The following is a 57671-nucleotide window of genomic DNA, read 5'->3' as shown; positions in this document are numbered from 1 at the left end:
CGCCCTCGGCAAAGCCTCGATCGTGGCGCCGCTGGTGACCTCTTACGGCGTGGTGACGACGTTGCTGTCCTGGGCCGGCGGGGAGAAGATCAGCCTGCTTCAATTGTTGTGTATCGCGCTGTGCGTGATCGGCGTTGTCCTCTCCAGCATTCATTCCGACCCGAAGGTGCCCCATACCTCCAAAGCCAGCAGCTCGATTGCGTACGCGTTGCTGGCGGCTGTTTTCTACGGCACCAGTTTCTGGTTGCAAGGCCGCTTCGTTCTGCCCGTGCTGGGGCCGGTGATGATGCTGTGGCTGGCTTATCTGGTGGGCCTGATTGTGCTGGTGGTGATCGTTCTCAGGATCGAGGACGGCCTGAAAATCCCGCCGCTGAAAAACTGCCTGACATTGACCGGTGCGAGCCTGATGAACCTCGGAGGCTTCTCGTCGTTTGCCTGGGGAGCGGTGGCGGGCTCGGTTTCGGTGGTGACGGTGATCAGCACGTTATCCGGCGGGATTGCGGCGATTCTGGGCTATGTGTTTTTCAAGGAGAGGTTGGGGAAGGTGCAAGTGCTGGGCGTTGTCCTGGTGCTGGCAGGGGCATTTGTCTTGCACCTGAAGACCTGACAAACGCGCACAAAAAAGCCGCCCCTAGGGGCGGCTTTTTCATTGCTTCAATCCAACACTTACAACTTTGGACCCGCAGCCTTGATCGCGTCGCTCACTTCGAACTTCTTGAAGTTCTCGATGAACAGGCCGGCCAGTGCTTTGGCGGCTTCGTCGTAGGCAGCTTTATCAGCCCAGGTGTTGCGCGGGTTCAGCAGGCCAGTCTCAACGCCCGGTACGGCCACTGGCACGTCGAGGTTGATGGTGTCCAGGTGCTCGGTCTCGGTACCGATCAGCGCGCCGCTCTGGATCGCTGCGATCACCGCACGGGTGGTCGGAATGTTGAAGCGCTTGCCGACACCGTAGCCGCCGCCGGTCCAGCCGGTGTTGACCAGGTAGACCTTGGAGCCGAAGCCGCGGATGCGCTTGATCAGCAGTTCAGCGTATTCGCCAGCCGGACGCGGGAAGAACGGTGCGCCGAAGCAGGTGGAGAAGGTCGACTTGATGCCGCTGCCCGAACCCATTTCCGTCGAACCCACCAGAGCGGTGTAGCCGGACAGGAAGTGGTAGGCCGCTTGTTCTTCGTTGAGGATCGACACTGGCGGCAGCACGCCAGTCAGGTCGCAGGTCAGGAAGATCACAGCGTTTGGCTCGCCACCGAGGTTCTTCTCGGAACGCTTGGCAACGTGCTCCAGCGGGTACGCGGCGCGGCTGTTCTGGGTCAGGCTGACATCAGCGTAGTCGGCGTGCTTGGCGTCATCGATGACGACGTTTTCCAGGACCGCGCCGTGCTTGATGGCTTTCCAGATGACCGGCTCGTTCTTCTCGGACAGGTCGATGCACTTGGCGTAGCAGCCGCCTTCGATGTTGAAGACAACGCCTTCGCCCCAGCCGTGCTCGTCGTCACCGATCAGGTAACGGCTTTCGTCGGCGGACAGGGTGGTTTTACCAGTGCCCGACAGACCGAAGAACAGGGTCACGTCGCCTTCTTCGCCGATGTTGGCAGCGCAGTGCATTGGCAGCACGTCAGCAGCCGGCAGCAGGAAGTTCTGCACGGAGAACATGGCTTTTTTCATCTCACCGGCGTAACGCATGCCAGCGATCAGCACTTTCTTCTGAGCGAAGTTGATGATCACGCAGCCGTCGGAGTTGGTGCCGTCACGCTCTGGCACGCACTCGAAGTTGGCAACGTTGAGCACCTGCCACTCTTCACGGCCAGCCGGGTTGTACTGGGCCGGATTGATGAACAGGCAGCGGCCGAACAGGTTCTGCCAAGCGGTCTGGGTGGTCATCTTCACAGCCAGGTAGTGCTCGGAGGCGGCGCCTACGTGGACGTGGGAAACGAAATGCTCTTGCGCGTTGTTGAACGCCTCGACGCGAGCCCACAGGGCATCGAACTTGTCGGCCGGGAACTTGCGGTTGATCGGGCCCCAGGCGATGGCGGCCTGAGTGGTCGGCTCTTCAACGATGAAACGATCGACTGGCGAACGGCCGGTACGGTGACCGGTGCGAACAACCAGTGCGCCGGTATCGGCAAGCTCGCCTTCACCGCGGTTCAAGGCTTCTTTAACCAGATCATCAACACTCAGATCGGTGTACACGGCGTTATTGGCTTGCGTCATGAGGTTCCCCGTCGGCCAGTGGCCGAGTGTGCTCCAAACGTTTTGTAGTAGAAAGTCGTGCACTACTACCGCGAAAAAAGTGGGCCGGATTATGCCAGAAAAGCCCAAAAAGAGTAGGGCCCTCCCGTCGTAACGGCGTTATTCCGGCACTAACCAGTGAATTTACCTGCGCTGAATCGTTTTAGTGACGGGTATCTGACGGTGAATCGACACCCGCGCCGGCGAACAGTTGAGTGACATCGGCGGCGTCAAACAGGTACTGCTGGTTGCAAAACTGACAATCGATCTCGATGTGACCACCGTGTTCAACCACCAGTTTTTGCGCGTCTTCCCTACCCAGACTGACCAGCGCATTGGCCGAACGTTCGCGTGAGCAGCTGCAACGGAAGCGCAGTTTCTGCACATCGAAAAGACGCACCTGCTCTTCGTGGTAGAGACGATGGAGCACGGTTTCGTTGTCCAGGCTCAGCAGTTCATCGGCGGTCATTGTCCCGGCCAGCGCGGTGAGGTGCTGCCAGTTGGCGGCGCGTTCTTCTTCGTCTTTCAGGCGGTCGGCGGGCAACTGCTGCAGCAGCATGCCACGCGAGCGACGGCCATCGGCGCAGAGCTTGATGCGCGTACCAATCTGCTGGGACATGACGAAGTAGTTGGTAAAGCACTCGGACAGGTTTTCGCCGTCGAGATCGACGACACCCTGGTAGCGCTGGCCCTGCTTGGGGTCGATGGTCAATGTCAGCGAACCCTCCGGCATCAGGTTGGAAAGTGTCGCGTCAGGAGCGATCCGGTCCGCCTCGTAACGGGCCAGGCCACGGATGTCGCGCTCGCTGGAGCACTCGATCATCAGCAACGGAATCGGGCCTTCGGAGCGGGCCTGAAGGATCAGCAATCCATCGAACTTCAAGGTGCCGACCAGCAATGCCGCGGCCGCCATCAATTCGCCGAGCAATTGCGCGACCGGCTCCGGATAGGCGTGTTTGGCCAGGACTTCGGCGTAGCTGAGCTCCAGCGAGACCATCTCGCCGCGGGTGTCGCTGTCATCGAAGATGAAGCGTTGGGTGAAGTCGGTATCCGCTAGATCGGTCATAAGTCTGGGTATCTGAATGGGTAACAATAGGGTTTCAACGGTGAAAATCGCGCTTTGGCTGCACGCTGGGTGCGCAAAATGCCTGGTGATACCCGGCATTTTAGGAACAATCCGGGATTGTTCCAAGCAAGATGGCCGGTACTCTCCCGACCTCTGACTGCACCGGCCCTCTGGTTATGGCTCATGGCTCAGAGGTCGTGGTGATTTTCGACGAGTGGCTGTTTTGCCGCCCGATGCCCCGCTGGCGAATCCCCCGATATGGTTGCTCGTCCGGGGAATTACAAGTCTGTCACGTTCAAAGACAATGATTCGCCTGGCTGGTCGAAGAGGTTCAGTCGTTACTGCTGCCACGAAACTTGAACAGATCCCGTCGCTGTTTCTTGCTCGGTTTACCATCGGTGCTCACGCCAAGTGCACCAGCCTTGCGCTCGGCGGCTGCATTTTCGCGCTTGGCGATGCTGGCTTCGGTTTCGGCATACAGCGTCTGCGCCTCCGGGGCGCCACGGCGCACGATCGACAGCGCCTGGACCACCACCGTGCGTTCATCGAAACCGGTGCGAATCACAAATTCATCGCCGATGCGTGGTTCCTTGCCCGGCTTGCAGCGCTCACCACGGCAATGCACCTTCCCGCTTTCAATCGCCGCTTTGGCCAAGGCTCGTGTCTTGTAAAAACGCGCGGCCCACAACCATTTATCGAGGCGGACTTTGTCGTCCTCTTCGTTTTTTTGTGCCATGGGATTTCCTCACTCTGAAATATTAGTGAACTGTACTACCGTTTCTGTCGTGCCAAGAATTCCGCCATCCCGGACTACAATGCTGACATTCCATAACCTCCCTGAGGGGCTGGTATTCCGGGCCGTAGATATCTGTCGCCTTTTAACCATTATTCTGCGTGAATACCGCGAATTCGGCCGCCTGCGGCCACCGTGGTTTCTACCGGTTGAGCAATTTTGAAGACATTTGATCATTTGACCGTTGTCGGTCTGCGCGAGTGGGTGGCGCTCCCGGATCTGGGAGTCGCGGGCCTTCGGGCAAAAATCGACACCGGCGCCAGCACCTCCAGCCTGCATGCCACCGACATCGAACCTTTCGACCGCGACGGCGAGCAGTGGGTGCGCTTCACCGCGCACCTGGGCACGGTGGTCCAGTTGCGTCACCGTCGCTGCGAAGCACCGCTGGTGACGATGAAAACCATTAAAAGCTCTAACGGTCACGCGCAGGTGCGATACGTGATCAGCACCACCCTGGCCCTCGGTGATCGGGTCTGGCGGGTCCAGTTCACGCTGGCCTGCCGCAAGTCCATGCGTTATCGCCTGCTACTCGGCTCCAAAGCCCTGATCGATGGCCAATTGGTGGTCAATCCGGGCATCAAGTATGTACAAGACAAGCCGGTGTTCCCGGTATCTACCTCCTCCACAGGTGTTGCATGAAGATCGCTGTGCTGTCGCGGAACCCGCGTCTGTATTCCACCCGTCGCCTGGTCGAAGCCGGTACCGAACGCGGCCATGAAATGGTGGTGGTCGATACCCTGCGCGCCTACATGAACATCGCCAGCCACAAGCCGCAGATCCACTATCGCGGCAAACCGCTGGAGGGTTTCGACGCGGTGATCCCGCGAATCGGTGCGTCGGTCACGTTTTATGGCTGCGCGGTGTTGCGCCAGTTCGAAATGATGGGGGTCTTCCCGCTCAACGAATCCGTAGCCATCGCCCGCTCCAGGGACAAACTGCGTTCGCTGCAATTGTTGTCGCGTCGCGGAATCGGTTTGCCGGTCACCGGGTTTGCCCACTCGCCGGATGACATTCCCGACCTGATCGAAATGGTCAACGGCGCACCGCTGGTGATCAAGGTGCTGGAAGGCACCCAGGGCATTGGCGTGGTGCTGTGCGAAACCGCCACGGCGGCGGAGTCGGTGATCGAGGCGTTCATGGGCCTCAAGCAAAACATTATGGTCCAGGAGTACATCAAGGAAGCCGGCGGAGCAGACATTCGTTGCTTCGTTGTGGGCGACAAGGTGATTGCGGCGATGAAGCGCCAGGCCAAACCCGGCGAGTTCCGCTCCAACCTGCATCGCGGCGGCAGCGCCAGCCTGATCAAGATCACCCCGGAGGAGCGCATGACCGCTTTGCGGGCAGCGAAGGTCATGGGCCTGGCGGTAGCGGGTGTGGATATCCTGCGGTCCAATCACGGGCCGCTGGTGATGGAAGTGAACTCGTCGCCGGGGCTGGAAGGGATTGAGACCACCACCGGGAAGAACGTGGCGGGAATCATCATTGAGCACCTGGAAAAGAACGGTGGTCCGAATATGACGCGGACTAAAGGGAAGGGCTGACTCGAACACTTTCGGCGGCAGGGATGCCGACTTCGCGAGCAGGCTCGCTCCCACAATGGAGGCATTTCAACTGTGGGAGCGAGCCTGCTCGCGAAGAGGCCCTTAACATCACCGAGATTTTCGGCGCTAAACGGCATCCCTTGGCAGCATCAACCCCAGCGGCAAGCGCACCCGAGCTTCCAGCCCACCACCCTCGCGGTTGCGCAGTTCAACATTGCCGCCATGCATCGATGCAATCCGCTTCACAATCGCCAACCCCAACCCGGTGCCCTTGCCGCCACGGGCACGATCGCCCCGGGTAAACGGGTTGAAGATCGCTTCCAGCTCCGATGGATCAATGCCGGCGCCACGGTCCATGACGCTCAATACCACGTACGGCGCGCTGGTATCTCCGGACACATACGCCGCCACTTCGACCCCGCTGCCTGCGTGATGCAAGGCGTTGCCGATCAGGTTGTTCAGCAACCGCTTCATCGACACCCGGCGCAATGGAAACGGCTGGATCGGCTCCAGGCGCAAGCGCACTTTCTCTTCGTTCTGGTTGTACGGTGCGGCGACTTCGCGCACCAGGTCGCTCAGGTCGACCTCTTCCACCGACTCGTCACGACCGTCACGAATGAACGCTAGGAACTGGTCGAGAATCGCATCCATGTCTTCAATGTCGCGAACCATGTCGTCGGTCAGATCGCTGCGGTCCCCCATCAGCTCCAGGGATAACCGCAAGCGGGTCAACGGCGTACGCAAGTCATGGGACACCCCTGCCAACATCAGTTCACGTTCGCGACCGGCCTGCTCGACATCTTCGGCCATCTGGTTGAAGGCGCGATACACCTCGGTCATTTCGCTGGGTGTATCGCTGATCGGCAGACGCACGCTACGTCCCTGACCGAGCTGCCGCGCGGCGTAGACCAGACGTTTCAGAGGTTGATTGAGCTGGCTGACGAATATCCACGCCGACGCCGTGGACAGCAGGCCAATGGCCAGGAACCAGCCAAGCACATTCCAGATTTTCTGACCGCGCAGCGGATGCGGATACAGCGGCACTTTCAACCAGCCGTCACCCAGGCTTGGCGCTCGAACCCACAATGCCGGTGGCGAATGCATGCGTAATCGCACTTCGGTGTCGGCCCCCAGTTCAGCCTGCATTTGCCGCTGATAGATTTCACTATAGGGCCAGTGTTGTTCACCTTCCGGTACGCCAGCGCCCACTACCCGGATCAAGGTCGCAGCCTCGGCAATCCTGTCCCGGTTGTTTTCATCGGCGGCCCAATAAGCACGCAACGTCAGGGCAACGCCGTGGCTGTATTGACGGTCCACCAGCACGTCTTCGTTCATCAACAGATAAACGAGGGTCAGTGCCTTCGAAAACAGAACGACGATCAGCACCAGCCAAAGGGTGCGGGAGAAGAAACTCTGGGGGAACCAAACCGGGGTTTTCATGGATAACCGCTACACACTTGCAGGAGCGAGGGATGCTCGCATATTGCGGGTCGCGAGTCTGCGGGCAAGGCCAATCGACCCTTCGCCCGCACGACCCGCGCCTACAACTCGCCGATCACTTGGTGGCGGCGCCATCCGGAACGAATACGTAACCCACGCCCCAGACGGTCTGGATATAGCGCGGTTTGGACGGATCGGGTTCGATCATCCGGCGCAGACGGGAAATCTGAACGTCGATGGAGCGTTCCAGGGCGTCCCACTCGCGGCCACGGGCCAGGTTCATCAACTTGTCGCGGGTCAGCGGCTGACGGGCGTTCATCACCAGAGCCTTGAGTACCGCGAACTCACCGGTGGTGAGCATGTGCACTTCTTCACCGCGCTTGAGTTCACGGGTGGCCAGGGACAACTCGTAGTCACCGAAGGTCACGCTTTCGTCTTCGCTGCCAGGCGCGCCCGGCACCGGAGCCGACTGGCGGCGCAGGACGGCTTTTACGCGCGCCATCAGCTCGTCCGGATTGAACGGCTTGGCCAGGTAATCGTCGGCGCCCAGTTCAAGGCCCTTGATGCGGCTCAGCTCGTCACCCTTGGCGGTCAGCATGATGATCGGGATCTGATTGTTCGCGCCACGCAGGCGACGGCAGGCGGTCAGGCCGTCTTCGCCAGGCAGCATCAGGTCGAGGACGACCAGGTTGAATACCTCGCGCGCCAGCAGGCGATCCATTTGCTCGGTATTCGGTACGGCGCGGGCACGGTAGCCCTTGCTGACAAAAAAACGCTCCAGCAGGCTGCTAAGGCCCGGGTCGTCGTCAACAATAAGAATTTTTTCGCCTTCAGCAATGTTTGCAGTGCTGCTCATTGGATGCTCCTTTGATCTCGGCGCGCATTATGGCGTAGCTGCCGTTATACGCACCGTGTGCATTGTTAGCAGATTTTTCCTTCACCGCCAGAAAACCGGGCATTTTGCCTACAGTCTGTGATGCCCCCGAAGGGCAGAACGCTGGTTATAATGCGCGGCCTTTTGTGTCAGGCAACGTCTGATCGTTACGCCGGGTGGTCGTTTTTTATTTTCAGGGCTCCGGCAGTAATTGTTCGATTTCACGGGTCAACGGAATACCTTTTGATCCAGGTAGCGGCGCAGGCCAGGCCGCTCAACCAGATTCGCCGGCCCCCTTATCCTTGTGCCTGCGCGTCTGCTTTCACAATTTGTCAGGTGGTTTTATGGACAGCATCAACAGCCGCATCGCCGAGGAACTCGGCGTACGCCCACAACAGGTCGAAGCGGCCGTCGCGCTACTCGATGAAGGCTCTACCGTTCCCTTCATCGCCCGTTACCGGAAAGAAGTGACCGGCAGCCTCGATGACACCCAATTGCGTCATCTGGAAGAGCGTCTGCGCTACCTGCGAGAACTCGACGAACGGCGCATCAGCATCCTTGCCAGTATCCAGGAGCAAGGCAAGCTGACCCCGGCACTTGAACGCGACATCAAGCTGGCCGACACCAAGACCCGCCTCGAAGACTTGTACCTGCCGTACAAGCAGAAGCGCCGCACCAAGGGCCAGATCGCCCTGGAAGCCGGCCTCGGCGAGCTGGCCGACGGCCTGTTCAACGACCCGACCCTCACCCCGGACGTCGAAGCGGCACGCTTCATCGACGCGGAAAAAGGCGTCGCCGACGTGAAAGCCGCCCTAGAAGGCGCCAAATACATCCTGATGGAGCGCTTCGCCGAAGACGCCGGCCTCCTGGACAAGCTGCGTAACTTCCTCAAGCAGGAAGCCACCCTCAGTGCCCGCGTGATCGCCGGCAAGGAAGAGGAAGGCGCCAAGTTCCGCGACTACTTCGAACACGACGAACCGCTCAAAACCATGCCATCGCACCGCGCCCTGGCAATTTTCCGTGGTCGCAACGAAGGCATTCTCAGCTCCGCGCTGAAAGTCGGCGATGAACTGCCGGGCACCATGCATCCGTGCGAAGGCATGATCGGCCAGCAATTCGGCATCCAGAACCAGAACCGCCCAGCCGACAAATGGCTGGGTGAAGTGGTGCGCTGGACCTGGAAGGTCAAGCTCTACACCCACCTGGAAACCGACCTGCTGGGCGAACTGCGCGATGGCGCGGAAACCGAAGCGATCAACGTATTCGCCCACAACCTGCACGACCTGCTGCTGTCGGCCCCGGCCGGCCCGCGCGCCACCTTGGGCCTCGACCCGGGCCTGCGTACCGGTTGCAAGGTGGCCGTGGTCGACGCCACCGGCAAGCTGCTGGATCACGCCACGGTCTACCCGCACGTACCGCACAACAAGTGGGACCAGACCATCGCGATTCTCGCGGCCTTGTGCGCCAAGCACTCGGTAGACCTGATCGCCATCGGCAACGGCACCGCCAGCCGTGAAACCGACAAACTGGCCGCCGAGCTGATCAAAAAATACCCAGCCATGAAGATGACCAAGGTCATGGTTTCCGAAGCCGGCGCATCCGTTTACTCGGCATCGGAACTGGCCTCGAAGGAATTCCCGGACCTCGACGTGTCGATCCGTGGCGCGGTGTCCATCGCTCGTCGCCTGCAGGACCCACTGGCGGAACTGGTGAAGATCGACCCGAAATCCATCGGCGTCGGCCAATACCAGCATGACGTATCGCAGCTGAAACTGGCTCGCGGCCTGGATGCTGTGGTCGAGGACTGCGTGAACGCCGTCGGCGTGGATGTGAACACCGCTTCGGTGGCGCTGCTGGCGCGGATTTCCGGCCTCAATGCAACGCTGGCGCAGAACATCGTCAGCCATCGCGACGAGCACGGCGCCTTCAAAACCCGTGCTGCGCTGAAGAAAGTCGCACGTCTGGGCGAAAAAACCTTCGAACAGGCCGCCGGTTTCCTGCGCGTCATGAACGGCGAAAACCCGCTGGATTCGTCGGCCGTGCACCCGGAAGCCTATCCGCTGGTACAGCGCATTGCGGCCGAGACCGACCGTGACATCCGTTCGCTGATTGGCGATGCCGCGTTCCTCAAGCGCCTCGACCCGAAAAAGTACACCGACGAAACCTTCGGCCTGCCGACGGTCACCGACATCCTGCAAGAACTGGAAAAACCAGGTCGCGATCCGCGTCCGGAGTTCAAGACCGCCGAGTTCCAGGAAGGCGTCGAAGACCTCAAGGACCTGGAATTGGGGATGATTCTCGAAGGCGTGGTGACCAACGTGACCAACTTCGGCGCGTTCGTCGACATCGGCGTGCATCAGGACGGTTTGGTGCACATCTCTGCACTTTCGGAGAAGTTCATCAAGGATCCACGGGAAGCGGTCAAGGCCGGCGACGTGGTGAAAGTGAAGGTTATGGAAGTCGACATCCCTCGTAAGCGCGTGGGCCTGTCGATGCGCATGAGCGACACCCCGGGCGAGAAAATCGACGGTGCCCGTGGTGCACGTCCGGGATCGGCACCTCGCCAATCCCAGAACACAGCACCGCGCAAGGAAACCACGGCGGCGGCCCCGAGCAACAACGCCATGGCGTCGCTGTTCGCCAATGCCAAGCAGTTGAAGAAACGCTGATGGACATCCCTGCCGGCCTGACCGAAAGCGCGTTTTTCAGACTGCTGGGCTGTCGCTTGCACAGCCTGGAAACCGGGGTGGCGCAAGTCGCCCTGGCGCTGGAGCCCGAACTGCGCAATCGCGGCGGCAAGCTGCACGGCGGGGCCTTGTTCAGTCTGGTGGACATTGCCATGGGGCTGGCCTGCTCCAGCACCCATGGATTTGACCAGCATAGCGCGACCATCGAGTGCAAGATCAACTACATCCGCGCCGTCGCCGACGGCGAGGTAATGTGCACGGCGCGGGTAATCCACCCGGGCCGCCGCACCCTGGTGGTCGAGGCCGACGTGATGCAAGGCGACAAACTGGTCGCAAAAGCACAAGGCACGTTCGCTGTCCTGTAGCTAGCCGTCATCGATTTGAGGTAATTTCGGCGCTGTGACCGCAGCGCCGAAGTTTTCTGTGGGAGCGAGCCTGCTCGCGAAGGCGGTATTTCAGGCGACATCCATGTCGGTTGACAGTCCTCCTTCGCGAGCAGGCTCGCTCCCACAGTAGATTGCGACGCTCACCCTGGCTGGTATCAACAGCCCTGTGCGGTCCGAAAACCAGGCGAAAACGCCAGTTTTAACTTCACCCTTGTAGACCGTCTTGCCCACCCCCATATTGGGGCGACTGACGCGTGAAGGAATCCAACTTGAGCGAACTTCTCAACCGCCGCCTGGCCTTGCTCGGCGAGCGCGCTAACCTCTCTCTGCTCGAACAGTGCCTTCACGGCATCGAACGTGAATGCCTGCGCGTGACCGGCGAAGGTCGCCTGGCGCAAACGCCGCACCCGGAAGAATTGGGTTCCGCGCTGACCAACGAACAGATCACCACCGACTACTCCGAGTCGCTGCTGGAGTTCATCACCCCGGCCCTGCCCGATCCTGCCGATACGCTGGCGAGCCTGGACAGCATTCACCGTTTTGCCTACAGCAAGCTCGGCAACGAGTACCTGTGGAGCCCATCGATGCCGTGCCCGTTGCCGGCCGAGGAAGATATCCCGATCGCCTACTACGGCACGTCCAACATCGGTCAGCTCAAGTACGTGTACCGCAAGGGCCTGGCCCTGCGTTACGGCAAGACCATGCAATGCATCGCCGGGATTCACTACAACTTCTCCCTGCCGGAGAAACTCTGGCCGCTGGTGAAAGCAGCTGAAGGTCTTGACGGCACCGACCGCGACTTCCAGTCGTCGTCCTACATCGCCCTGATTCGTAACTTCCGCCGCTATAGCTGGCTGCTGATGTACCTGTTCGGTGCGTCCCCAGCGCTGGACGCCGGTTTCCTGCGCGGTCGCTCGCATCAACTGGAACAACTGGACCCCGATACCCTGTATCTGCCATACGCCACCAGCCTGCGCATGAGTGACCTGGGTTACCAGAGCAACGCCCAGGCCGGTCTGACCCCGTGCTACAACGACCTGGTCAGCTACACCGACAGTCTGCGCAAAGCAGTGGCGACGCCCTATGCGCCGTACGTCGAAGTCGGCACGCACAAGGATGGTGAGTGGGTTCAGCTCAACACCAACATCCTGCAGATCGAAAACGAGTACTACTCCAACATCCGTCCGAAACGCGTGACCTATTCCGGCGAGCGGCCGATCCAGGCGCTGATGGCCCGCGGCATCCAGTACGTCGAAGTCCGCTGCCTGGACATCAACCCGTTCCTGCCGATGGGCATCGATCTCACCGAATCGCGTTTCCTCGACGCCTTCCTGCTGTATTGCGCCCTGAACGACAGTCCGCTGCTGACCAGCACCAGCTGTGGCAATGCGACGTCGAACTTCCTGAGCGTGGTCAAGGAAGGCCGGCGCCCGGGTTTGCAGTTGCAACGCGACGGCCACCCGGTGGACCTGAAAGAGTGGGCCGGCCAATTGCTGGAAAACATCGCGCCATTGGCCGCGCTGCTGGATCAGAGCCATGGCGGTGATGCCCACAGCAAGGCGCTGGATGCGCAGATGGCCAAGGTCAAGGACCCGTCCCTGACACCATCGGCCCAGGTCCTGGCAGCCATGGCCGAGCACAAGGAGAGCTTTGCCCAGTTCTCCCTGCGCCAGAGCCAGGCTCACGCGAAGTATTTCCGTAGCGAGCCGCTGCCAGCCGAAGAGCAAGCCAGGTTTGAAGAGCGCGCGCGTGCTTCGCTGGCCGAGCAAGTGGAGCTGGAGCAGAACGAGGTTGGCGATTTCGATGTGTTTGTCGGGTCGTATCAGGCGAGCATTCTGGCGATCAGTAACTAACCTGCAAATGCGCCCCCTGTGGGAGCGGGCTTGCTCGCGAAGACGGTGCACCAGTCAACATTGATGTCGGCTGACACTCCCTCTTCGCGAGCAAGCCCGCTCCCACATGGATAGCTATTTCCACCGTCTCTTAGAATTTTCCGCTCATAAGCTCATTCGAAAAAGTTATTTATTTTCGAATTCTTATATCATTTAGTCTCCTTTTCACGCCGACTCTCGGTCGCCTGACAAGGAGCTTCCCGATGAAACTGACTTTCCCTCTTCGCTTGCTGGCGGCCGCTTCCTTGGCTACTGCGAGCTTGTTCGCCCAGGCGGCTGACGTCACCGTCGCCTACCAGACCACCGTTGACCCGGCGAAAGTCGCCCAAGCCGACGGCGCGTATGAAAAGGCCACCAAGGCCGACATCAACTGGCGCAAATTCGATAACGGTGCCGACATCATCGCCGCCATCGCTTCCGGCGACGTGCAGATCGGTTACCTCGGTTCCAGCCCGCTGACCGCTGCGATCACTCGCAAGGTTCCGGTAGAAACCTTCCTCATCGCCACCCAGATTGGCGCCGCCGAAGCCCTGGTGGCTCGCGACGGTTCCGGGATCAAGACACCGCAAGACCTGATCGGCAAGAAAATCGCCGTGCCATTCGTTTCCACCGGCCACTACAGCCTACTGGCCGCGTTGAAGCACTGGAACATCGACCCCTCGAAAGTCACCGTGCTCAACCTCGCTCCGCCGGCGATCATTGCCGCCTGGAAACGCGGTGACATCGACGCCACCTACGTCTGGGACCCGGCGCTCGGTGTGGCCAAGGAAAACGGCAAAGTGCTGATCACCTCCGGCGAACTGGCCAAGTTCGGCGCGCCGACCTTCGATGCCTGGATCGTGCGCAAAGACTTCGCCGAGAAACACCCGGAAATCGTCACTGCATTCGCCAAAGTGACCCTGGATGCCTACGCCGATTACCGCAAGGATCCGAAAGCCTGGCTCGCTAACCCATCCAACGTCGACAAGCTTGTGAAGCTGTCGGGTGCCAAGGCCAGCGACATTCCGCTGCTGCTGCAAGGCAACGTCTACCCGCTGGCGGCTGATCAGGTCACCAGCCTCGGCGCACCGACCACCAAGGCGATCACCGACACCGCCGTGTTCCTCAAGGAACAAGGCAAGGTCGAAGCCGTTCTGCCGGACTACGCGCCGTATGTCAGCGCCAAGTTCATCACCAACTGATCGGGAGTTCATTGCGATGGCCTTGCTACAGCTGGAGCGCATCAGCGCACAGTACCCCGGCAGCCCTACACCTGTGCTGGCGGATATTTCCCTGAGTCTGGGGCCCCAGCAATTGCTGGTCGCCCTCGGCCCGTCCGGCAGTGGCAAGACATCGCTGTTGAACCTGATTGCCGGTTTCGTCGAGCCCAGCGCCGGCCGCATCACGCTGGATGGTGTACCGGTCAAAGGACCAAGCGCCGAACGCGGCGTAGTGTTTCAGGACGACGCCCTGCTGCCCTGGCAGGACGTGCTGGCCAACGTAGGCTTCGGCCTTGAACTGGCGGGCATTGCCCGGGACAAGCGTGAAATCCGCGCCCGGGAAATGCTCGCGCTGGTCGACCTTTCCGGATTTGAGAACCGACGCATCTGGCAGCTTTCAGGCGGCCAGAAACAGCGTGTCGGCCTGGCCCGCGCCCTCGCCGCCGATCCTCGCGTTTTGCTCATGGACGAGCCCTTCGGCGCGCTCGACGCGTTCACCCGCGAACAAATGCAGGAGCTGCTGCTGCAAGTCTGGCGCCGCACCGCCAAACCGGTGTTCCTGATCACCCATGACATCGAAGAAGCGGTATTCCTCGCCACCGACCTGATTTTGCTGGCCCCCAATCCCGGACAAATCGTCGAGCGCCTGAGCCTGGACTTCGGTCAGCGTTACGCCGCCGGTGAGTCGGCCCGCTCGATCAAATCCGACCCGCTTTTTATCGAAACCCGCGAACACGTGCTCGCCAAGGTGTTCTCCCAACGTAGCGCCGCCCAGCGGCAGGAGCGCGCATGAGCAGTTATGAAGTTCCGGCCGTTGCAGCGGTAAAACCCAATGCAACTGTGGTTCCCGTACGTCGCAGTTTGAGCACGCGCTGGATCAGCGTGCTGACACTGATTGCGCTCGTTGCCATCTGGTGGGCTGTGACAGCCACTGGCTTGATCGAGCCGCTATTCCTGCCACCACCGTCCGCCGTATTGCAAAAAGGCTGGCTGCTGGTGACCAGCGGCTACATGGATTCAACCCTGTGGCAGCATCTGGGCGCGAGCCTCGGCCGTATCGGACTGGGTCTCGGCTTTGCGGTGCTGACTGCCGTGCCAGTGGGCATTGCCATTGGCGCCAACCGCATTGCCCGTGGCGTGCTGGACCCACTGATCGAGTTCTACCGCCCTATTCCACCACTGGCTTATCTGCCGTTGATCGTGATCTGGTGCGGCATCGGTGAGCTGTCGAAAGTCCTGCTGATCTACCTGGCGATTTTCGCGCCGATTGCCATCGCCACCGCCACTGGTGTGCGCACGGTCGACCCGGCCAAATTGCGCGCCGCACAGTCGTTGGGCGCGACTCGGGCACAGTTGATTCGCCATGTGATTCTGCCGAGTGCGCTGCCGGACATTTTGACCGGCGTGCGCATCGGCCTGGGTGTGGGTTGGTCGACGCTGGTCGCTGCCGAGCTGATCGCGGCCACCAGCGGTTTGGGCTTCATGGTGCAGTCCGCCGCGCAATTCCTGGTCACCGATGTGGTGGTGCTGGGGATCCTGGTGATCGCACTGATTGCCTTCGCGATGGAAATGGGCCTGCGTGCACTGCAGCGCAAACTGGTGCCGTGGCACGGCCAGGCCCACTGATTTTTAGTCATGCGAATAACCCTGTGGGAGCGAGCCTGCTCGCGAATACTGAGTGTCAGGCGACATTTCAGTAACTGACACACCGCTTTCGCGAGCAGGCTCGCTCCCACAGGGAACTTGATACACCCCCGAATTGAAGAGAACTTTCATGAGTATCTTGAACATCGTCCCTTTAAGCTCCGCCCTCGGCGCGCAAATCAGTGGCGTCGACATCAGCCAGCCACTGAACCTGGAACAGCGTGACGCCATTGAGCAGGCGCTGCTCAAGCATCAAGTGCTGTTCTTCCGCGACCAACCGATCACGCCGCAGCAACAGGCACGCTTCGCCGCCAATTTCGGCGACCTGCACATTCACCCGATCTACCCGAACGTCCCGGAACAACCGGAAGTGCTGATCCTCGACACCGCCATCACCGACGTGCGCGATAACGCGATCTGGCACACCGACGTGACCTTCCTGCCGACCCCGGCCATGGGCGCGGTGCTCAGTGCCAAGCTGCTGCCGGAGTTTGGAGGCGACACGCTGTGGGCCAGCGGCATCGCGGCGTACGAAGCCTTGTCGGCACCGTTCAAATCCCTGCTCGAAGGCCTGACCGCCACCCACGATTTCACCCGCTCGTTTCCCCTGGAGCGCTATGGCAACACGCCTGAAGCGCTGGCCCAATGGGAAGAAGCACGGCGCAAGAATCCGCCGCTGTCGCACCCGGTGATCCGCACGCACCCGGTGAGCGGACGCCGCTCACTGTTCGTCAATGAAGGCTTCACCTCGAAGATCAATGAACTGTCGGAAACCGAGAGCGAGGCGATTCTGAAATTCCTGTTTGCCCACGCCACCCGCCCGGAATTCACCATTCGCTGGCGCTGGCAGAAAGACGACATTGCATTCTGGGATAACCGCGTGACGCAGCATTACGCGGTGGATGACTACCGGCCGGCGCGGCGGGTGATGCAGCGGGCGACGGTGTTGGGGGATGTGCCGTTTTTTCGCTGAAGCCTGGAGTGCTTTAGTGGCTTTGAGGGCCCATTCGCGAGCAGGCTCGCTCCCACAGTGGAGTTATGTTGACCCAAAATCTGCGGCCAACCGACAAACCCTGTGGGAGCGAGCCTGCTCGCGAAGAGGCCGGAACAGGCGCCGCAAAATCCGGCGCCCAACACTCACTCAGCCCTCGAAGGCTTCTCCCAAAGATTGATCCCGCCCTCCTGGGCAAACCGGTCAATCTCCGCCAACTCCTCCGCGCTGAAGCTCAAATTCTTCAACGCCCCGACGTTCTCGATGATCTGTTCCGGACGGCTCGCACCGATCAGTGCCGACGTCACTCGAGGATCGCGCAGAGTCCAGGCCAGCGCCAGTTGCGCCAGGCTCTGGCCGCGACGCTTGGCAATCTCATTGAGCGCACGCACTTGAGCGATGTTGGCGTCTGACAGGTGGGATGCCTGCAACGAACCACCACCAGGACGATTGACCCGCGCATCCTCCGGCACGCCGTTGAGGTATTTGTCCGTCAGCAATCCCTGCGCCAACGGCGTGAAGGCAATCACGCCGGTGCCGAGCTCATCAGTGGTGTCCAACAGGTCTTTTTCCACCCAACGGTTGAGCAGGTTGTAGGCCGGCTGGTGAATCAGCAACGGTACTTTCCACTCCTTGAGCAACGCCGCCATTTCCCGGGTTTTCACCCCGGAATACGACGAAATACCGATGTACAACGCCTTGCCCTGTTGCACCGCCGTGGCCAGGGCGCTGGCGGTTTCTTCCAGTGGCGTGTCCGGGTCGAAGCGGTGGGAGTAGAAGATGTCGACATAGTCCAGGCCCAGGCGTTGCAGGCTCTGGTCGAGGCTGGCCAGCACGTATTTGCGCGAACCGCCGCCCTGACCGTAAGGACCGGGCCACATGTCCCAACCGGCCTTGCTGGAGATGATCAGCTCGTCGCGGTACTGCTTGAAGTCTTCACGCAGCAAACGACCGAAGTTGATCTCGGCACTGCCGTAGGGCGGGCCATAGTTGTTAGCCAGGTCGAAATGGTTGATGCCCAAGTCAAACGCCGTACGCAACAGCGCACGCTGGGTGTCGATCGGCGTGCTGTCGCCGAAGTTGTGCCACAGGCCCAGGGACAACGCCGGCAGCACCAATCCGCTGCGTCCCACGCGGCGGTATGGAATGGAGTCGTAGCGGTTTTCGGCAGCGGTGTAGGTCATCGAATCCTCTCTTGTCGGTCTTGAATCTGGTCTCGACTGCTTCGCCAGTCGCCCAGCATACGCCCAGACAAACGCCAAAAAACCATGGACTCGACTAATTGCTGAAACGTTTCATATATTTCATCTTTTGCTTATTACCTTGCTTCAGCAAACACCTCCCCCAACCAATCCACAAACACCCGAACCCGTGGCGACATGTGTCTGTTTTGCGGATACAGCACGGATACCGGCATCGGTGGCGGTGGGGTGTCGGCGAGGACTTCCTTGATCAGCCCTTGGGCGATTTGCGTTTCCATGCGGTAGTGCGGGCATTGGATCAGGCCCAAGCCGGCAATGGCCGAAGCGGCGTAGATTTCTGCGCCGAACACTGACACCGCACCCTCGATGGCCACTTCCCTGAGTTGACCATCGACCATGAATTCGAAGGGGAACTGCCTGGCAGTGGTGCGGGAAACGTAGTTCACGGCGCGATGGTTTTTCAGGTCATCGAGGCTTTTCGGTTCGCCGTATTTGCGCAGATAAGCAGGGCTGGCGCAGGTGATCTGGCGCAGGCTGGCGACCTGTCTGCCGATCAGGGTGGAGTCGCTCAGCATACCGGCGCGCAGCACGCAGTCGACCCCTTCGGCGATCAGGTCGACCAGACGGTCGGCTTCGCTGATGGACAGTTCGATGTCCGGGTAACGCGCCATGAATTGCGGCAAGGCCGGGATCACGAAGTGCCTGGCCAGCGTGCCATGCACATCCACGCGCAATCGCCCCTTTGGCGCCACGCTGCGAAACGCCAGCTCGGCCTCTTCCAGTTCTGCCAGTAATTGCACGCAACGCTGGTAATACGCTTCGCCATCCAGCGTGGGACGCACCTTGCGCGTGCTGCGCTCCAGCAACCGTGTGCCGAGCCAGGCTTCGAACTGGTTCAGGGTGTGGGTCAGCGTCGCACGCGGCAGATCCAGGTCATTCGCAGCCAGGGTAAAGCTGCTGCGCTCATAGATCCGGACGAACACTTTCATCGCTTTGACCTGATCCACGGCGGGCTCCTTGATTGTTGGCGATTATTGAACAGTCAAGGCAACTCTCGTGCATTTATCGGCCTGAGTAAACATGTGAAATTGGCTTCACACCCCATCGACAGGAACCACCGCCATGACGACTCAAGACTCGAAAGTAGCCCTCGTAACCGGTGCCTCCCGCGGCATTGGCGCGGTCATCGCCAAGCAATTGGCCAGCGAAGGTTTCGCCGTCGCCATCAACTACGCCAACAGCGCCAGCGAAGCTTCGAAACGGGTGGTGGAGTTGCGTCAGGCCGGCCATCAAGCCATAGCGATCAAGGCCGACGTGGCCAATGCCGACGACGTGCGCCGGATGTTCGACGAGGCGGAAACGCAACTGGGCAAGGTCGATGTGCTGGTGAACAACGCCGGTATTCTCAAGGTCATGCCGTTGGCGCAGCACAGCGACGAGTTGTTCGAGCAGACCTTCAACATCCATGCCCGCGGAACCTTCAACACCCTGCGTGAAGCTGCAACGCGCCTGAACGCTGGCGGGCGGATCATCAACTTTTCCAGCAGCACCGTCGGCCTGAACCTGCCGGGCTATGCGGTGTACATCGCCAGCAAGGCGGCGGTGGAATCCCTGACCCAGGTGTTCGCCAAGGAGATGCGCGGGCGCAACATCACGGTGAATGCCGTGGCGCCCGGGCCGGTGGCGACCGAGCTGTTTTTGCAGGGCAAGAGTGAAGAGCAGATCCAGGGTTTCGCCAAAATGGCACCGTTGGAACGGCTGGGGCAGCCGGAGGACATTTCCCGCGTGGTGTCCTTTTTGGCCGGGCCGGAATCGGCGTGGGTCAATGGGCAGATTTTGCGGGTGAATGGTGGGTTGGTTTAACTATGCTCAAGCTGATACCGAGGTGATCCCTTCGCGAGCAGGCTCGCTCCCACACAAGATCACCGCGATCCCTGTGGGAGCGAGCCTGCTCGCGAATGCTGTCTCAGGAGTAATGCACATCTAAAGGGTGAGACAAGCGATGCACACCACCATCATCATCACCTTCGGCCTGATCCTCCTCGCCCTGATGCTCTACATCGGCGAGAAGATCGGCTTCACCCGCCAGACCCTGGCCTACAGCTTCATCGTGCTGTGGCTGGCGCTGACGCTGATCAACGGCGCGGTCGGCATGGTGCACGCCGGCCAACCATTGAGCACGGAACTGGCGGTCGGCAGCGCCGTGTTCGGCGTCCCGGTGGCGGCGCTGGTGTTGTTCATGGTGCTGACCACCGAAACCTGAAGACCCCGATCAACGCACCAGATGCAAGAACTGCATGTGGCGCTCGTACTGATCAAGGATGTCGTTGATCACCTGCTCCTTGCTGTAACCCACCAGGTCATAGTCCTGACTGCCCTCGCTCAAATGCACCTCCGCCCGGTGGTAGCGGCGGTTATTGAGCTGCTTGGAGCCCATGCCGCCACGGGCGAACGATGGCGTGAAATAGCCGCGCATCTGCACCTGATAGATGAATGGGTGCTGATCGCCATGACCGATCTCCAGGCTGACGCTGTCATTGACCGGTTCAGGATGCGTGAGCACGCTCAGGCCTTTTTCGATGAACACCGCCGACACCTCTTCGATCGCCGGCCGCACCGTTGAATCGAGGAAACGATACACCTCGTCCCGCGACGGGAAATGAACGGCCTGACTCAAGCGCTGACGCCAGCCACCGCGCCGCGAGCCGGACACCGGTGCCAGGGAATGCATCTGCGCAATCTGCTTTTGCGACTCCAGATAGAACGCCTTGTGCAGCCCCCACATCATCGTCAGCAAAATCAGCGAGAACGGCAGCGAAGTCAGCACCACCGCCGACTTCAGCGCATCGATGCTCCCGGAGAACAGCAGCGCACTGGTCACCAGCGCGGTCATCGCGCCCCAGAACACCCGCAGCCATTTCGGCCCGTCTTCATCCGGACCACCGCCCTTGGCGGACAGCGTCGACAGCACCACGGTGCCGGAATCGGCCGAGGTGACGAAAAACACAAAGCTGATAAACACCGTGACCGCGATGACGGTTTTGCTCCACGGGTAGGTTTCCAGCAGCAGGTAAAGGGTCATCGACGGATTGTCGATGGCCGACATGCCCAGGGTGGACATGCCATGGTTGAGCACCTGGTCGATGGCGCTGTTGCCGAAAATCGACATCCACGCCAGGGTGAAACCGAGGGGAATCAACAGCACGCCGAAGACGAATTCACGGATGGTCCGGCCACGGGAAATCCGCGCGATGAACAGCCCCACGAACGGCGCCCATGCAATCCACCAGGCCCAATAGAACACGGTCCAGCCGCCCAGCCAGTCGCTGGGTTTGTCGTAGGCGTACAGGTCGAAACTCTTCATCGGCAAGGCGCCGAGGTAATCGCCCAGGTTCTGGATCAAAGTGTTGAGCAGATGCTGGGTGGGGCCGGCAAACAACACGAACAGCAGCAGCGCACAGGCCAGCAGCATGTTGATATCGGACATCACCCGCACGCCTTTATCGACGCCGGATACCGCGACGATGATCGCCGCGCCCATCATCAGCGTGATCAGCCCGACCTGAATCCACTGGGTATGGGCGATGCCGAACAGGTAGTCCAGGCCCGAGTTGAGGTGCAACACGCCAAAGCCCATGTCGGCACCCAGGCCGAACACCGTGGCGATGATGCCGAAGCCGTCCACCGCGTAGCCGATGGGGCCGTTGATGCGCTTGCCGATCAGCGGGTACAGCGCCGAACGCAGGGCCAGCGGCAAGTTGTGGCGGTAAGCGAAGTAGGCCAGTGCCATGCCGACGAAGGCGAACACGCCCCAGCCATGCAGGCCCCAGTGCAGAAACAGGATCTGCATGGCCTGGCGCGCCGCATCCGCCGTGCCCGCCTCGCCTTGCGGCGGCTGCAGCATGTGGGTCAGCGGTTCGGACACGCAGAAGAAGAACAACGTGATGCTGATCCCGGCGGCGAACAACATGCCGGCCCAGGACAGGTAACTGAATTCGGGCTCGTCGTGGTCGGCACCGAGTTTGATCTTGCCGTAGCCCGATAACGCGGTGACCACCACGAAGACCAGATACAGGGTCATCGCCAACATGTAGTACCAGCCGACCGTATTGGCCGCCCAGTTTTGCGCCGCCAGCAGCCAGGCACCGGCCTGTTCGGGCATGGCCATGACCACCACGCCGAACAACAGAATGAAACTCGCAGCGAACCAGAACACTGGCGGATTCATGCGGACCTGGCCGCTTGAAGGGAGGGACGATGCACTCATGAACCGTGCACCTCGAAGGGGTAAAGCGTGGCTGTAGAAATCGGACTCAGCAAAGGCAAGCCTCCTGTTGTGAGCGGGCGGCGAACCACCGGTTTAACTTGAATGAACGTTCAAGTTAAACATGGATAGGGTGCTAAGGACTAATCGCAGGGCTGGGCGGTCGTATTGGAGCACTAGCTCAAGCAGGGGTATGAGGCGGGTTTGGGGGGATTCGTTCAGTGGAGAATGGGCTGAATGCCATTGTCTCGATACGGCTTGAAAACATTCGCGAGCAGGCTCGCTCCCACAATTGGAAGGCATTTCCCTGTGGGAGCGAGCCTGCTCGCGAAGAGGCCTGCTCGGTCAGCGAAGATCTGAGACCTTACTTCTGCGTCCCATCATCCAGCTGCAAATTCGCCTGGGTCAGGTTGCTGCCCGCCGGCACGCTGCGGGTCAGCCAGACGTTGCCGCCAATGGTCGACCCCTTGCCGATGGTGATCCGCCCCAGAATGGTCGCGCCGGCATAGATCACCACGTCGTCCTCGACAATCGGATGTCGCGGCTGGCCCTTCTGCAACTGACCGTCTTCGTCCGCCGGGAAACGCTTGGCGCCCAGGGTCACGGCCTGATAAATCCGTACCCGCTCGCCGATGATCGCCGTCTCGCCGATCACCACGCCGGTCCCGTGGTCGATAAAGAAACTGCGGCCAATCTGCGCCCCCGGGTGGATGTCGATGCCGGTGGCCGAGTGGGCGATTTCCGCGCTGATCCGCGCCAGCAACGGCAGCCCGGCGCGATACAAATGGTGGGCCAGGCGATGGTGAATCACCGCCAGAATGCCCGGGTAGCACAGCAGCACTTCATCGACGCTGCGTGCCGCCGGGTCACCGTGATAGGCCGCCAGCACGTCGGTATCCAGCAGGCTGCGCAATCCCGGCAGAGCGAGGGCAAAGTCCTGAATGATCTGGATGGTCTTGGCCTCGACCTCGTTCTCGGCCTGGGCGCTGTGACGCGCGGCATAGCGCAATTCGAGTCGCGCCTGAGCCAGCAGTGCATTCAACGCCACATCGAGGGTGTGGCCGACGTAGAAATCTTCACTTTCCTCACGCAGGTCCACCGGCCCCAGGCGCATCGGGAACAACGCACCACACAACGCTTCAAGAATCTCCGCCATGGCCGCCCGGGACGGCAACTCGCGACCGCCCTGCTCGGTGCTGGCGCGGCCGTTTTGCGCACGCCACTGATCACGTGCGGTGCGCAGCTGGCTGACGATGGTCTGCAATTGCCAATGGCTGGAACGCTCACTCACGGTAAAAACTCCTCACGGGCGACCGGACTGTCTGGCCGCACTGACGGCGATTACTTTACGGCAAGGTTCGCGAGCGAAATTAAGAACCAATTGTGCTGTGATAAGTACCATTGGTTATAAGCGATTGACGGTTGCCCAGGCTTTTTGGCGTGCCTATAGTCCTTTCATCCTCCACCGCCAGTACGGACTCATGATCAAACAACAGCTTGCCCGCTTTAACCGTCTCGACCTGCTTGGTCAGCCCACTGCCCTGGAAAAACTCGAACGCCTGTCGACCTGGCTGGGCCGTGATGTGTACGTCAAACGCGATGACCTGACACCACTGGCCATGGGCGGCAACAAGCTGCGCAAACTCGAATATCTCGCTGCCGACGCCTTGGCCCAGGGTGCCGACACCCTGATCACCGCTGGCGCGCTGCAGTCCAACCATGTGCGCCAGACTGCAGCGATTGCGGCCAAACTGGGCCTGGGCTGTGTCGCCCTGCTGGAAAACCCCCTCAATACCGAGGACCCCAACTACGTCGGCAACGGCAACCGCCTGTTGCTGGACCTGTTCGATGCCAAGGTCGAGTTGGTGGAAAATCTCGACAATGCCGACGAACAATTACAGGCACTGGCGTCTCGCCTGCGCAGCAATGGCAAGAAACCCTATCTGGTGCCAATCGGCGGATCCAATGCCCTCGGTGCCCTGGGTTACGTGCGCGCCGGCCTGGAACTGGCCGAGCAGATCAAGGACACAGGGCTGAATTTTTCCGCCGTCGTCCTGGCCTCGGGCAGCGCCGGGACCCACAGCGGTCTGGCGCTGGCCTTGAGCGAAGCCCTGCCGGAGCTGCCAGTGATCGGTGTCACGGTTTCGCGCAGCGAAGAAGATCAGTTTCCGAAAGTACAAGGCCTGGCGGAACGTACCGCCGAGTTGCTGGGCGTGAACCTGCCGGCCAGTTTCAAGGTCGAGTTGTGGGACGAGTATTTCGCACCGCGTTATGGCGAACCAAATGCCGGGACGCTAGCGGCGGTGAAGCTGGTGGCGAGCCAGGAGGGCCTGCTGCTTGACCCGGTCTACACCGGCAAGGCGATGGCGGGGTTGCTGGACGGGATTGGTCGCCAGCGTTTTGATGATGGCCCGATCATCTTCCTGCACACCGGTGGGGCGCCGGCGTTGTTTGCCTACAAGGATTTTCTGTAATCGCCGTAAACCTGTAGGAGCGAGCCTGCTCGCGATGGGCGACGGGGCACCGCGGGGTCTCAGGTTGCCAGCGATATCGTTGACGACCATCGCGAGCAGGCTCGCTCCTTAAGGCGAAAACACAAATATTCCATATTGGAATAAGTAATAGAAAAATCATTATTTTCTATTCTAAAAACGCCATCATATAGTCATGCTGCAGGCGAATTTCCCGAGAGACGCATACGCTGCTTTAAGGCAGGATAGCGCTGTCGTCCAATTCCCGATTTCGCCAATCTTTTTGAAGCGTCTTCCATAAGAAAACACAGGGGCTTGTCATGAATTTTTCCGCACTACGTCGAAATCTGCTGGTGGGTTCGCTGGGCCTGGCACTGAGCGTTGGCCTGATGGGCCAAGCGGTTGCCGGTGAGCAGCTGCAACAAATCAAGGACAAAGGCGTTATCAACGTCGGCCTGGAAGGCACCTACCCGCCATTCAGTTTCGTCGATGCCGACGGCAAGCTGTCGGGCTTCGAAGTCGAATTCTCCGAAGCCCTGGCCAAAGAGCTGGGCGTGAAGGTCAAACTGCAACCGACCAAATGGGACGGCATCCTCGCGGCACTGGAATCCAAGCGTCTGGACGCCGTGATCAACCAGGTGACCATCTCCGAAGAGCGCAAGAAGAAGTATGACTTCTCCGAGCCATACACCGTTTCCGGGATTCAGGCGCTGGTGCTGACGAAGAAGGCCGCCGAGCTGAACATCAAGTCCGCCGCGGACCTGTCTGGCAAGAAAGTCGGCGTAGGCCTGGGCACCAACTACGAACAGTGGGTGAAAGAGAATGTGCCGAAGGCTGATATCCGCACCTACGAAGATGATCCGACCAAGTTCCAGGACCTGCGCGTCGGCCGCATCGATGCCATTTTGATCGACCGCCTGGCCGCGCTGGAATACGCCAAGAAAGCCAAGGACACCACCGCCGCCGGTGATGCGTTCTCCCGTCAGGAAGCCGGTATCGCCCTGCGCAAAGGCGAGCCTGAGCTGCTGGCCGCCGTGAACAAAGCCATCGACAAGCTGCGCGCCGACGGTACGCTGAAAAAGCTTTCGGAAAAATACTTCAGCGCTGACGTCACTCAATAATGGAAGAGGCTTTTCAACTCGCACTGGACTCCGCGCCCTTTCTGCTCAAGGGCGCGTATTACACAGTGATCTTGAGCCTGGGCGGAATGTTCTTCGGCCTGGTGATGGGTTTCGGCCTGGCGCTGATGCGCCTGTCGCGTTTCAAGCTGGTGAGCTGGATCGCCCGCATCTACGTGTCGTTCTTTCGCGGCACGCCGTTGCTGGTGCAACTGTTCGTGATCTATTACGGCTTGCCGCAATTGGGCCTGGAACTCGATCCGCTGCCGGCGGCCCTGATCGGCTTCTCGCTGAACATGGCTGCCTACGCCTGTGAAATCCTGCGCTCCGCGATCAGCTCCATCGAGCGCGGCCAATGGGAAGCGGCTGCCAGTATCGGCATGACCCGCGCGCAAACACTGCGCCGGGCCATCCTGCCGCAAGCGATGCGCACCGCGCTGCCGCCGCTGGGTAACAGCTTCATTTCCCTGGTCAAAGACACCGCGCTGGCAGCCACCATCCAGGTGCCGGAGCTGTTCCGCCAGGCGCAGCTGATCACCGCACGCACCTTCGAAATTTTCACCATGTACCTTGCCGCCGCGCTGATCTACTGGGTCCTGGCCACGGTGCTCTCGCACCTGCAGAACCAGTTGGAAGCCCGGGTCAATCGGCACGATCTGGAGTCCTGACCCAATGATTGTCGTGGAAAAACTGACAAAGCAGTTCAAGGGTCAAGTCGTGCTCAACGGCATCGATCTGCAAGTGAAGGAAGGTGAGGTCGTGGCGATCATCGGGCCCAGCGGCTCGGGCAAGACCACGTTCCTGCGTTGCCTGAATTTCCTGGAAGAACCCACCAGTGGCCGGATCAAGGTCGGCGATATCGAAATCGATACCAGCCGTCCGCTGAACCAGCAGCAAAGCCTGGTGCGCCGTTTGCGCCAGCACGTGGGGTTTGTGTTCCAGAACTTCAACCTGTTCCCCCATCGCACAGCCCTGGAAAACGTCATCGAAGGCCCGATTGTTGTAAAGAAGGTCCCGCGCGACGATGCCGTTACCCTGGCTAATAAGCTGTTGGCCAAGGTAGGCCTGGCGGGCAAGGAAGACGCTTACCCGCGTCGCCTCTCGGGCGGCCAGCAACAGCGTGTGGCGATTGCCCGCGCGTTGGCGATGGAACCGGAAGTGATTCTGTTCGACGAACCGACCTCGGCGCTCGACCCCGAGTTGGTAGGGGAAGTGCTGGCAACCATCCGCGGCCTGGCCGAAGAGAACCGCACCATGGTTATCGTGACCCACGAAATGGCTTTCGCCCGTGACGTGGCTAATCGCGTGGTGTTTTTCGACAAGGGCGTAATCGTCGAACAAGGCGAAGCCAAGGCGCTGTTTGCCAACCCGAAAGAAGAACGCACGAAACAGTTTCTCAGCAAGTTTCTGAACAACTCGCACAACTAATAAACCCCCTCGCAACAAACCATTAACTTCCACGGACGGAAGTTAAACCACCCTCCCGAAGTTCCATTCCCACATAATTAAACCGCACAGACAATAACGCACGCTTGTCAGCGCGCGCGGTACATATATAGGTTGCTCGAAGATTCCCAACATCACCTGGCATGCCTGCCTGGATCTCCAACGCCCCGACACTCCCAGCACACCCCAGAAAACGCTACGCTCTCAGGGTCAACTTCGACGCAATGAGAGAGTTTATTAACTTCAAAGCGTAGGAACTTTCTGAATAACACTCAATTCCTCATACAACTAACCACCTCTATTGACACTTATTCAAGCGCACTCTTATCTACTCTCCAATCGGCGCCCAACATGCACACTCATTATTTCAACTCAAAGTAATGAACGGTTTTGCTGTTCGAATTTCATGTTTTTGCAGAAATGGATTTCGTCGCAGAACTTCAAGGAGAGAACCCCCATGATCTGCATCTCACACATTCCGTCACTTGCGCCACCGACGCTGCAATCCAACAACGCCGGTATCAACATCCTTGCTGCCGCGAACCTGTTGGTCGACGTAGGGCCGTACGCCAACATGGACACCGGCGACCTGATTGAATTGTTCTGGAACGGCAGCTTCGTCGCCTCCCGCGTGCTGTCTGCAAAGAACGTTGGCCACGCCGTCAGCCTGCGGGTGCCGGAAAGCTTTATCGCCAGCGGCTCCGCCTGGGTGCACTACCGCGTGATGCAGGTCGGACGTAACCCGGCGCTGTCGGTGGCGACCCGGGTGCAGGTCAAACTCGACTGCCCTGGCAGTCCATCTTCACCCCACTGGGGGGACGAAAATCAGTGCCTGGCGCCAGTGAGCTTGCCGGCGACCATCCGGCGGCGTGGGGTCAACCCGCAACAGATCCAGCGCGGCGTCCCGCTGACCATCGAGCCCTACACCAACATGTCAGAGGGCGACGAAATAACCCTGCGCTGGGGCGATGCGCGCATGGACCTGCCCCGGCTCAAGGCGCGCGATGTGGGCTTGCCGATTCAGGTTTGGGTGCCGCCTGCGATCATCATCCAGGCCGGCGAAGATCTGCGGCTGGAGGTGACCTACTGCATCCTCGACCGGGTCGGCAACAACTCGCGTTGGGCGCCGGCACGGACGTTGAGGATTGGTTTTGCCCATCCATGCCTCAAAGCCCGATCGAAGAAAACGCTCAAATCGGCCGGCAAGGCCCGCAACCCTCTGTAGGGGCGAGCTCGCTCGCGATGGACTCAAATGCGCCGCGTTTAGCCAGAAATGACGCGTCTTCGTTAACGACCATCGCGAGCAAGCTTGCTCCTGCAAAAAGCCAATTTGGACAGTGAACTGTTGCTACAGAAACAAGTGTTTCTCTACGTACAGTTCGTGGCGACACACTTCTATATATATTCCTAAAAGTTAGTTCAATACTTTTTTATAAACGCTTAGGGTATATACACCGGACCACCGGACATCCTTGTTTTCGTTCGCCGCACCGCGGCGCTTCCATAAGATGTGAGGTAGGTATGGTCCGGAACACAATCACCCCAGTGCAGATCGCCAGGGCATTGCGTGCAGCCAAGGAGCGGCACTGATGTCCAGTCTGGCAGATGCAATCGTCCAGAGTGACCTGGATATCGCCCCATTGTTGTTGCCCGCGCAAGTGCTGCGCAACGACGCACAAGCCATCAAGGCCGCCCATGAGCTGGCGCAAACCGCCCGCCTGCAAGCGGCCAAACGTGACCAGCAGCGCAAGCTGCCGTGGTCGGAAATCGAACAGTTCACCCGCAGCGGCCTTGGCAGCATCGCCATCCCGCGCGAGTACGGTGGGCCGCAGGTTTCTTTCGTGACCCTCGCCGAGGTGTTCGCGATCATTTCCGCCGCCGATCCGGCGCTGGGGCAGATCCCGCAGAACCAGTTCGGCATCCTCAATCTGGTGCTCGGCAGCGCCACCGAAGCGCAGAAAAAGCAGCTGTTCAAAACCGTGCTCGAAGGCTGGCGCATCGGCAACGCCGGGCCGGAACGCGGCACCAAAAACACCCTGGAACTCAAGGCGCGCATCACCGCCAACGGCGAAGGTTTTGTCCTCAACGGGCAGAAGTTCTACTCCACCGGCGCACTGTTCGCCCACTGGGTGGCGGTCAAGGCGCTCAACGACGACGGCAAGCAAGTACTGGCTTTCGTGCGCCGCGGTACACCGGGGCTGCGGATCGTCGATGACTGGTCCGGCTTCGGCCAGCGCACCACCGCCAGCGGCACGATCCTGCTCAACAACGTGCAGGTGGACGCCGAGCTGGTGATCGATAACTGGAAGATCAACGACAAGCCCAACACCCAGGGCGCCGTTTCGCAGTTGATCCAGGCGGCCATCGACGCCGGCATCGCCCGGGGCGCCATCGACGACGCCATCGACTTCGTGAAAACCCGCGCGCGGCCGTGGATCGACGCCAACGTTGAACGGGCCAGCGATGACCTGTACGTGATCGCCGACATCGGCAAACTGAAAATCGAACTGCACGCCGCCGAAGCCCTGCTGCGCAAGGCCGGGCAAGTGCTCGACCAGGTGCACGCCGCGCCACTGACCGCCGAGTCCGCCGCCCGCGCGTCGATTGCCGTGGCCGAAGCCAAAGTCCTGACCACCGAGATCTCGTTGCTGGCCAGCGAAAAGCTCTTCGAGCTGGCCGGCAGCCGCGCCACCCTCGCCGAATTCAACCTTGATCGCCACTGGCGCAACGCGCGGGTGCACACGTTGCACGACCCGGTGCGCTGGAAATATCACGCGGTCGGCGCCTATCACCTGAACGGCACCCTGCCGGCTCGCCATTCCTGGATCTGACGACCAGACATCTGGAGAAACTCATGACTCTTTCTCATCCCGTCGCGGTCATCACCAGCGATGAGCAAGCCCTGATCGTCGCCAGCGACCTGGCCGAAGATTTCAAACGCGACAGCGCCCTGCGCGACCGCGAACGCCGCTTGCCGCACCCGGAGCTGGAAGTGTTTTCCCGCTCGGGCCTGTGGGGCATCAGCGTGCCCAGAGAATACGGCGGCGCCGGTGTTTCCAACGTCACCCTGGCCAAGGTCATCGCCTTGATCGCCCAGGCCGATGGCTCGCTGGGACAGATCCCGCAGAATCATTTTTATGCCCTGGAAGTGCTGCGGGTGAACGGCAGCGAAGAGCAGAAAAAGCGCCTGTACGCCGAAGTATTGGCCGGCCAGCGCTTCGGCAATGCGCTGGCTGAACTGGGCACCAAAACCGCCCACGATCGCGTGACCCGTCTGACGCGCGACGGTAGGGGCTATCGCATTAACGGCCGCAAGTTCTACGCCACCGGCGCGATCTACGCCCAACGCATTCCGACCTCGGTGATCGATGAAAACGGCGTGCAGCAGCTGGCCTTCGTGCCGAGCAACAGCAAAGGCCTGACGGTGATCGACGACTGGAGCGGCTTCGGCCAGCGCACCACCGGCAGCGGTTCGGTGGTGTTCGAAGATGTGTTCGTGGCCGCCGAAGACGTGATCCCGTTCCAGACCGCCTTCGAGCGCCCGACTCCGGTCGGCCCGTTGGCGCAGATTCTCCATGCGGCCATCGACACCGGCATCGCCCGCGCCGCCTATGAAGATGCCCTGCACTTCGTACGCACCAAAACCCGGCCATGGATCGACGCCACACACGACACCGCCACTGGAGATCCGCTGACGCTCAAGAGCTTCGGCCACCTGAGCATTCGCCTGCACGCCACCGAAGCGTTGCTGGAACGTGCCGGTGAATTCCTCGACAAGGCCCAGGCCGACACCAACGCCGAGACCGTCGCCGCCGCGTCGATTGCCGTCGCCGAAGCCCGGGCCATAAGCACCGAGATTTCCCTCGCCGCCGGAACCACGCTGTTCGAACTGGCGGGCAGCCAGGCGACCCTGCGCGAACACGGCCTCGATCGCCACTGGCGCAACGCCCGGGTGCATACCCTGCACGACCCGGTGCGCTGGAAGTATTACGCCGTGGGCAATTACTACCTCAACGATGAAAACCCGCCACTGCGGGGGACTATCTGATGGCTGCCGCGAAAAAGAAGATCCTGCTCAACGCGTTCAACATGAACTGCATCGGGCACATCAACCATGGCCTGTGGACCCATCCACGGGACAACTCGACCCAATACAAGACAATCGAATACTGGACCGAACTGGCGCAGCTGCTGGAGCGCGGGCTGTTCGACGGCCTGTTCATCGCCGACATCGTCGGCGTCTATGACGTGTACCAGAACTCGGTGGACGTGCCGCTGAAGGAGTCGATCCAGTTGCCGGTCAACGACCCGCTGTTGCTGGTGTCGGCCATGGCCGCGGTAACCAAAAACCTCGGTTTCGGCCTCACCGCCAACCTCACCTACGAGCCGCCGTACCTGTTCGCCCGGCGCATGTCGACGCTGGATCACCTGAGTCGCGGCCGGGTGGGCTGGAACATCGTCACCGGCTACCTCGACAGCGCCGCCAAGGCCATGGGCCTGAACGAACAGGTCGAGCACGACCGTCGTTACGACCAGGCCGACGAATACCTGGAGGTGCTCTACAAGCTCTGGGAAGGCAGCTGGGAAGACGGCGCGGTGTTGAACGATCCGCAGCAGCGGGTCTATGCCCAGCCGGAGAAAGTGCACAAGGTCGAACACAAGGGCGAGTTCTATCAGGTCGAGGGTTATCACCTGTGCGAACCGTCGCCGCAGCGCACGCCGGTGCTGTTCCAGGCTGGCGCTTCCGATCGTGGATTGCTGTTCGCCGGGCGCCACGCCGAGTGCGTGTTCATCAGTGGCCAGAACAAGCCGTCGACCAAGGTCCAGGTGGACAAGGTGCGCGCCAGTGCCGTCGAGGCCGGGCGCAATCCCGAGGACATCAAGGTGTTCATGGGCCTGAACGTGATTGTCGGCGCGACCGAAGAGCTGTCCTGGCAGAAGCACGCCGAATACCGCAGCTACGCCAGTGCCGAAGCCGGCGTGGCGCATTTCTCGGCGTCCACCGGGATCGATTTTTCCCAGTACGACATCGACGAACCGATCCAGTACGTGAAGAGCAACGCCATCCAGTCCGCCACCAAGCACCTGCAAAACAACGACTGGACCCGACGCAAACTGCTCGACCAGCACGCCCTCGGTGGACGCTACATCACCGTGGTCGGCTCGCCCGAACAAGTGGCGGATGAACTCGAATCGTGGATCGCCGAAACGGGCCTGGACGGCTTCAACCTGACACGCGTCGTCACGCCGGAAAGCTATGTGGATTTCATCGAACTGGTGATCCCGGAACTGCAACGGCGTGGTTCGTACAAGACCGCTTACGACGATGGCAGCTTGCGGGAAAAGCTGTTTCGCGAAGGGGCGTATTTGCCTGAGCAACATACCGGGTCCGCCTACCGACGCTAACAGCATCGCTGGCAAGCCAGCTCCCACAGGGATCGTGTGAACACCCGAAAAACCTGTGGGAGCTGGCTTGCCAGCGATGAGGCCCGAATAGACACCCCAATTTTATGCACTGACTGGAAACCTGATCATGACTAAGACTTACTTCTCTCACCCAGTCAAAGCACTGGCCCTGGCCCTCGGCCTCTTCAGCTCCGTCACCTTCGCCGCCGACCCGGCGTTGAAAATCGGCACCACCGCCGCCTTCGCCATTCCGCTGGAAGCGGCGGTCGAGGAAGCCAGCAAGCAAGGCCTGAAAGTCGAACTGGTGGAGTTCACCGACTGGATCGCCCCCAACGTCAGCCTCGCCGCCGGCGACATCGACGTGAACTACTTCCAGCACATCCCGTTCCTGGAAAACGCCAAGGCCGCCTCGGGGTTTGATCTGGTGCCGTTCGCACCGGGGATCATCAACAACGTCGGCCTCTATTCGAAAAAATACAAAAGCTTCGACGAGTTGCCAGAAGGCGCCAGCGTGGCCATCGCCAACGACCCGATCAACAGCGGTCGCGGCTTGCAGCTGCTGGCCAAGGCCGGCCTGATTACCCTCAAGCCAGGCGTGGGTTACAAGGCCACCGAAGACGACATCGTCGCCAACCCGAAAAAAATCAAGATTCTGCAGGTCGAAGCGGTGCAACTGGTGCGCGCCTATGACGATGCCGATCTGGTCCAGGGCTACCCCGCCTACATCCGTCTGGCGAAGACTTTCGATGCCGGCTCCGCCCTGCTGTTCGACGGTCTGGACCACAAGGAATACGTGATTCAGTTCGTGATCCAGCCCAAGAGCAAAACCGACCCGCGCCTGATCAAGTTCGTCGACATCTACCAGCACTCGCCGGCCGTTCGCGCTGCTTTGGATAAAGCCCACGGCAAGCTCTACCAAGCCGGTTGGGAAAGCTGAAAATGACCGCAGCCACCCAACTGCGACTGGAAATTCCAGAGCCCAAGCAAGCAATACAAACTGAGCTGCACCCGGAGCTGAACCACGCCCACGTGCGCTTCATCAACCTGGGCAAAACCTACGACGGCCAGCAAGGACCGGTGGCCGCCCTGCACGGCATCGACCTGGCGATCCAGCGCGGTGAAGTGTTCGGCATCATCGGCCGCAGCGGCGCCGGCAAGTCGTCGCTGATCCGCACCATCAACCGCCTCGAACAGCCGAGCAGCGGTCGGGTGCTGATCGATCAGGTGGACATCGGCGAGTTCGATGAAGACCGTCTGGTGGCGCTGCGTCGGCGCATCGGCATGATCTTCCAGCACTTCAACCTGATGTCGGCCAAGACCGTCTGGCAGAACGTCGAATTGCCGCTGAAAGTTGCCGGCGTACCGAAGGAAAAACGCGACCAGAAAGTCCGTGAGCTGCTGGAGCTCGTGGGTCTGGAAGCCAAGCACAAGGCCTACCCTTCGCAGCTTTCCGGCGGGCAGAAACAGCGCGTCGGCATCGCCCGCGCGCTGGTCCACGACCCGGCGATTCTGCTCTGCGATGAAGCCACGTCGGCGCTGGACCCGGAGACCACGCAATCGATCCTCGGCCTGCTGCGCGAGATCAATCGGCGCCTGGGCCTGACCATCATTTTGATCACCCACGAAATGGCGGTGATCCGCGAGATCTGCGATCGCGTGGTCGTCCTCGAACGCGGGCGCGTGGTGGAACAGGGGCCGGTCTGGGAAGTCTTCGGCAACCCGCAGCATGAGGTCAGCAAGACCTTGCTCGCGCCGTTGCAGCATGCCCTGCCTGCGGAGTTGCAAAGCCGCTTGCAGGCGCAACCACAGTCCTCGGAAGACGCCGTGGTGCTGCGCCTGCAATTCACTGGCACGGCGCAGGACGAACCGGACATCGCCGCCCTGTTCGCCACCCTCGGCGGCCGTGTGCGCCTGCTGCAAGGTGGCGTGGAACGGATTCAGGGCCATGCACTGGGGCAATTGCTGCTGGCGGTGACAGGCTCGTCCCTGGACGCCGAACAATTGCGCCAGCGCGCCGGTCAATGGGCGCAGCAGGTGGAGGTGTTGGGTTATGTGGTTTGATCGCTTGCTGCAAGGCTTTGTCGACACGTTTTTGATGGTCGGCGTGTCGTCGTTGATCGCCCTGCTGGCGGGCATTCCGCTGGCGGTGATCCTGGTCACCAGTTCCAAGGGCGGCATCTACGAAGCCCCGGCGGTGAATCGTGCGCTGGGTGCGTTCGTGAACCTGTTCCGCTCGATCCCGTTCCTGATCCTGATGGTGGCGCTGATCCCGTTCACCCGCCTGATCGTCGGCACCACCTACGGCGTATGGGCGGCCGTGGTACCGCTGACCATCGCTGCCACGCCCTTCTTTGCGCGGATTGCCGAAGTGAGTCTGCGCGAGGTGGATCACGGCCTGATCGAAGCGGCGCAGGCCATGGGCTGCCGGCGCCAGCACATCGTTTGGCACGTGCTGCTGCCCGAAGCGCTGCCGGGGATAGTCGGCGGTTTCACCATCACCCTGGTGACCATGATCAACTCCTCGGCCATGGCCGGGGCGATTGGTGCCGGTGGGTTGGGCGACATTGCGTATCGCTATGGGTATCAGCGCTTCGACAGCCAGATCATGCTGACGGTGATTGTGCTGCTGGTGGCGTTGGTGGCGGTGATTCAGTTGGGCGGGGATCGCCTGGCGCGGGGGTTGAACAAGCGTTGAGTACGCTGGCCGTTGTGATGCTTCCTGTGGCGAGGGGATTTATCCCCGTTCGACTGCGCAGCAGTCGCAGAACCTGCGGACCGCATATCCCTGATACACCTCATTGAATGGTTTGGGGGCCGCTGCGCGGCCCAACGGGGATAAATCCCCTCGCCACAGATAAATTCCCTCGGCACAGGGAATCCCTTTGGCTTTTGGGGTAAGTTTTCGCACAGGAAAATCAGCTTTTCCGAAGGCGCGATCCCTTTCCTTTGCAGGACATTTCCTAGATCATTTCGCCCGCTTGCGCCTGCCAAATCCGGTGACTAGTCTCGGCCGGTCACTGCTCATCAGTGATCGGGTTTAGTAGCCCCGGACAATAGGTGCATAGCAAGTCCATGCTCGGCAATTCTTGCCGCGTGCAAAATGGTAGCTGTGCGTGGGGCATCTCTGGATGCACCGGTTTTCCTATTGACCGGCCTACTACCCGCGCACAGCCACCACCCAATCGTTTAGTAGGCGGTAAGTGATGGCTCCCATGTAGCAATAGGAGTAAATCATGGAAAAATCCGTTCCCGATCCACCAGAAAATCCCTCCAACGAAACCGTCACTGACGACCTGCTCAGAGACCGCTCCGCCCTCTACCGCGCCATCGATTTCTACCTCACCGGCGATCAGCCCTCGCCTCCCGATGAACTGCGGTTCTACAACGTCAGCAAGGACGTGAGCTTCGAAGACACCCAGCTCTACATCGCCGACTTGCTGCGCTGTGCCTCGGTCACCGCGTACCAGTGTGGCGACGATCTCAAGGGTGCCGACCGGGCCATGGTGTTTTCGGTGTGGCATTTGCTGGAGATTGCGAAGGCGATGGTGGATCGATCCATTGAGTGTTTGGGGATGAAGCAGGGCTGAACGCTGGAACGGGAGTGGGTCAGCCCGCTCCCACTGAAGGGATAAGGTTTTATGAATTTTATAATCGAATCGATGACGGATAAGTCCAAATAAAACTAATCCACTGTAATTTATGACAGTTGATACCCATAAGAAAACAAACAATATTAATCACAAGAAAAGCCTTAGTATTTCAGCCCAGACTATCGATTTAACGCCATCTTAAATCGATAAAATGCTGCATCAATGAACAATGTACTTTCCAGTCTAAATTCACACGAGGGATCGTGTCATGCCAGTACTCTGTTGCCCAGCGACCTCTGTCCCGGAACACACTATCAGCATGGAGCAGACACTGGAACTTGCACGTCGACTCTATCCCCGCCATGAAAATCTATCGCTCATTTTGCGACTGATAAAAAACACCGGCGTCAATAAACGGCACTTTGTACAACCAATCGAAAAGACACTGACGCACCCAGGCTTTGAGGAGCGCAACCTTATTTATGTACACGAAGCCAAGCGCCGACTTCCAAAAGTTATTGAAACAGCGCTAAAAAATGCACAAGTCAGTGCCCATCAAATCGATGCAATCATTTTCGTGTCATGCACGGGCTTCACCATGCCATCACTTACCGCATGGATAATCAATAATCTTGGCTTTCGCAATGACACCAGACAGCTACCTATCGCGCAACTCGGATGCGCTGCCGGCGGTGCAGCAATCAATAACGCCCACAATTTTTGCCTGGCTTACCCGGAATCAAATGCATTGATTGTGGCCTGTGAATTTTGCTCTTTATGCTATCAACCTTCCGATATGAGCATTGGCAATCTGTTATCAAACGGGCTGTTTGGTGACGCCTTGGGCGCTGCGGTTGTCCGCGGCCAAGGGGGACGCGGAATGCGTCTGGAGCACAACGGATCGCGACTGGTATTAGGCACGGAAGACTGGATCAGTTATGCAGTCAAGAAAACCGGCTTTCACTTCCAACTGGACAGGCGAGTGCCAAAAACCATGGAGCAATTGGCTCCCGAGCTACGTGCCATGGCAACCACTTACGACTGGGATGTTGAAAAACTGGGTTTTTATATTATTCACGCCGGTGGCCCTCGGATACTTTCCGATCTGTCGCACTTTTTGAATGTTGAACTCCATTTGTTCGCTCACAGCCAAGCCACTCTAACCGAGTACGGCAACATAGCTTCCGTTGTTGTTCTTGATGCATTACGCCGCCAATTCGACGCGGGACTGGCCGATGGCTCGCGCGGAATTATCGCCGGATTTGGCCCCGGGATTACTGCCGAAATTATCCTGGGCACATGGCAGGGAACCGGCACCCAATGAAAACTGATTCCAAGGAGAATGCTTCATGAACCATCAACATACGCAATCTGCCAATCAGTTAACCCTTGGCGGTGACATGACCATCAACCGCCTTGGATATGGGGCCATGCACCTGACCGGCTACGGTATGTGGGGCGATCCTGATGATCCGAAAAAGGCGGTCAAACTGCTTCGACGAGCCGTCGAGCTTGGCGTTAACTTCATTGATACTGCGGACTGCTATGGCCCTGGAAATAATGAACAGATCATTCGTCGTGCCTTGCACCCCTATAGTGACGATCTGGTGATATGCACCAAAGGAGGCTTGCTGCGCTCAGGCCCAAAAGACTGGATTCATGGCGAGCCCGGAGCCCCTTACATCGTTCCCTGCGGACGCCCGGCCTATTTGCGCCAACAGGTAGAATTGAGCCTGCGCAATTTGGGTATGGAGCGTATCCCGCTCTACCAACTCCATAGTATCGATCCCGCTGTGCCGCTTGCGGATCAACTGGGTGAACTCGCCGCCCTTCAGCAACAGGGAAAGATTCGACACATCGGTTTGTCTGGGCAACCGGCTGTGTCCGTTGCTCAACTCAAGAAAGCTCAAAAAATTGTCGACATCGTCGCGATAGAGAACTTGTACAACGTAGCCGATCGAACCGACGATCCAACGCTGAAATTCGCGCAGAAGAATAACGTTGCTTATATCCCCTGGTTTCCGTTAGGGCATGGAGGCCTGGTTGGCCCGGACAACGTGCTTTCGCCAATTGCAAAACGCTATGGCGTCACGCCCTCACAACTTGCTTTGGCGTGGTTACTACATAAGTCCCCAGCAACAGTTCTCATCCCGGGAACCACATCAATTAAACATTTGGAAGAAAACATAAAAACAACTGACATTCAGTTGAGCGCGTCCGACATGGCTGCTATTGCAAAAGCCGTTGATGACGCAAATCCGCCTACCTGGCGACCTGAACATTAGGCGCGCGCCGTTTATCCGCAACTGAGAGCAGGAGCGTCGATATGTCCATCAACCACCCCAATGTAAAAATACTGCGCGCCATTTATAAAGACCTGAGCTGCATCGATATATATGTTGATGATGATGTCGTCCTGCATACCGCTGACCGAGAGATACCGGGACACGTCGCAAAGATCATTGGCAAAAACGCAGTGCTGGCGAAAGAACTTGAACTGATTGAATTGACCCAAAATACGCTTGTCATGGATGTGCAAAGCATCATTGCGAATGATCACTTCGGGGCAGTCTTGGGCGTGTTACGCATGTTCATCAAAGGCAGCCATCATGAAATGCCCTTCTGTGGACTTTGGCGATTTCGTAATGGTCGCATCGTTGAACATTGGGAGAACGCCTACGACCCAACGGTTTTGGGCAACTTTTTTTAAAGACACCTCTAGACCTGATCCCATCAACCCAGAGGAGTGTCAGTCAATGCAAACACCTGCCGCGCCAATTCCAAGCGCCCAACCACTGATGGATCTCGTCACGGGTTTTTGGGCATCCAAAGTTCTGGCCGTCGCCAATAAGCTGAATCTGTTCACTGATCTCTGTGAATCCGGTGGCATGACTGTTTCCGAGTTCTCTCAACGTTACAACATTCAACCGCGGCCAGCCGAAATGCTACTGACCGCCTGCGCTGCGCTAGGACTGCTGGAAAAACGGAATGATCGCTACACAAACTCTCAACTGTCCGAGCACTACCTCGTCCGCGACAACCCCCTTTATTTCGGAGGCTGGATTGAAATGGCCGACCGCCGTGAGTACCCGGCGTGGATGCAGTTGGAAAAGGCGCTGCGTAACAATTGTCCGCAGACGTGGGATCCGAACAAACAAAATAGTCTGTTTGATGCTGAAGACCCCGAGCTTGTGCATGATTTCTGGGAGGCGATGTATGCATTGTCAATCACGACGGCTCAAAAGCTTCTGCAAGTCATCGACTTCTCAACAACCCGATACCTGCTCGATGTCGGAGGCGGCGGTGCTGCCTTCGACATTGTTTTTTGCAAGCGATACCCCAAGCTAAAGTCAGCTGTTTATGACTTGCCCTTTGTCTGCGAATTGACCCGCCCAAAAATCGATAAGGCCGGCCTTGCAAAACGCATCGTCCTGATCGAAGGAAATTTTTTCACCGACCCCTACCTGCCGTACGGGCATGAGGTCATTTTACTGTCCCGGATACTGCTTGACTGGAACGAAGATGATTGCCAGATGATCATCGAAAAATGCCACCGTGCCTTGGTGCCTGGCGGAAGATTGGTGATCTGTGACCAGTTCGTGAATGACAGTAAGGATGGGCCTGTAGGCGCAGCGCTGATGAGCCTCAACATGCTGATTGAAACCTGGGGGCGTAATTACACCGGCGCTGAATATGGCAGTTGGTTGAAAAAAGCCGGTTTTACCCGTATCGAAACCGTTCAGTTCGATGCCCCTGCCGCCAACGGCGCGATAATCGGGTACAAGTCCGCCTTGAGCTCTATGCCCATCCGGTATGAAACCTGATCACCCATTCAAGCCTCCATGTAATAACCGCCTGATGTTTATGGAAAACAGTAATAGGTGCGGGGATATTTTAAAGCCCTATAGTGAGTGATCACTTAACCTTCATTACCGCGCAGCCCACCATGAAACAGACCCCCACCGACCTCAACCAGATCACCGCCACCACCCTGGCCCATTACAACTCGGTGGCCGAGGGTTTTCGCGAAGGGACGCGTGATCACGATGTCAGCCAAAACATCGATGCGCTGCTGCGGCACATCCAGGGCGAGGCGCCGTTTCAGATCCTGGATTTTGGCTGTGGGCCGGGCCGTGATTTGCAGACCTTCACCCGCATGGGCCACACCGCCGTCGGCCTCGACGGTGCGGAAAAATTTGCCGGGATGGCCCGTGAAGACAGCGGTTGCGAGGTCTGGCATCAGGACTTCTTGAAGCTCGATTTACCGAGCGAGCGCTTCGACGGGATTTTCGCCAACGCCGTGTTGTTCCACATCCCGCGCCAGGAGCTGCCTCGGGTGTTGAAGGAACTGCGCGCAACGTTGAAGCCGGGGGGCGTGTTGTTCAGCTCCAACCCCCGTGGCGAGAATCAGGAGGGCTGGAATGGGCCGCGTTATGGGGCGTATCACGATCTCACGGCGTGGCAGCAGTTGCTGACCGAGGCGGGGTTTGTGGAGCTGGAGCATTACTACCGGCCGGCGGGGTTGCCGCGGGAGCAGCAGCCTTGGTTGGCGAGTGTTTGGCGAAAGGTTTGAAGCCTTGAGGGTGGCGGTGTTTGTACTGACGTCTTCGCGAGCAGGCTCGCTCCCACAATGGATCGTGCCGAACATCAATTTTGTGTTCACCAGAGATCAACTGTGGGAGCGAGCCTGCTCGCGAATAGAGCGCGAAGCGCTCGCCGCTATGCAGCCCCCTTCTTCGGCTCGCGAATCTTGTACCAAGCCACATATAGCGCCGGCAAAAACAGCAAGGTCAGTAGCGTGGCAATGATGATCCCGCCGATCATCGCGTAGGCCATCGGCCCCCAGAACACCTCCCGCGCGATCGGGATCATGCCCATGCTCGCCGCTGCGGCAGTCAGCAGGATCGGCCGTCGCCGATGGTCAGTGGCCTGCAGCACCGCGTCCCACTGCGAATAGCCTTCGCTGACGAATGCATCGATCTGCGTCACCAGGATCACCGAGTTGCGGATGATGATGCCGATCAACGCCAGGATCCCCAGGATCGCCACAAAGCCCATGGGCGTTCCGGTCGGTACCAGCGCGATCACCACGCCGATCAGGCCCAGCGGCGCCACGCTGGCCACCAGGAACATCTTCTGCACGCTGTGCAGCTGGATCATCAGGAAAGTCGCCATCAAAAACACCATCAGCGGCACGACCTTGGCAATCGGCCCCTGGGCCTTGGCGCTCTCTTCCACCGTACCGCCGGTGGCGACTTTGTAACCCACCGGCAACCCCGCAGCGAACTTGTCCATGTCCGGCTTGAGCAGGGTCACCAGGTCCGTGGGTTGAATATCACCCAGGGTGGCGGCCTTGATGGTCACGGTCGGCTTGCGGTCGCGACGCCACACCAGCGGCTGCTCCAGCTCATAGCGCACGGTGGCAAACGCCAATAGCGGAATCGAGGTGCCGCTGGGCGTGACGATCTGCAGGTTCTGCAGGGTATCCGGCGTGCCGCGTTCGGCATCCACGGCGCGGCCGACCACGTTGATCAGGTAGATGTCGTCGTCGACCTGGGTCACCGTCGAGCCGCTGACGATGCTGTTCATCAGGTTGGCCACGTCTTCGGAGGAAAGGCCGAGCTGGCGCGCCTTGTCCTGGGCGATATCGACGCGCAGCACTTTGCCCGGTTCGTTCCAGTCGAAAATGATCTCGCCGATGTACGGGCTCTTGTCCAGTTCGCTGGCCAGGTCGATGGCGTGCTTGCGCACCTGATCGATGTTATTGCCGCTGACCCGGTACTGGATCGGCCGCCCCACCGGCGGGCCCATTTCCAGCGCCTGCACGTAGCTGCCGATGCCGACGAACTCCTTGCGCAGGCGTTCGCGCAGGCGGGCACTGAGCGCTTTGCGGGCTTCGAAGTCTTTGCTGACGATCACCAGTTGCGCGTAGTACGGGTTCTGCAATTGCTGGTCGAGGGGCAGGTAGAAACGAATCGCACCCTGGCCGATGTAGGTGCTCCAGCGCACGATGTCCGGGTCGCCCTTGAGCGTCGCTTCGAGCTTGTCCACGGCCTTGCGGGTTTCATTGATGGAGGCGTTTTGCGGCAGGTTCAGGTCCACCAGGATTTCCGGGCGATCCGAAGACGGGAAGAACTGGTTCTGCACAAAGCGCATGCAAAACACCGATAACAGGAACAGCAGCACGGTGATGCCGATGGCCCACCAGCGATTGCGCATGCTCCACAACAAACCGCTGTTGAACGCCCGCCCCATACGCCCCGGTTCCGCCGAATGAGGCTTCACCTGGGTACTGAGGATGTGTACGCCGATCACCGGGGCGAACAGCACCGCAACGATCCACGAGACGATCATCGCCACGGCGATCACCGCAAACAGGGTGAAGGTGTACTCACCGGCGGAGCTGGCGTTCAGGCCGATGGGGACGAAACCGGCGACGGTCACCAGGGTGCCGGTGAGCATCGGGAAGGCCGTCGAGGTGTAGGCGAACGTCGCCGCCTGTTCCTTGGTATCGCCCAGCTCCAGGCGCGCGACCATCATCTCCACGGTGATCATCGCGTCGTCCACCAGCAGGCCGAGGGCGATGATCAGCGCGCCGAGGGAAATCCGCTGCATGGTGATGCCGCTGTATTCCATGAACACGAACACCATGGCCAGCACCAGCGGGATCGAGCACGCCACCACCAGGCCTGCGCGCACGCCGAGGCTGATGAAACTCACCACCAGCACAATCACCACCGCTTCGAACAGCGCGCTGGTGAAACCACCCACCGCCTCTTCCACCACTTGCGCCTGGTCGGAGACGTTGTGCACGCCCACGCCCACCGGCAAGTCGGCGGTCAGGTCGATCATCCGCTGGTGCAAGACCTTGCCGAACACCTGGATGTTCCCGCCCTTCTGCATGGCAATGGCCAGGCCGATGGCTTGCTGGCCGTTGTAGCGAAATTCTGGGCTCATGGGGTCGACGTAGCCACGGCGGATGTCGGCGACGTCGGCCAGCCGATAGAAGCGGTCATTAAGCCGCAGGTTGACGTCGGCCAGGTCCTTTTCCGAGGCGAACTGCCCGGAGGTGCGCACGGTAATCCGTTCGGGACCGGCCTCGATCACCCCGGCCGGGGTGATGGCGTTTTCTTTTTGCAGGCTTTGGATGACCTGGGCTTCATCGATGCCCAACGCCGCCAGTTTGCGCGTGGAGAAGTTCAGATAAATGACTTCATCCTGCTGGCCGATCATCTGGATCTTGCCCAGCCCCGGCACATCGTGGATCTCGGCACGAGCCTGTTCGACATAGTCACGCAGCTGACGCAACGACAACCCGTCGGCGGTGAAGGCATAGACCGACCCGAACACATCACCGAACTCATCGTTGAACGATGGCCCTTGCAGGCCCTGGGGAAACTGGCCCTTGATGTCGCCGATTTTCTTGCGCACCTGGTACCAGATTTCCGGAATGTCCTTGGCCTTGGTGGTGTCGCGCAGGTTCACGTAGACCGTGGATTCGCCGGGGCGGGTGTAGCTTTTCACGTAATCGAGGGAGTCGAGTTCTTCGAGTTTTTTCTCGATGCGATCGGTGACCTGCTTGAGGGTTTCTTCCTGGGTCGCGCCGGGCCAGCGGCTCTGGATCACCATGGTCTTGATGGTGAACGAAGGGTCTTCCTCGCGACCCAGATTCATGTACGAGAACACGCCCATCAGCAAGCCGACGAACATCAGGTACCAGACGAACGACTGATGTTTAAGCGCCCATTCGGATAAGTTGAAACTCCCTTTCATTGCGCGCTTCCTTCATCGACTTTCACTTTCTGCCCCGGCTTGAGGCTGTTCACACCGGCACTGACGATGCGCTCGCCGGACTTCACGCCACTGGCCACCAGCACGCGGCTGTCGGTGCGGCTGATGATGCTGACGTTGCGTGGGGACACGGTTTTGGTCTGCGTATCGACGACCCAGATGCGCGGCTTGCCATCGACCTCCTGCAAGGCGCTCAGGGGCAATTCGATCTGCGGTGTGATCGCCGAACTCAAGGTCACGCTGATCGCCGTGCCCAGGCGAAAGGCATTCGGGGTTTCGGTCAGGGTCAGGCGCGCGCGTCGGGTCCGGGTGGTGCTTTCGGCCTGGGGTTCGATTTCCCGCACGGTGGCGGTGGTGCTGATCTGCGGGTTGAGCTGCGACGCGACCTGGAACACCACATCGGAAGGCAACTGGTCGACCAGGGTATCCGGCAGATCGATCACGGCTTCCTTGATGTCCGGTTGCGCCAGGGTCACCACCTGCTGGCCGGCGGTGACGACTTGCCCGGCCTCGGCGTTCCACGCGGTGACCACGGACTTGTGGTCGGCGCGCAGTTCAACGTAGTTGAGCTGGTCCTTGGCCTGATTGACCGCGGCCTGGGCCTGATCGAGAGAGGCCTGGGTGGTTTTCAGGTCGGTCTGGGCATTGTCCAGTTGTGCCTGGGAACCCACACCCTGGTCGAACAGGCTCTGCTGGCGCCGCGCGGTCGCCTGGGCGTTGATCAGTTGCGCCTGGATGCTCGACAGGTTGCCCTGCGCCGAGCGCAGCTGGTTCTGCTGGTCCGTGGGGTCGAGCGAGGCGAGCAAGTCGCCCTGCTCGACTTCGGCGCCGACATCGACGGCGCGGCTGGCAATGCGTCCGGGAATGCGGAACCCCACATTGCTTTCATAACGGGCCTGGATATTGCCCGCGAAACGCCCCAGGTTTTGCTCGCCCAGGGCCTCGACCTTGATCGACAGCACCGGACGAATCGGTTCCGGCGGCGCTTCTTCCTTGGAACAGGCCGCCAGCATCAAACCGGCCAACACCACTGACAGTCGCCTCATGGCTGCTCCTCCGTGGCCAGTTCCTTGTAGGTGTTTTCGGCGATCTCCACGGCGACGCCGGGGTGCAGCAACTGGCCGCCGGCGATGACGACTTTCTGCCCCTCCTGGAGGCCGCCGCTGATGATGACTTTGCCGGTCAGGTAACGGCCGACGGTGACCGGGTGCAGTTGCGCTTTGCCCTCTGCGTCCACCAGCCACACGGCGGGCTTGCTGACATCCTTGGTCAGCGCCGACCACGGCAATTGCACGGCGGTCTTGCTCTGCGCGGTGCCGGTGGCACTGACCACCGACCCCAGCTGCATGCCTGGCGGCAGGGCGTCGAGGGTGATCTTGACCTGGACCGTACCGGTCTGCTCGGAGACCGCCGGAGTAACTTCACGCACGGTGCCGGTGGTTTTGATCTGCGGGTTGTCGAGCAGGCTGACCACGACTTTTTTATCCGGTGGCGGCTCGGCCAACAGCGACTCGTAGACGTTGAACACCGCGTCCCGTTCCCCGTCCTGGGCCAGGCTGTAGATCGGCACCGTGGCCTGCACCACCTGGCCGACTTCCGCCTGGCGCGCCGTGATCACACCCGGTGCCTCGGCAACCAGCGAGGTGTAGCTCAGTTGCTCACGGGCGTTGGCCAATTGCGCCTGGGCCGCCGCCAACGAGCTTTGGCTGCTGCGCAAGGCGGCCTGCGCGGAATCGTATTCGCTCTGGCTGGTATAGCCCTTGGGCAGGAGTGTTTGCTGGCGCACGAAGGACGCGGCGTTCTGTTTGACCTTGGCCTGTTCGGCGACGACCTGCGCCTGGGCCGAATCGACATTGGTCTGCAGGTCTTTCGGATCAAGCCGGGCGAGGACCTGCTTGGCGGTCACCCGATCGCCAACGTCGACGGTGCGTTCGATGATCTTGCCGCCGACGCGAAACGACAGCTCCGTCTGCACCCGCGCCTGCACATCGCCGGTCAAGGTGACGCTGGCCCCGTATTGGCCAGGTTTGACGACTTGCACGAAAACCCGAGGCCGATCCTTCTCGGCCATTTTCTTTTCACCGCAAGCCCCCAGCAGGGCCAACAGGCACAGGCCAAGGGCTACTTTCAATCCGGGAACAGCCATGCAGACTCCTTTGCGTTGTACGGGCGTGCCAGTGACGATACGACTGAGAGCTTAGAACAGGGTTCCGCCTTCGCCCGCGCTGATCGGAATTTCCTCCTACAACAATTGTTGAAGAGTCCTACATTGTAATTTTTCATGCACGACTATCGTGATGCCATTTCCAGGCCCCAGAGAACGTTTTTCATGCTCAACACACTGGCAGTGGCCAATTATCGCTCCATCAACAAACTCGTCATCCCGCTGGGTCGGCTGAACCTGATCACGGGCCCCAACGGCAGCGGCAAATCCAACCTCTACCGTGCGCTGCGCCTGCTGGCGGAAACCGCCCAGGGTGGGGTGGTCAATGCGCTGGCCCGCGAGGGTGGGCTGGATTCGACCTTTTGGGCCGGTCCGGAAACCCTCTCGCGACGCATGCGAAATGGCGAAGTGCCGATTGAGTCGACCGTAAGGCATGGCCCCAAACGCCTGCGCCTGGGGTTTGCCGGAGAGGATTTCAGCTATTCGATTGCCCTCGGACTGCCGGAGCCCAGCCGGTCAGCGTTCTCCCTGGACCCGGAAATCAAAAAGGAATGCATCTGGTCCGGTCCCTTCTACCGCCCGGCCAGCCTGCTGGTAGATCGCGACGGCCCGATGATCCGCGCCCGGGCCAACCGTAGCTGGGACGTGCTGGCTCAACACACACCGGCGTTCGACAGCCTGTTCGACCAGGTTGGCAGCCTGCGTTCTTCGCCGGAAGTCCTGCAGATGCGCGAATTCATCCGTCGCTGGCGCTTCTACGATCACTTTCGCAGCGACGCCGATGCCCCGGTGCGCCAACCGCAACTGGGCACCCGCACGCCAGTGCTGCATCACGACGGCAGGGATCTGGCGGCGGCGTTGCAGACCATCATCGAAATCGGCGATCCCGAGGCACTGCAGGCCGCCATCAGCGATGCCTTTCCCGGCGCGCGACTGCACATCCAGCCGCTGGCCGGCGGACGTTTTGCCATCGAGTTTTATCAAGAAGGTTTGCTGCGGCCGTTGTCAGCGGCTGAGTTGTCGGACGGGACGTTGCGGTATTTGCTGTTGGTGGCGGCATTGTTGACGCCCCGGCCGCCGACATTGATGGTGCTGAACGAACCGGAAACCAGTCTGCATCCGGATCTGTTGCCGGCGTTGGCCCGCTTGATCATTCGCGCCTCGGAACAGTGTCAGGTGTGGGTGGTGTCCCATGCCCGGCGACTGATTTCGGCGCTGCAAGAAGACCCGGAATGCAATTGCATCATGCTGGAGAAAAACCTCGGGCAGACCGGGATCGTCGGGCAGCGGATGCTGGATGAGCCGGCGTGGTATTGGCCAGATTGATCGACCGGTTACACGCAGTACTAAATGGAATTTCGGCGAATGTGTTTGGCATTCTTCAAAATCTCGAGTTGCCTGTCGAGCTGCGTGGTCAAGAAGTTAGCCTTTCGCTGAAGGCCCGCTGAAGATTGGAACCCTTCAGAGCCGATCGGTCCGGGTGTGGGAGGTGGAGCCGAGGGCTCGATAGACGGCAAGGAAGGGCGAGGTGAAGCAGTCGGTGTCGGTGGGATTACCTGCCCCTTATTCTGCACAAAACTCCTCAAGCCAGCCTCAGCCCTAGGATCTCTCGCAGCCCAATAAGTACCCACTCTCGATCCGAACGCCAACGCTGTCAGCCCTAAAGCGACAAACCCCAGTATTGCGCCCGCCTCAGGGTCCCCGGTGATGGCCGTAACAGCGCCGCCAACCCCCACCACACTGGTTGCCAATATCGCACCACTGGCCACCACCGTGCTTGTTGCCAAAAAACCCTGTTTGGGTGGCAACTTCCTCACAGCACCCAATAGCAAAGCATCCTTGGCTAAATTAAAGGCCGGGATGGGACGGGTCATGCCTAGCCCTGTGTTCGACAGGCCCAAGACGCTTGAGATCAAACGGCCAATCTCGGCAAACCGCCCTGTCGGGTCACTGAGATTTATGGGGTCGCCCAAACAATACGCATAGGTATTAAGCCCACCCCGCCCAAAAGGGCTCAATCGATCCGGGCTGTTGAAACGCATCAATACAGGGTTGAATGCCCGGTGGCCATTGCCCAGTAAATAATGCCCCGTCACCGGATCGACCGCTTCGCCGGTGAACCCCAGAAGACTGCCGGAACCACTTTCAACCCACCTACTACCGTAAGCCGTATAGGCCTGCTGCACCGATCCAGCAGCATCGGTGACTTGCAAGACCGAACCCTGTTGATCAATGGTCAGCAGCTGACAGTTGATGTCATCCCCTTCACGCGCTTTCAAGGCCAGCGATTGCCTGCCATGCCGAAATACGCTTTGACTGGAGGATCCTTGAAGATCGCTCGCCAGTTGGTCGCGACAGTAAAACCGCTGCAGCTTTTCCTGCCCTGTACGGTCCATTCCGGTCAACCGATCCAGCGCATCGTAGTGGTAGTGACAGATCGTGGTTTTTGACGCGCTCATGCAAGACACCCTCCCCGTGCAGTGCTTAGCTTGCACCGGTCGTGGCGTTCGCACACCTAGCAGAACTGCTAGGTATCAGATGGACGAGCGTGTGAGCATTGCCTGAAAAGCTTCGCGAACAGGTTCGCGCCCTCAGGGATTGTATGAACGACACAGATCCAATGTGGGAGCGAGACTGCTCGCGAAGGCGGCCACAAGGTCAGTGAATCACCCCTGCCACTTCCCACCCTCGACAATCACGCTCTCAGGCTTGGTGTCATCGCTCAGTTCCTTGCGCACGTACTGGTCGTACAGCTTGAGCAGGTACTTGTCTTCACCCAACTTCGCCAACTCGGCATTGACCCAGTCGCGCAGCTCGATGTTGCCCTTCTTCACCGCCGGTGCAATCGGTGCTTCGGCGCCGAGTTTCTGCTCGAGCACGCGGTAGCCAGGGTTCTGCTTGGCCCAGCTGAACAGCACCAGATTGTCTTGCGCGTAAGCATCGCCACGACCATTGGCCAGCGCCTGCAGGGACTCGGAGTTTTTCTCAAACTTCAGCAGTTTCCAGTCCGGGTGGTTCTTGGTCAGCCAGATGTCGGCCGTGGTGCCGGTGGTGACGATGGTGGTGCGGGTCGCCAGGTCATCGAGTTTTTTCACCGCGCTGTCCGCAGGCACCAGCGCCTGCACTGCCACCTTGAGGTTGGGGTTGGTGAAGTCCACCGCTTCCTTGCGCTCCGGGGTGACGGTCATGTTGGCGAGGATCAGGTCGACCTTGTCGCTTTGCAGGAACGGAATACGGCTGGCCGGCTCCACGGCTACGAACTCGACCTTGTTTTCATCGCCCAGCAGATCCTTGGCGAATTGACGGCCGATGTCGGTATCGAAGCCCACGTAGCGACCGGCCTCGTTGACGAAGCCGAATGGCGGCTTGTCGGTGAAGACGCCCACGATCAGCTTGTCCCGCGCCTTGATTTTTTCCAGGTAACCGCTGGGCGCGGTGCTTTCGCTGGCGACTTTCGGCTTGGCCGGTTCTTCGGTTTTGTTGCAGCCGGCCAGCAGTGCAAGGCCCAGCAGTGGCAGAAGCAAGAGTGAAGACTTGGCAGTTTTCATGGCAGTTCCAGTTCCTTTGTTTGAGTCGATTTGGGTAGTGCGGCGACGTAGGAGAATTTCTCCAGGAACTGCTGCGCTCGTGCGGTTTGCGGGTTCGTAAAGAAGATCTCGGGAGCGTTTTGCTCAAGGATGCGCCCGGCATCCATGAACACGATGCGATCGGCCACGGCGCGGGCGAAGGCCATTTCGTGGGTGACGATCAACAGGGTCATGCCCTCGCGGGCCAGGCCCTGAATGACTTCCAGCACCTCCTTGACCATTTCCGGATCGAGGGCGGCGGTGACTTCATCGAACAGCATGACCCGGGGGTTCATGCACAACGAACGGACGATGGCGATGCGTTGTTGCTGGCCGCCGGAGAGCTGCCGTGGAAAGGCATCACGCTTGTCCGCCAGGCCCACGCGCTCCAGCAAGGCTTCGGCCTGTGCGCGGGCTTCGTGGCGCTCGCGCTTCTGTACTTTGAGCGGGCCGAGCAGCAGGTTGTCGAGCACGCTCATGTGCGGGAACAGGTGATAACTCTGGAACACCATGCCGATCTGCTGCCGCACTTCGCGCCAGTCGGTGGACGTGTCCAGCAGTTCACGACCGGCAAATCTCAGGCTGCCGCTGTGGGCGGCTTCCAGTCCATTGAGGCAGCGCAACAAGGTGCTTTTGCCGCAGCCGCTGGGCCCGAGAATGACGATGACTTCACCCGCCTTCACGCTCAGGTCGATGCCCTTGAGCACCTGCTGCTCGCCGAAGAATTTGTTGAAACCCTTGAACTCGATCAATGCGTTCATGCTTGCGTCCAGCGCCGCTCCAGCACACGCGAGGCGGCCGACAACGGGTAGCAGATGAAGAAGAAAAACAGGAACAGCGCGCCGTAGATCAGCACCGATTCGTAGGTGCGCTCGATGATTTGCTGGCCGACCTTGATCACGTCCACCACACCGATCAGCACCGCCAGGGAGCTGGTCTTGATGATCCGCGTGTAGACGTTGATGGTCGGCGGCGTCATGCGTTTGAGCGCTTGGGGCAGCAGCACGTACCAGTAGAGTTGCGGCCCCTCCAGACCGAGCGACAACCCCGCTTCTCGCTGGCCTCGCGGCAACGAATGCAGCGCGCCGCGTACCACTTCGCCGACCTCACTGGCAGCCCACAGCGACAGCACCAGCACCGCGCACCAGAAACTCGGAATGCTCAGGCCAAAAAAGATCGGCAGGCCGAAAAACAGCAAATACAGCCAGACCAGCACCGGAATCGCCCGGAACAGTTCCAGATAGACCCGCAACATGGCGTTCAACCACGTCACGTTGAGCGTGCGCAACACGCCGTAGAACACGCCGCCGACGGTGCTGATGGCGATGCTCAGGAAAGAAATCGACAGGGTTTGCGCAGCGCCCTTGCCCAGTTGCGGCAACGACACCCACAACAACTCAAGACCCGAACTGGCCATGCTGGAGCCTCCTTTCCAGGCGGCTGAGCAACAGCGACAACGGCAGGAACAGCAGCACGCAAATCAGCGTCAGCACGGCGAGCATTTCGTAGGTTTTGTAGTAGAGCGCGATGTAGCTCTTGGTGGTGTAGAGGATTTCCGGCACCGCCACCGCCGAGACCACGGTGGTTTCCTTGAGCAGGAAAATGAAATTGGCGAACAACGACGGCAGGCTGAGGATGCCGGCCTGCGGCAGGATCACGTAGCGCAGCAATTGCCCGTGAGAGAGGCCGATGGAGCGACCGGATTCCAGTTGCGCCTGGGGCACGGCGTCCACGCCGGCACGCAGTACTTCAGTGAGATAAGCGCCGCCGAGGAAGGTCATGGTGATGATCGCCGCGGCAAACCCCGAGACCTTGATGCCCAGCGCCGGCAAGGCGAAGTAGACGAAGAACAGCTGGATCAGCAGCGGCGTGTTGCGCGCAAGTTCGACATAGAGGCCGACCAGTCGCTGCAGGTATGGCGTGCGAAACACCAGAATCGTCGCGTTGATCAGGGCCACCAGCAGCGAGGTGCCGATGGCGATGAATCCGACCTGCAGCGTCACGCCCACGGCCTTGAGAAACGCCGGCAAGGTGCTGAGGATAAAAGCGTAATCGAAGTTCATTGAACATCCTGGACGCCGCTCGGTAAGCGACGGTGGTGCAGTCCACAGGCCATGGGTAAAGGCCCGGCAAGCACCAACTTTAAAGGTATAAAAACAAGAATTTAAATACCGTTAAATCATATTGATATCACGCAAAAAACTATCCCGCCAAATTTGCCGAGGTGGCGTAAGACAGCTATTTTCCTTGCGCCCGTAGGAAGGATCTTTTTTTCGAATTGCCCCTCCAAGGACGGACCGCTTTTGGCCAGACTCCCCGGCCGAACCCTCACAAGGAAGAGAAAAATGGCAGACGTGAAAGTGCCGCAACGGATGAATCCGCAGGACATCGTCAAGTTGCTCGTAGCGTTGCGCAGGGCGTTGAAGGCCAGGGCGGCCTGAGTGAACTCCTGTGGGAGCGAGCCTGCTCGCGAAGGCGGCCTATCATTCAGCATCAATGTCGACTGACACGGCCTCTTCGCGAACAGGCTCGCTCCCACAGGAATAGCGGACGCAAAAAAACGCCGACGCTGCATCAGCCGTCGGCGTTGGAAACCTTGAAGGGGTTTTCCTGAAGAATCAGAACGCCGGCAGTACCGCGCCGCTGTACTTCTTCTCGATGAATGCTTTCACTTCCGGGCTGGTCAAGGCCTTGGCCAGTTTCTGGATGGCGACGCTGTCCTTGTTGTCCGGACGAGCCACCAGGAAGTTCACGTAAGGCGAATCAGCGCCCTCGATCACCAGCGCGTCTTTAGCCGGGTTCAGGCCCGCTTCCAGCGCGTAGTTGGTGTTGATCATGTCCAGGTCGACCTGATCCAGCACACGCGGCAGCATGGCGGATTCAAGCTCCTTGAACTTGAAGTTGTGCGGGTTCTTGGCGATGTCTTTCGGCGTTGCCAGGGCGTTCTTCGGGTCTTTCAACTCGATCAGGCCAGCCTTCTGCAGCAGGATCAGGGCACGGCCGCTGTTGCTGCCTTCGTTAGGGATGGCAATGGTGGCGCCATCTTTAAGCTCGGCCAGGGTTTTGACTTTCTTCGAGTAGCCACCGAACGGTTCAACGTGAACACCGATCACGGTTTCCAGATGAGTGCCTTTGCCTTCGTTGAAGCTCTTCAGGTACGGCAGGGTCTGGAAGTAGTTGGCGTCCAGACGCTTCTGGTCGACCTGCACGTTCGGCTGAACGTAGTCGGTGAAGACTTTGATTTCCAGGTCCACGCCTTCTTTGGCGAGGGTTGGCTTGATCAGTTCGAGAATCTCGGCGTGTGGAATCGGGGTTGCCGCAACCACCAGTTTCTCGCCAGCCTGGGCCAGGCCCGCGGTCAGGGCAGCCGCCAGTGCGGTGAACAACAGAACCTTTTTCATGCAGTGTCCTTATCGAAAATCACAGTCGCTTGTGGCGACGGCTATTAATACGAGTGCCAGTGAAGTGCTATCGCTGGCGTGATGCGGACAATACCGGGATTTTTTATTCCCGAACAATATCTTTTATTCACTTTCATATTCCATTTTGTTCATACAGCTCTAGCCCGCAGCTTCCCTGTAGGAGCGAGCTCGCTCGCGATGGTCGTGAACGATAACGCTGGAAGTCTGGTACCCCGTGGCGATCTCTGGTTTTTCGCGAGCGAGCTCGCTCCTACAGGAGGCCAGTGTCCTTAAGTAATTGTTTCAAAGCGCCTTTTTCGGTGTCGGTAGCATTGCCAAGAATCTGCTTGAGCTGCTGTTCGATCTGCTTCAGGCCTTCATCCGGCAGATTCAAATGCTCCGGCAAAATCTCGTCACCAGTGCTGACCAGCAGCGCAAAGTGAATGACGTTTTCCAGCTCCCGGGTATTGCCCGGCCAACTGTGGCGTTCCAGCACCCGCTGCGCGGCCTCGCTGATCAGCGGGACCGGCAGGTCCAGACGCTGGCTGTAGATACCGAGGAAGTATTCGGCCAACGACAAGATGTCGCCCACCCGCTCACGCAGCGCCGGCAGTTCGAGCTGGCCTTCGCTGAGGTAGTGGTAGAGCCGTTCATGGAATTTACCGGCGGCGACAGCCTGGGCCAGGTCGATGCTGGTGGCGGCGACCAGACGCACGTCCACCGGACTTGGCTGATGCGCGCCGACGCGGGTGACTTCGTGGTTTTCCAGGGCAGCGAGCAATTTGATCTGAATCGGCAGCGGCAAGTCGCCGATCTCGTCCAGGTACAAGGTGCCGCCGTTGGCCGAACCAAACCAGCCGGCACGGCTGCTGGCCGATCCGCTGAAACTGCCGGCGGCATAACCGAACAATTCGGCATCGGCGTAGGTAGGGCTGATCGCGCCGCAATTGACCGAGACGAACAACCCGCCGCGATCACTGGCGCGATGGATGTGCCGCGCCAGCAACTCCTTGCCGGTGCCGGTTTCACCACGGATCAGCACCGAGATCGAACGCGGCGCCAGTTGCTCCAGTTCCTGGCGCAATTGCCGCGAACGTGGATCAACGAACACCAGCGCCTTGGCGCGGATGCTCAGGGGACTCTTTTCGGCGTCGGGAAAGGTCAGCAGCGGCTGACCGAAGGTTTCAAAGCTCATGGCAGTCTCCCGCCCAAAACCGCCGGGAGACGGGGGGCGTTAAAAAAAGGTTCAAGCACGGCGCAGGGCGTGGTGTTCCATGCGGTTTTGCAGGCGATAGAGATAGGCAAAACCCTGTTCCCAGCGTTGGTGGCCGGACTTCACATTGATGTGCCCGGCGCCCGACAGAATCCCCGCCTCAGCACCCCAGTGACGCGCCAGCTCCAGCGCCCGCGGCGCACTCACGGCGGCGTCGTTGTCGGAGCTGACGACCTGGCTCGGAAACGGCAACAAGTCGGTAGGAATCGGCGCAAAGTTGCGCAGCGCCGGCGCGCAGGCCGGACGCTCGACGTCAGCCGGGGCGACCAGCAAAGCACCGCGTACCTGACGCAGAAACGGCAATGGCGCCGTCGCCGCCCAATGGGCGACGGTGATGCAGCCCAGGCTGTGGGCAATCAGAATCACCGGCGTGCTATCAGCGGCAATCGCCTCGGCCAGCGCCGCGACCCAGTCTTCACGGCGCGGCGTGAGCCAGTCAGCCTGCTCCACCCGTGCGCTGTTCGGCAGACTGTTCTGCCAGTGGCTTTGCCAATGATCTTCTGGCGATCCTTGCCAGCCCGGCACAATCAGGTAGCGAATTGATTCGTTGCGCATGGGGAACTCTCCTGCTGCGTGTCTGTTCCCGGTCGAGTATAGGGAGGAGATTTATATTCGTTAAGGAATAAGAAGCTATTTATTAAGACCTATATCGAATATATGGCGCGACCATTGTGGGAGCGAGCCTGCTCGCGAAAGCGGTCTGTCAGTTGTCATCACGGTTGACTGACACGGCCCCTTCGCGAGCAGGCTCGCTCCCACAAGGGTCGGTGGTGGTTTTTCGGGGGGAATAAAAAAGGGACCGCACCCTGCCAAGGAGACGGCCCCGGAAAACTCAGATTCTGTCAGCGCTGATCAACAACTCTGAAGCTGATGATTGGCGAAATCGGTTATCCAATAAAGGAATATTTAATTACTTTAATAGACCTTAATTGCATAAGCCGTTTACCCCCACGGCAACCGCCCTCATCGTTGCTTGCATCACACCGTAGCGTCCCTTTGGGTCAATTTGATGACGAACACCTTTGCACCTGAGTTTTCCGGGCCGAATGCATGACTCAAACCTGAGCGGCACGCACCGGCTGCGACTCCGCCGTCGCCTTGCGCTCAAATCGGTTGGCCCGGCCAAACGTGCCGAAATCATTGAAGCGCACGCCCATCTCACGCATCACTTTATGCGCCACCGGCGCCGTCATCTGGCGAATGTAGAACGGTTCCTTCACAACGAAATGATGGATGCCGTGGGTGCTGCCGAAGTTGAAGCAGAACGCCTGCAACGGCCACAGCCACCATGGGTTCAGCACCTGGCACTGTTGCATCACGTTGCCCGGCTCCACGTCGCCGTAGTAATGCATGTTCGAGCTGATGAAATGCAGGCAAAACGTGCGCAACACGTTCGGGCCGATGATCACCACGGCGGCGATATCGATGACCTGCATCACCGACAAGGTGGCCGCCGACCATTCAATCGGCATGCCCAGCAGATGGGCGACGCCATTGATGGCATGGAAGCCCAGGAACACGTACCACGCCCCCCAATGCACCAGCGCCAGCGGTGCGTAGACCTTCAAGGTGCGCTGGATGATGCTGATTTTTTGCGCCCGGGTTTTCGCTCGCAGCAAGCGGATAAACGACGACATCATGTTGTCGCCGACCATCAGTAACCGGGCGATGCCCCAGGGTTCGCCGTTGGTGATCGCCCGCTCTTCCATATCGGTTTCCGTGCCGGAGACCTTGTGATGGTTGAGGTGCAGATGGCGGCGAATCCACGGGTTGATGGTGCTCGGTCGCGCCAGCCAGACCAGGCCCATCATCAGGTTGTGCGGCACTCGCTGCTTGCGGAAGTACATGCTGTGAATCAGGTCATGCTCCAGCTCATGGGTCAGCGAAGCGAAAAATCCATTGAGGAGCAGGCACGCCCACCACGGCAAATGCCCCGTCATGTAGAGCGCCGCCGAGCCGATCATCCCGGCCAACGCGAAGGCCAGAATGCCCGCACCCAGGGCATCCTGGTGTTTGAGAATCGGGTAGCGCTCGCGCAATTCCACGCCCTTGGCCAGCACCACTTCACGAATATGGGCCGAGCGTTGAGTTGCATTCAGTCGCTGGGGACTTGCAGAAGTACCATGCATGCTTCCATCCTCTGGTTATTGATGTTCGCATCCTGCCTGCTGCGTCATCCTGTAGCGGTAGCCGTGAACGCCAACCTGTTGACCGGAAGCGCCAATCAGCATGACTGAACCGACCTCCCTCGCCAGCTGGACCCGCGCTCTGCGCAAGCAACTCGATGCCCTGGGCCTCGACAGCACCGCGCTGTGCCAGCAAGCCGGGCTCGACCCGCAACTGATGGACGACCCGAACGCCCGCTATCCGCTATCAGGGACCACACGCCTGTGGGAACTGGCGGTGCAGGCCAGCGGCGACCCGGCGATCGGCTTGCGCGTCTCGCGTTTCGTCAGCCCCACCACCTTTCACGCCCTGGGCTATGCGCTGGTGGCCAGCGGCAGTTTGCGCGAGGTGTTCGAACGCATCGTGCGCTATCACCAAGTGGTGAGCGATGCCCTGGAACTGGAGCTGACCCGTGCTGAAGACCGCTACCACTTCCGCCTGAAAATCCCCCCGGGCAACCTCGCCCCGGCCTTCGAAGCCATCGATGCCTTCACGGCCATTTACGTGCGCACGTGCCGCAACCGCCTGGGTCGCGATTACGCACCGCTGGCGGTGTACCTGCGCCGCCCGGAACCGGCGGATGCGCACCAGTGGCACAAGGTGTTCCGCTCGCCGGTGCATTTCGGCGCCAACGAGGATCGGCTGGAGTTCGCATTCATCGATTTCGACAGCCACCTGGACGACGCCAACCCGGAGCTGGCCGAACACAACGAAACGGTGCTCAAGCGCACCCTGGCGCAGCTCAAGCCGCTGACCTGGGAGCGCAAGGTCCGCGACGCCATCGAAGAGCAATTGCCGGAAGGCGAACCCAGCGCCGAACACATCGCCAAGGCCCTGCACCTGAGCCTGCGCAGCCTGCAACGACATTTGGCGGATGAGGGTTGTCGGTTTGATACGCTGCTCAACGAAAGCCGCGAGAACCTGGCGCTGCTGCACCTGCGCGATCCACAGGTGTCGCTGAGTGAGATCAGTTATCTGCTGGGGTTTGCCGATACCAGCAGTTTCAGCCGGGCGTTCAAGCGCTGGACGGGGATGACGCCGGGGCAGTTTCGGGATGGGTTGCGCTGAGGGATC

The 57671-nt window shown here is 59.8% G+C and carries 52 protein-coding genes (1 of these 52 running past the window's edge); 31 read left to right on the top strand and 21 right to left on the bottom strand.

Going from position 1 to position 57671, the window contains the following annotated elements:
- Positions 1-607 carry the 3' portion of a DMT family transporter gene (locus HNQ83_RS06040; protein WP_175388212.1) on the top strand. Its footprint begins 248 nt before the window's first position, so 607 of the gene's 855 nt are visible here — the last part of the coding sequence; its start codon lies beyond the left edge, outside the window; it ends in the stop codon at positions 605-607.
- Positions 608-666: 59 nt separating this feature from the next.
- On the opposite strand, the gene HNQ83_RS06035 is transcribed toward HNQ83_RS06040, so the two are convergent.
- From HNQ83_RS06035 to HNQ83_RS06025, 3 genes are all read right to left on the bottom strand, one after another.
- Positions 667-2208, bottom strand: coding sequence for a phosphoenolpyruvate carboxykinase (locus HNQ83_RS06035; protein WP_175388105.1), 1542 nt, complete (start codon positions 2206-2208; stop codon positions 667-669).
- Positions 2209-2389: 181 nt separating this feature from the next.
- Entirely contained in the window at positions 2390-3292 is a 903-nt protein-coding gene (gene hslO, locus HNQ83_RS06030; RefSeq protein ID WP_175388104.1) for an Hsp33 family molecular chaperone HslO, read from the bottom strand.
- A gap of 331 nt (positions 3293-3623) precedes the next feature.
- A complete protein-coding gene (locus HNQ83_RS06025; protein WP_160105373.1) occupies positions 3624-4028 on the bottom strand; it encodes an RNA-binding S4 domain-containing protein in 405 nt (134 codons plus the stop codon).
- A gap of 234 nt (positions 4029-4262) precedes the next feature.
- On the opposite strand from HNQ83_RS06025, the gene HNQ83_RS06020 reads away from it, so the two are divergent.
- Both HNQ83_RS06020 and rimK read left to right on the top strand, forming a co-directional pair.
- Positions 4263-4724 carry an ATP-dependent zinc protease gene (locus HNQ83_RS06020; RefSeq protein ID WP_175388211.1) on the top strand — a complete coding sequence of 154 codons (462 nt, stop codon included), beginning with the start codon at positions 4263-4265 and terminating at the stop codon, positions 4722-4724.
- Positions 4721-5626, top strand: a complete 906-nt coding sequence (gene rimK / locus HNQ83_RS06015) for a 30S ribosomal protein S6--L-glutamate ligase (RefSeq protein WP_007972871.1) — start codon at positions 4721-4723, stop codon at positions 5624-5626. Before HNQ83_RS06020 ends, rimK begins: the two co-directional genes overlap by 4 nt.
- 126 nt (positions 5627-5752) lie before the next feature.
- Here rimK and HNQ83_RS06010 read toward each other — a convergent pair whose 3' ends face one another.
- Together HNQ83_RS06010 and ompR are read right to left on the bottom strand one after the other, a co-directional pair.
- A complete protein-coding gene (locus HNQ83_RS06010; RefSeq protein ID WP_175388103.1) occupies positions 5753-7066 on the bottom strand; it encodes an ATP-binding protein in 1314 nt (437 codons plus the stop codon).
- Between the two features lie 115 nt (positions 7067-7181).
- Positions 7182-7922: a two-component system response regulator OmpR gene (gene ompR, locus HNQ83_RS06005; protein WP_020795794.1), complete on the bottom strand. Its 741-nt coding sequence runs from the start codon at positions 7920-7922 to the stop codon at positions 7182-7184.
- 362 nt (positions 7923-8284) lie between these two features.
- Between ompR and HNQ83_RS06000 the strand changes: the two genes are divergently transcribed.
- The 7 genes from HNQ83_RS06000 to tauD all read left to right on the top strand — a co-directional run bounded on the left by HNQ83_RS06000 (position 8285) and on the right by tauD (position 16721).
- On the top strand, positions 8285-10609 hold the full coding sequence (locus tag HNQ83_RS06000; RefSeq protein WP_175388102.1) for a Tex family protein: 2325 nt from the start codon (positions 8285-8287) through the stop codon (positions 10607-10609).
- On the top strand, positions 10609-10992 hold the full coding sequence (locus tag HNQ83_RS05995) for a PaaI family thioesterase (protein ID WP_175388101.1): 384 nt from the start codon (positions 10609-10611) through the stop codon (positions 10990-10992). The genes HNQ83_RS06000 and HNQ83_RS05995 overlap by 1 nt, the downstream gene beginning before the upstream one ends.
- 290 nt (positions 10993-11282) lie before the next feature.
- A complete protein-coding gene (gene gshA, locus HNQ83_RS05990; RefSeq protein ID WP_175388100.1) occupies positions 11283-12866 on the top strand; it encodes a glutamate--cysteine ligase in 1584 nt (527 codons plus the stop codon).
- 242 nt (positions 12867-13108) lie between these two features.
- On the top strand, positions 13109-14086 hold the full coding sequence (gene tauA, locus HNQ83_RS05985; protein ID WP_175388099.1) for a taurine ABC transporter substrate-binding protein: 978 nt from the start codon (positions 13109-13111) through the stop codon (positions 14084-14086).
- Between the two features lie 16 nt (positions 14087-14102).
- Positions 14103-14897, top strand: coding sequence for a taurine ABC transporter ATP-binding subunit (tauB, locus tag HNQ83_RS05980; RefSeq protein WP_175388098.1), 795 nt, complete (start codon positions 14103-14105; stop codon positions 14895-14897).
- Entirely contained in the window at positions 14894-15730 is an 837-nt protein-coding gene (tauC, locus tag HNQ83_RS05975) for a taurine ABC transporter permease TauC (RefSeq protein WP_175388097.1), read from the top strand. The genes tauB and tauC overlap by 4 nt, the downstream gene beginning before the upstream one ends.
- A 148-nt stretch (positions 15731-15878) precedes the next feature.
- Positions 15879-16721 (top strand): taurine dioxygenase, encoded by an 843-nt coding sequence (gene tauD, locus HNQ83_RS05970; RefSeq protein ID WP_175388096.1) that lies wholly within the window; start codon positions 15879-15881, stop codon positions 16719-16721.
- Between the two features lie 164 nt (positions 16722-16885).
- Here the strand turns inward: tauD and mgrA are convergent, their stop codons facing one another.
- Positions 16886-17923: an L-glyceraldehyde 3-phosphate reductase gene (gene mgrA, locus HNQ83_RS05965; protein ID WP_175388095.1), complete on the bottom strand. Its 1038-nt coding sequence runs from the start codon at positions 17921-17923 to the stop codon at positions 16886-16888.
- Between the two features lie 134 nt (positions 17924-18057).
- A complete protein-coding gene (locus tag HNQ83_RS05960; protein WP_175388094.1) occupies positions 18058-18948 on the bottom strand; it encodes a LysR substrate-binding domain-containing protein in 891 nt (296 codons plus the stop codon).
- Between the two features lie 115 nt (positions 18949-19063).
- Here HNQ83_RS05960 and HNQ83_RS05955 point away from each other — a divergent pair, with 115 nt between their 5' ends.
- Complete coding sequence (locus HNQ83_RS05955; RefSeq protein ID WP_175388093.1) at positions 19064-19804, top strand: SDR family oxidoreductase; 741 nt, start codon at positions 19064-19066, stop codon at positions 19802-19804.
- Positions 19805-19943: 139 nt separating this feature from the next.
- Complete coding sequence (locus HNQ83_RS05950; RefSeq protein WP_175388092.1) at positions 19944-20204, top strand: hypothetical protein; 261 nt, start codon at positions 19944-19946, stop codon at positions 20202-20204.
- Positions 20205-20213: 9 nt separating this feature from the next.
- Here the strand turns inward: HNQ83_RS05950 and betT are convergent, their stop codons facing one another.
- Positions 20214-22169 (bottom strand): choline transporter BetT, encoded by a 1956-nt coding sequence (betT, locus tag HNQ83_RS05945; RefSeq protein WP_175388210.1) that lies wholly within the window; start codon positions 22167-22169, stop codon positions 20214-20216.
- Between the two features lie 400 nt (positions 22170-22569).
- Positions 22570-23496, bottom strand: coding sequence for a serine O-acetyltransferase EpsC (epsC, locus tag HNQ83_RS05940; RefSeq protein WP_175388091.1), 927 nt, complete (start codon positions 23494-23496; stop codon positions 22570-22572).
- Positions 23497-23686: 190 nt separating this feature from the next.
- Between epsC and HNQ83_RS05935 the strand changes: the two genes are divergently transcribed.
- The 17 genes from HNQ83_RS05935 to HNQ83_RS05855 all read left to right on the top strand — a co-directional run bounded on the left by HNQ83_RS05935 (position 23687) and on the right by HNQ83_RS05855 (position 40809).
- On the top strand, positions 23687-24679 hold the full coding sequence (locus HNQ83_RS05935; RefSeq protein ID WP_175388090.1) for a D-cysteine desulfhydrase: 993 nt from the start codon (positions 23687-23689) through the stop codon (positions 24677-24679).
- Between the two features lie 317 nt (positions 24680-24996).
- Entirely contained in the window at positions 24997-25797 is an 801-nt protein-coding gene (gene tcyJ / locus HNQ83_RS05930; protein ID WP_175388089.1) for a cystine ABC transporter substrate-binding protein, read from the top strand.
- Positions 25797-26462 (top strand): cystine ABC transporter permease, encoded by a 666-nt coding sequence (gene tcyL / locus HNQ83_RS05925; RefSeq protein WP_175388088.1) that lies wholly within the window; start codon positions 25797-25799, stop codon positions 26460-26462. Before tcyJ ends, tcyL begins: the two co-directional genes overlap by 1 nt.
- 4 nt (positions 26463-26466) lie before the next feature.
- The gene (gene tcyN / locus HNQ83_RS05920) at positions 26467-27222 is read left to right on the top strand and encodes an L-cystine ABC transporter ATP-binding protein TcyN (protein WP_175388087.1); all 756 of its coding nucleotides are present in this window, start codon (positions 26467-26469) and stop codon (positions 27220-27222) included.
- 475 nt (positions 27223-27697) lie between these two features.
- Complete coding sequence (locus tag HNQ83_RS05915; protein ID WP_175388086.1) at positions 27698-28465, top strand: hypothetical protein; 768 nt, start codon at positions 27698-27700, stop codon at positions 28463-28465.
- Between the two features lie 364 nt (positions 28466-28829).
- The gene (locus HNQ83_RS05910; protein ID WP_175388085.1) at positions 28830-30071 is read left to right on the top strand and encodes an SfnB family sulfur acquisition oxidoreductase; all 1242 of its coding nucleotides are present in this window, start codon (positions 28830-28832) and stop codon (positions 30069-30071) included.
- Positions 30072-30094: 23 nt separating this feature from the next.
- Positions 30095-31288, top strand: a complete 1194-nt coding sequence (locus HNQ83_RS05905; RefSeq protein WP_175388084.1) for an SfnB family sulfur acquisition oxidoreductase — start codon at positions 30095-30097, stop codon at positions 31286-31288.
- Positions 31288-32646: an LLM class flavin-dependent oxidoreductase gene (locus HNQ83_RS05900; RefSeq protein WP_175388083.1), complete on the top strand. Its 1359-nt coding sequence runs from the start codon at positions 31288-31290 to the stop codon at positions 32644-32646. The genes HNQ83_RS05905 and HNQ83_RS05900 overlap by 1 nt, the downstream gene beginning before the upstream one ends.
- A gap of 127 nt (positions 32647-32773) precedes the next feature.
- A complete protein-coding gene (locus HNQ83_RS05895) occupies positions 32774-33583 on the top strand; it encodes a MetQ/NlpA family ABC transporter substrate-binding protein (protein WP_175388082.1) in 810 nt (269 codons plus the stop codon).
- Positions 33584-33585: 2 nt separating this feature from the next.
- Positions 33586-34707, top strand: a complete 1122-nt coding sequence (locus HNQ83_RS05890) for a methionine ABC transporter ATP-binding protein (protein WP_175388081.1) — start codon at positions 33586-33588, stop codon at positions 34705-34707.
- Complete coding sequence (locus HNQ83_RS05885; protein WP_175388080.1) at positions 34697-35341, top strand: methionine ABC transporter permease; 645 nt, start codon at positions 34697-34699, stop codon at positions 35339-35341. The genes HNQ83_RS05890 and HNQ83_RS05885 overlap by 11 nt, the downstream gene beginning before the upstream one ends.
- 538 nt (positions 35342-35879) lie before the next feature.
- Positions 35880-36233 (top strand): DUF6124 family protein, encoded by a 354-nt coding sequence (locus tag HNQ83_RS05880; RefSeq protein ID WP_175388079.1) that lies wholly within the window; start codon positions 35880-35882, stop codon positions 36231-36233.
- 322 nt (positions 36234-36555) lie between these two features.
- Positions 36556-37560, top strand: coding sequence for a type III polyketide synthase (locus HNQ83_RS05875; protein ID WP_306154976.1), 1005 nt, complete (start codon positions 36556-36558; stop codon positions 37558-37560).
- Positions 37561-37585: 25 nt separating this feature from the next.
- Positions 37586-38521 (top strand): aldo/keto reductase, encoded by a 936-nt coding sequence (locus tag HNQ83_RS05870; protein ID WP_175388077.1) that lies wholly within the window; start codon positions 37586-37588, stop codon positions 38519-38521.
- 41 nt (positions 38522-38562) lie between these two features.
- The gene (locus tag HNQ83_RS05865) at positions 38563-38946 is read left to right on the top strand and encodes a nuclear transport factor 2 family protein (protein WP_175388076.1); all 384 of its coding nucleotides are present in this window, start codon (positions 38563-38565) and stop codon (positions 38944-38946) included.
- 46 nt (positions 38947-38992) lie between these two features.
- Positions 38993-40060: a methyltransferase gene (locus HNQ83_RS05860; protein ID WP_175388075.1), complete on the top strand. Its 1068-nt coding sequence runs from the start codon at positions 38993-38995 to the stop codon at positions 40058-40060.
- A gap of 122 nt (positions 40061-40182) precedes the next feature.
- Positions 40183-40809 carry a bifunctional 2-polyprenyl-6-hydroxyphenol methylase/3-demethylubiquinol 3-O-methyltransferase UbiG gene (locus HNQ83_RS05855; protein WP_175388074.1) on the top strand — a complete coding sequence of 209 codons (627 nt, stop codon included), beginning with the start codon at positions 40183-40185 and terminating at the stop codon, positions 40807-40809.
- 146 nt (positions 40810-40955) lie between these two features.
- On the opposite strand, the gene HNQ83_RS05850 is transcribed toward HNQ83_RS05855, so the two are convergent.
- Genes HNQ83_RS05850 through HNQ83_RS05840 form a run of 3 tightly spaced genes read right to left on the bottom strand, consistent with a single transcriptional unit; the run spans position 40956 to position 46173 of the window.
- Positions 40956-44009 carry an efflux RND transporter permease subunit gene (locus HNQ83_RS05850; protein ID WP_175388073.1) on the bottom strand — a complete coding sequence of 1018 codons (3054 nt, stop codon included), beginning with the start codon at positions 44007-44009 and terminating at the stop codon, positions 40956-40958.
- A complete protein-coding gene (locus tag HNQ83_RS05845) occupies positions 44006-45073 on the bottom strand; it encodes an efflux RND transporter periplasmic adaptor subunit (RefSeq protein WP_175388072.1) in 1068 nt (355 codons plus the stop codon). The genes HNQ83_RS05850 and HNQ83_RS05845 overlap by 4 nt, the downstream gene beginning before the upstream one ends.
- Positions 45070-46173, bottom strand: coding sequence for an efflux RND transporter periplasmic adaptor subunit (locus HNQ83_RS05840; protein WP_175388071.1), 1104 nt, complete (start codon positions 46171-46173; stop codon positions 45070-45072). The genes HNQ83_RS05845 and HNQ83_RS05840 overlap by 4 nt, the downstream gene beginning before the upstream one ends.
- 183 nt (positions 46174-46356) lie before the next feature.
- On the opposite strand from HNQ83_RS05840, the gene HNQ83_RS05835 reads away from it, so the two are divergent.
- Positions 46357-47517, top strand: a complete 1161-nt coding sequence (locus HNQ83_RS05835) for an AAA family ATPase (protein WP_175388070.1) — start codon at positions 46357-46359, stop codon at positions 47515-47517.
- Between the two features lie 20 nt (positions 47518-47537).
- On the opposite strand, the gene HNQ83_RS05830 is transcribed toward HNQ83_RS05835, so the two are convergent.
- The 9 genes from HNQ83_RS05830 to HNQ83_RS05790 form a co-directional block, all read right to left on the bottom strand.
- Positions 47538-48650 carry an RHS repeat-associated core domain-containing protein gene (locus tag HNQ83_RS05830; RefSeq protein WP_256668869.1) on the bottom strand — a complete coding sequence of 371 codons (1113 nt, stop codon included), beginning with the start codon at positions 48648-48650 and terminating at the stop codon, positions 47538-47540.
- 207 nt (positions 48651-48857) lie between these two features.
- Entirely contained in the window at positions 48858-49739 is an 882-nt protein-coding gene (locus HNQ83_RS05825) for a transporter substrate-binding domain-containing protein (RefSeq protein WP_175388069.1), read from the bottom strand.
- Positions 49736-50518 carry an amino acid ABC transporter ATP-binding protein gene (locus HNQ83_RS05820; RefSeq protein WP_175388068.1) on the bottom strand — a complete coding sequence of 261 codons (783 nt, stop codon included), beginning with the start codon at positions 50516-50518 and terminating at the stop codon, positions 49736-49738. The genes HNQ83_RS05825 and HNQ83_RS05820 overlap by 4 nt, the downstream gene beginning before the upstream one ends.
- Positions 50515-51174 (bottom strand): amino acid ABC transporter permease, encoded by a 660-nt coding sequence (locus HNQ83_RS05815; protein ID WP_175388067.1) that lies wholly within the window; start codon positions 51172-51174, stop codon positions 50515-50517. The genes HNQ83_RS05820 and HNQ83_RS05815 overlap by 4 nt, the downstream gene beginning before the upstream one ends.
- Complete coding sequence (locus tag HNQ83_RS05810) at positions 51155-51820, bottom strand: amino acid ABC transporter permease (protein WP_008148239.1); 666 nt, start codon at positions 51818-51820, stop codon at positions 51155-51157. Before HNQ83_RS05810 ends, HNQ83_RS05815 begins: the two co-directional genes overlap by 20 nt.
- A 555-nt stretch (positions 51821-52375) precedes the next feature.
- Positions 52376-53158: a MetQ/NlpA family ABC transporter substrate-binding protein gene (locus HNQ83_RS05805; RefSeq protein ID WP_007983099.1), complete on the bottom strand. Its 783-nt coding sequence runs from the start codon at positions 53156-53158 to the stop codon at positions 52376-52378.
- A gap of 271 nt (positions 53159-53429) precedes the next feature.
- Positions 53430-54353 carry a sigma 54-interacting transcriptional regulator gene (locus HNQ83_RS05800; protein WP_175388066.1) on the bottom strand — a complete coding sequence of 308 codons (924 nt, stop codon included), beginning with the start codon at positions 54351-54353 and terminating at the stop codon, positions 53430-53432.
- Between the two features lie 51 nt (positions 54354-54404).
- The gene (locus tag HNQ83_RS05795) at positions 54405-54986 is read right to left on the bottom strand and encodes an alpha/beta hydrolase (protein WP_175388065.1); all 582 of its coding nucleotides are present in this window, start codon (positions 54984-54986) and stop codon (positions 54405-54407) included.
- A 500-nt stretch (positions 54987-55486) separates the two neighbouring features.
- A complete protein-coding gene (locus tag HNQ83_RS05790; RefSeq protein WP_175388064.1) occupies positions 55487-56560 on the bottom strand; it encodes a fatty acid desaturase in 1074 nt (357 codons plus the stop codon).
- A gap of 100 nt (positions 56561-56660) precedes the next feature.
- Between HNQ83_RS05790 and HNQ83_RS05785 the strand changes: the two genes are divergently transcribed.
- Complete coding sequence (locus HNQ83_RS05785; protein ID WP_175388063.1) at positions 56661-57665, top strand: AraC family transcriptional regulator; 1005 nt, start codon at positions 56661-56663, stop codon at positions 57663-57665.
- The last annotated feature ends 6 nt before the right edge of the window (positions 57666-57671 follow it).

This window comes from Pseudomonas sp. C2B4, from assembly GCF_013359695.1.
In the GTDB taxonomy this organism is placed as follows: domain Bacteria; phylum Pseudomonadota; class Gammaproteobacteria; order Pseudomonadales; family Pseudomonadaceae; genus Aquipseudomonas.
This window is presented reverse-complemented; position numbering and strand designations above follow the sequence as displayed.

Excerpts from the sequence above, each read along its gene's own strand:
- HNQ83_RS06035 (WP_175388105.1), bottom strand. The coding sequence starts at position 2,208 with ATGACGCAAGCCAATAACGCCGTGTACACCGATCTGAGTGTTGATGAT.
- hslO (WP_175388104.1), bottom strand. The coding sequence starts at position 3,292 with ATGACCGATCTAGCGGATACCGACTTCACCCAACGCTTCATCTTCGAT.
- HNQ83_RS06025 (WP_160105373.1), bottom strand. The coding sequence starts at position 4,028 with ATGGCACAAAAAAACGAAGAGGACGACAAAGTCCGCCTCGATAAATGG.
- rimK (WP_007972871.1), top strand. The coding sequence starts at position 4,721 with ATGAAGATCGCTGTGCTGTCGCGGAACCCGCGTCTGTATTCCACCCGT.
- HNQ83_RS06010 (WP_175388103.1), bottom strand. The coding sequence starts at position 7,066 with ATGAAAACCCCGGTTTGGTTCCCCCAGAGTTTCTTCTCCCGCACCCTT.
- ompR (WP_020795794.1), bottom strand. The coding sequence starts at position 7,922 with ATGAGCAGCACTGCAAACATTGCTGAAGGCGAAAAAATTCTTATTGTT.
- HNQ83_RS06000 (WP_175388102.1), top strand. The coding sequence starts at position 8,285 with ATGGACAGCATCAACAGCCGCATCGCCGAGGAACTCGGCGTACGCCCA.
- HNQ83_RS05995 (WP_175388101.1), top strand. The coding sequence starts at position 10,609 with ATGGACATCCCTGCCGGCCTGACCGAAAGCGCGTTTTTCAGACTGCTG.
- tauA (WP_175388099.1), top strand. The coding sequence starts at position 13,109 with ATGAAACTGACTTTCCCTCTTCGCTTGCTGGCGGCCGCTTCCTTGGCT.
- tauB (WP_175388098.1), top strand. The coding sequence starts at position 14,103 with ATGGCCTTGCTACAGCTGGAGCGCATCAGCGCACAGTACCCCGGCAGC.
- tauC (WP_175388097.1), top strand. The coding sequence starts at position 14,894 with ATGAGCAGTTATGAAGTTCCGGCCGTTGCAGCGGTAAAACCCAATGCA.
- tauD (WP_175388096.1), top strand. The coding sequence starts at position 15,879 with ATGAGTATCTTGAACATCGTCCCTTTAAGCTCCGCCCTCGGCGCGCAA.
- mgrA (WP_175388095.1), bottom strand. The coding sequence starts at position 17,923 with ATGACCTACACCGCTGCCGAAAACCGCTACGACTCCATTCCATACCGC.
- HNQ83_RS05955 (WP_175388093.1), top strand. The coding sequence starts at position 19,064 with ATGACGACTCAAGACTCGAAAGTAGCCCTCGTAACCGGTGCCTCCCGC.
- HNQ83_RS05950 (WP_175388092.1), top strand. The coding sequence starts at position 19,944 with ATGCACACCACCATCATCATCACCTTCGGCCTGATCCTCCTCGCCCTG.
- betT (WP_175388210.1), bottom strand. The coding sequence starts at position 22,169 with ATGAATCCGCCAGTGTTCTGGTTCGCTGCGAGTTTCATTCTGTTGTTC.
- HNQ83_RS05935 (WP_175388090.1), top strand. The coding sequence starts at position 23,687 with ATGATCAAACAACAGCTTGCCCGCTTTAACCGTCTCGACCTGCTTGGT.
- tcyJ (WP_175388089.1), top strand. The coding sequence starts at position 24,997 with ATGAATTTTTCCGCACTACGTCGAAATCTGCTGGTGGGTTCGCTGGGC.
- tcyL (WP_175388088.1), top strand. The coding sequence starts at position 25,797 with ATGGAAGAGGCTTTTCAACTCGCACTGGACTCCGCGCCCTTTCTGCTC.
- tcyN (WP_175388087.1), top strand. The coding sequence starts at position 26,467 with ATGATTGTCGTGGAAAAACTGACAAAGCAGTTCAAGGGTCAAGTCGTG.
- HNQ83_RS05915 (WP_175388086.1), top strand. The coding sequence starts at position 27,698 with ATGATCTGCATCTCACACATTCCGTCACTTGCGCCACCGACGCTGCAA.
- HNQ83_RS05910 (WP_175388085.1), top strand. The coding sequence starts at position 28,830 with ATGTCCAGTCTGGCAGATGCAATCGTCCAGAGTGACCTGGATATCGCC.
- HNQ83_RS05905 (WP_175388084.1), top strand. The coding sequence starts at position 30,095 with ATGACTCTTTCTCATCCCGTCGCGGTCATCACCAGCGATGAGCAAGCC.
- HNQ83_RS05900 (WP_175388083.1), top strand. The coding sequence starts at position 31,288 with ATGGCTGCCGCGAAAAAGAAGATCCTGCTCAACGCGTTCAACATGAAC.
- HNQ83_RS05895 (WP_175388082.1), top strand. The coding sequence starts at position 32,774 with ATGACTAAGACTTACTTCTCTCACCCAGTCAAAGCACTGGCCCTGGCC.
- HNQ83_RS05890 (WP_175388081.1), top strand. The coding sequence starts at position 33,586 with ATGACCGCAGCCACCCAACTGCGACTGGAAATTCCAGAGCCCAAGCAA.
- HNQ83_RS05885 (WP_175388080.1), top strand. The coding sequence starts at position 34,697 with ATGTGGTTTGATCGCTTGCTGCAAGGCTTTGTCGACACGTTTTTGATG.
- HNQ83_RS05880 (WP_175388079.1), top strand. The coding sequence starts at position 35,880 with ATGGAAAAATCCGTTCCCGATCCACCAGAAAATCCCTCCAACGAAACC.
- HNQ83_RS05875 (WP_306154976.1), top strand. The coding sequence starts at position 36,556 with ATGGAGCAGACACTGGAACTTGCACGTCGACTCTATCCCCGCCATGAA.
- HNQ83_RS05870 (WP_175388077.1), top strand. The coding sequence starts at position 37,586 with ATGAACCATCAACATACGCAATCTGCCAATCAGTTAACCCTTGGCGGT.
- HNQ83_RS05865 (WP_175388076.1), top strand. The coding sequence starts at position 38,563 with ATGTCCATCAACCACCCCAATGTAAAAATACTGCGCGCCATTTATAAA.
- HNQ83_RS05860 (WP_175388075.1), top strand. The coding sequence starts at position 38,993 with ATGCAAACACCTGCCGCGCCAATTCCAAGCGCCCAACCACTGATGGAT.
- HNQ83_RS05855 (WP_175388074.1), top strand. The coding sequence starts at position 40,183 with ATGAAACAGACCCCCACCGACCTCAACCAGATCACCGCCACCACCCTG.
- HNQ83_RS05850 (WP_175388073.1), bottom strand. The coding sequence starts at position 44,009 with ATGAAAGGGAGTTTCAACTTATCCGAATGGGCGCTTAAACATCAGTCG.
- HNQ83_RS05845 (WP_175388072.1), bottom strand. The coding sequence starts at position 45,073 with ATGAGGCGACTGTCAGTGGTGTTGGCCGGTTTGATGCTGGCGGCCTGT.
- HNQ83_RS05840 (WP_175388071.1), bottom strand. The coding sequence starts at position 46,173 with ATGGCTGTTCCCGGATTGAAAGTAGCCCTTGGCCTGTGCCTGTTGGCC.
- HNQ83_RS05835 (WP_175388070.1), top strand. The coding sequence starts at position 46,357 with ATGCTCAACACACTGGCAGTGGCCAATTATCGCTCCATCAACAAACTC.
- HNQ83_RS05830 (WP_256668869.1), bottom strand. The coding sequence starts at position 48,650 with ATGAGCGCGTCAAAAACCACGATCTGTCACTACCACTACGATGCGCTG.
- HNQ83_RS05825 (WP_175388069.1), bottom strand. The coding sequence starts at position 49,739 with ATGAAAACTGCCAAGTCTTCACTCTTGCTTCTGCCACTGCTGGGCCTT.
- HNQ83_RS05820 (WP_175388068.1), bottom strand. The coding sequence starts at position 50,518 with ATGAACGCATTGATCGAGTTCAAGGGTTTCAACAAATTCTTCGGCGAG.
- HNQ83_RS05815 (WP_175388067.1), bottom strand. The coding sequence starts at position 51,174 with ATGGCCAGTTCGGGTCTTGAGTTGTTGTGGGTGTCGTTGCCGCAACTG.
- HNQ83_RS05810 (WP_008148239.1), bottom strand. The coding sequence starts at position 51,820 with ATGAACTTCGATTACGCTTTTATCCTCAGCACCTTGCCGGCGTTTCTC.
- HNQ83_RS05805 (WP_007983099.1), bottom strand. The coding sequence starts at position 53,158 with ATGAAAAAGGTTCTGTTGTTCACCGCACTGGCGGCTGCCCTGACCGCG.
- HNQ83_RS05800 (WP_175388066.1), bottom strand. The coding sequence starts at position 54,353 with ATGAGCTTTGAAACCTTCGGTCAGCCGCTGCTGACCTTTCCCGACGCC.
- HNQ83_RS05795 (WP_175388065.1), bottom strand. The coding sequence starts at position 54,986 with ATGCGCAACGAATCAATTCGCTACCTGATTGTGCCGGGCTGGCAAGGA.
- HNQ83_RS05790 (WP_175388064.1), bottom strand. The coding sequence starts at position 56,560 with ATGCATGGTACTTCTGCAAGTCCCCAGCGACTGAATGCAACTCAACGC.
- HNQ83_RS05785 (WP_175388063.1), top strand. The coding sequence starts at position 56,661 with ATGACTGAACCGACCTCCCTCGCCAGCTGGACCCGCGCTCTGCGCAAG.